The organism is Limosilactobacillus equigenerosi DSM 18793 = JCM 14505 (assembly GCF_001311375.1).
Lineage (GTDB): Bacteria > Bacillota > Bacilli > Lactobacillales > Lactobacillaceae > Limosilactobacillus > Limosilactobacillus equigenerosi.
The window spans coordinates 1-57,671 of sequence record NZ_BBAS01000001.1; the positions used below are offsets into that span (position 1 = coordinate 1).

Consider the following 57,671-nt stretch of genomic DNA (forward strand, 5'->3'; position numbering starts at 1 on the left):
GATCCGCTTTTTGCTTGCTTAATTAACCACGTCCAAATTAGCCATTGAATTATCAAGCCAACACAATATACCCCGGTTCCCCAACTCATCCAAGTAATCACGGGGTGGTTGAAAACTAAATTTATCACTCGTAACCCCACCGTCGTCATTAACAGATTAACTAATTGACGCTGGATTTGGTCACGTTGTTGTTGTAAGGTGGCTAATCGTTCATTTGGGCGCGTAATTTGTCACCAACTTCTTCAAAACCAGGCTTGCCAAGTAAACCAAACATATTTGTCTTGTATGCTTCAACCCCTGGTTGGTTAAATGGATTAATTCCGTTTAAGTAACCAGAAATTCCCATCGCCACTTCAAAGAAGTAAATTAAGTAACCTAAGGTAAATTCATCTTCCTTGTCAATGTGGACCGTCATTACTGGTACGCCACCTTCATTATGTGCAGCCACCACGGCCCGGTAAGCTTGTGTGTTGACCCAGTCAATACTCTTGCCTTCTAAGTAGCCTAAACCATCTAAATCATTGGCAGCCCCAGGCACATTAAGATCGTGGTTCGGTTGATCTAACTTCACAACCGTTTCCATCAAGTTCCGCCGACCTTCTTGAATGTATTGACCTAAGGAGTGCAAGTCCGTGGTGAAGTTCGCACTGGATGGGTAAATTCCCTTTTGGTCTTTCCCTTCAGATTCACCAGCTAATTGCTTCCACCATTCGGCTAACATCGCCATGTTTGGTTCGTAGTTTTCCAATAATTCCGTCGTGTAACCTTTCCGGTAAAGAATGTTCCGGTAGGCGGCATATTGGTACGCTTCGTTCTTCGTTAAATCGGGATCAACATAGGTTGCTTCAGCCTTCGCTGCTCCGGCCATTAATTGTTCAATGTCAGCGCCGGAAACGGCAATTGGTAATAAACCAACCGCTGTTAAGACTGAGAACCGGCCCCCAACACCATCTGGAATAATGAACGTTTCCCAGCCATTGGCGTCAGCTTCCGTCTTCAAGGCGCCCCGGGCCTTATCCGTTGTGGCGTAAATTCGCTTGTTAGCTTCGGTTTCACCATACTTCTTAACTAACATTTCGTGGAAAATCCGGAAAGCAATTGATGGTTCCGTTGTCGTTCCGGACTTCGAAATCACGTTAATTGAGAAGTCCTTGTCGCCAATTAAGTTAATTAAATCTTGTAAATAACTTGAACTTAATGAGTTCCCAGCAAAGACAACCATCGTTTGATCATCGTTGTCCGCATGGGCTAGGTAGAAGCTATCATGCAAGAAGTCGAGTGCCATCCGGGCTCCTAAATAGGAACCACCAATCCCAATCGTCACTAAGAAATCGGAATCGCTTTGGATTTGCTTAGCGGCTGCTTGAATCCGCGCAAATTCTTCCTGGTCATATTCCGTTGGTAAGTGTAACCAATCCCGGAAATCAGCGCCCGCCCCCGTACCTTCACGTAATTGTGAATCGGCTGCGTTCACCATCGCTTGAATTTCACTTAATTCGTTGTCGTGTACAAATTGCTTTAATGCGCTTGCGTCAAATGAAACATGTGCCATTTTGTCGCCCTCTTTTCGTTTGTTTGTGATTATCATACCGTGTTTTGAAACCCTTTTCAATCAAAATTAAAACACCGCTCGCCGTGTTACCACGCCAAGCGGTGTTTCCAAGTTAGCCAATCGTCGCTTTTACTGCTCGGTTCACGACCTATTTATTAACTTCGTTCACTCAGCAGCGCCTTAGTGCCTAACTCAAAATCACGCCGAACCTGATTGCATCAGTTCCGCCGCGATTTGTATCGTTACGCCAACAGGCGCTTTGATAGCTGAGTTCACGACCTATTTCTAACTACGTTCGGCGGACAGCCACCAAGTCATAACGCAAAACTGACGCCGACGGATATCCTATCCGCCAACGCCAGTTTCAACGTTATGATAAGGTGGCTTTTTCGTCCGCCTCACGACCTGGATGTAACTACGTTCGCCACGCGGAAGCCTAGTGCCTAACTATGACAAAGGCGCCGACCCTAGCATAGATAGTGCCAACGCCTTGTCTACGTTAGGCCACGGCTTCCCTGATGCGTGGCTCACGACCTATTTATTAAGCAGCAATCGTCATAATGCTACCAATTACAATTAAAGCAATCCCTAACACAGTGTACTTCATTTCACGCTTGCTGTGATGTTCATGTAAGATGATAATTCCACCTAATGTAGCAATAATCACATTCAATTGCGTCAAGACAAAGGCCACGTTAACCCCTAAATCACGACCAGCAAAGATGTACGCAATGGCAGCACATCCCCACGCAACCCCGGCAATGATGTTCGTGTATTGTTCCCGATCCTTAAAGGACTTAATTTGACCGGTAAATAATTGGTATAAGACCGCCCCAATGAAAATTCCCAAAGCTTGTGGGAAGAATAATCCTTCTGGCTTGGCATTTAATAAGAACGGAATTTTAGGAAAGGCAGAATAAATCCAGTAACCAATCGTACTTACCAATAAGAATAAGACGTTGCTTACCGTCACCGCTCCAACTTTATCAGCAGCATCCTTATCAACTACTGACGTACATAGGGCTCCAATAACCACTACGGCTAAAGCAATGAACCCAACGGTAATTGACCGAACCGTGTCCCATTCTTTAAAGACTAACGTTCCGATAATTGAGTTCCCAACTAATTGGAACACCGTTGATAAAGGAATCGCCTTGGAAACCCCCATCTTCTTCATCGCAATGAATTGACCAACTTGCGCCGTTGACCAAAGCATCCCACAGATTAATGCAAAGATAAAAATTTCAACTGAAACATGGGGCCGCATGACTAATTGCGTCACAATTGCCACTAATAACGCCCCCGAACCAATCCCGAAGATTTGGTGTTTTTCTGTTCCACCGGCCTTCGTTGCCAATAGTGGCATAATCCCCCAGGCTAACGCTGGAATTAATCCAATTAAATAACTCATCCTTATAGAATCCTCTCTTTCTCAATTAGATACTTATTATACTAAAATGAAAACGGATACGCAAGCGTTTACACCCAACTTTTGTATCCGTTTTCTAAATTTATTTAATTGTGATCAACTTTTGGAATCCAAACCGTCACCGTCGTCCCTTGATTTGGTTGACTTGTAACAGTTACTTTACCATGGTGTAATTCCACTAAGTGCCGGACAATTGACATTCCCAGCCCCGTTTCACCATATTGGGTCCGCATCCGCGATGGATCCGCCTTGTAGAAGCGTTCCCAAATTTGGTCAATTTGCGCTTGAGTCATCCCAATCCCCGTATCTTGAATTTCAAATTCAATTCCAGTCGTTGTTTCACGTCCTTGGACTGTAATTTGCCCATGTTCGGTAAATTGGATTGCATTTTGTAAAATGTTAAATAAAATTTGCACAATGCGATCTTGATCGGCGTACATCATTAATTTAGCTGGCGTCTTCAAAATCACTTCATCATCATTAGCTTTAGCCTTTTTCCCTAATTGCGTCACTAGGTTATGCAACATCACGCTTGCATCGAATTCTTCCGGCACCAACGCCACTTTGTTCGTCCGTACCTTTTCAAAATCCAACGTTTCATTCACTAACCGAATTAAGCGTTGCGTTTCTTGAGCCATCAACCCAGGCTTTGTTCATAATCTTCCGGTTCAATCGCCCCATATTGCATTCCTTCAATCAAACCATTAATCGTTGTTAATGGCGTCCGCAATTCATGCGCAGCATTGGCTAACAAGCTATTGCGTCGTTCTTCTTGCGCACTGATTTCAGTTCGTTGAGCATTTAAAGTGCTAGTCATCTCATTAAAATCATTACTGAGCGCCGAGAATTCGTCATTTCCTGGCAAGGCCAAATTAACTGAATAATCACCCGCCGTTACCTGTTTTGTAGCTTGCCGAATCTTAGTAATCCGCCGACTCATCGACCGGGCAATCCAATAACTAACAATTAATGCGACAATTAAACCCGCCAACATTGCATTAACCATCGTTAATAAAATTTTATGATTTTCTTGCCGGAGCTGATTTAAATTCGTGACGGCGGCCACCACCGTCACTAACTTACCATGATAAAAATACGGCCGTAAAACTGCCGTTACGCGTTGGTGCTTTAACTTAGCTCGTTGAGTATGATTAGCATAACCAGTTAACTTAACTTCATTTTTAGCTAAGCGATGATTATCACTAGCCTGAACAATGCGTTGATAAACCGATTGCCCAGCTTCTAATTGTTGCCATTGCTTTTTTTGAAATTGATAATGATAATCCATTCGTATGGTAAATTGATCGATGTTTGGCATTATAAATCACCACATCAACCTTTTGATTATCCAAAATCTGCCCTTGGGCTTGCATACTAATTGGGTTAATCACTAATTGATGATCTTGATATTGAATTGATGATTTAACAATGACTTGCGTATCTTGTGCTAAGCGGGCCCAAGTTGATTGGTACATGCGCGATTCATTGTTACTAATAAATGCTACTAACATCATAATCACCATCGTCATAATGACCATGGTAAAAGCAAGCATTTGCTTATACAACATCCGCATTATTACTTACTCCTTGGTTTACTTAGCATCAGAATCGTCAAATTTATATCCCACTCCCCAAACCGTTTGAATGATTTGCGGACCAACTGCCCGAATCTTTTGCCGTAACTTCTTAATGTGGGCGTCGACCGTCCGTTCATCACCCATGTATTCATAGTTCCAAACTTGTTCTAACAATTGTTCCCGCGTAAAGACTTGCTTTGGTTTCATTGCCATCACCCGTAACAAATCAAATTCCTTTGGGGTTAAGTCATGAATTAATTTTTCGTTTAAATAAGCTTCGCGGGTCTTCGTATTTAACTTAAAGTTTTCCGTTTGAACGTCAAACAAGCCGTCAGCAACTGGTTCTGCTTCTGGTTGCACTAATTGCGTCCGGCGATATAACGCTTCAAGCGGGCAATTAACGTAATCGGACTAAATGGTTTCGTTACATAATCATCCGCTCCCATTTCCAATCCTAAGACTTGGTCACTTTCGGATGACCGCGCCGTTAACATCACGATTGGCACCGTTGGGGACATCTTCCGAATTTCAGCTGAAACCTGCATCCCATCTTTTTTTCGGTAAATTTAAATCTAACAAAATCATATCAAATGGTTGTACAGCATTCGCAAACGTTTCAACTGCTACTTCACCATCATTAGCATACGTAACATCCCAATTTTCCTTTTTAAAAAACATTCCCATCATTTCCGTTACTGATGGGTTATCTTCGACCATCAAAATTCGCATTTGGTGTCTCCTTTATTTAATAATCTTAATTCGCTTTCTTATTATAACCATAAATCCGGACAAATTCACAATTTAATGTGAATATTCCCCCACTTTTTATAAAAATGCGTTATAATGGTCCAATAAACGGGGATGTTTTTGGATTCGACGGGTATAGTTCGAGTTCTAACTGCGTTTCGAAGGTTGCGTCTTCGTAAAAACGCTCAGTTTTAAATTATAACTGCAAACAATAATTCAAACTCTTACGCATTAGCTGCCTAAACACCAGCAGGCGTAAATCCAAGCTGGGCTCGGTCATGGTGCGGTTTTGGGTTTCATTTAATTAGTGACCTACGCTTAACTATGCAGTTGGAATAGTTAAGAAGAGTTTTTTGCCAACTAGTTAGTCATGCTAGCCTTGATTAGCGGCGCTTTGGCTAACGAACTTTAAATTGTTAATCTATGAACGTAGACGTTAGAATGGCGATATATTCGGACAGGGGTTCGATTCCCCTCATCTCCATCCATAATCACAAGAACACGGCAAACCGTCACCAGCAACAAACGTTGATTGGTGGCGGTTTTCCTATTGCCTTAATCTTTAAATAACGTGGCATCGTGTAATTTTGTTGCACGTTTGTTGCACTAAAAAAGCCCTCGACCAATATGGCTGAGGGGTTAGTTTCTACCTATGAGATTATGGTTATTGCCGTTTAGCATAAACAACAGAATTAAGTTGGTTCATGTCTGCATCATTACTAAAAAACGACTACCGTTTGGCAGACGTTTTAATATAATTTAATCGTTCCATAACTTTAATAATAAGTTTTTTTCAACGGTTCTTTTTTGTCATCACTTAAAACGTTCACTACATCAATATCATAATCATCAGAATTAGGATCCCATAGATAAATCAAATAATCATCAAGGTCATTAATCTTGTCCTGTATTTCAGACACTTTCATCAATAGCTTCCCATTTTTATCGCAAAACAAATCAATGGCCCCGCTCATTATTTCTTCGATTTGAAAAGCAGTTAATTCATTTAATTTACTTTTTAAATCAATCATCTAAAATCACCAACTTTCCCCGATTAAATAATACTACGTAACCTAGATCTTTATTTATAAAGCCGTCAATTCCAACATCCATTGCTACCATTGACCAAACGGCCTGGCGGGTGTTATTACCTAATGCTCCAATACCGGCTTTTCTGATATCAATCCCTGAATTTCTTACAATTTCTGATACCTTTTCCTTATCTACTAGAATTGTATCATCTCACAAAGTTGCTGTAACTAGTTCGTGACTTTCATCTCCATTGGTTAAAGACCAGGTAGTCACTGACTACTTGGTCTTTTTCATTACCAATTATTTGCGTAGTTTACGCAAGTCTACCTCCTCCTTAGTCGGTAACTTTTTTACTCTTTATGTAAAATATACTTTACATAAATAATACTAAGTTTTACAATGATGATAAATCAAAGGAGGTCTTTATCATGCAAACATTTAAAGCTGTTTTATTACTCATCTCTTTATTAACCGGTATCTATCTCGCCTACTGGGGCGGCAAGCAACAAAAATTCGACGAACGTCAAACCCACATTCGCAATCAAGCCTTCCGCCATGCCTATGCCAGTACCCTCGTTTTAATCGTTGTCTTGGCCATGATTAATTACGCCGGTTGGTGGCCCCATCAACTCACCGTCGCGCCTCTCTTATTCGGTCTCTTTGCCTTCATGCAATTAGTTGCAACCATTGATATTATTTGGCACGGTGGCTACTTCGCCGTTAATAAAACCCCTGGCCAACAAAAATTATTAACTTGGTTTATGGGTGGCATGGCCCTGTTTTTATGGGGCTTAATCATAATCAACCTAAGTAACGGCGTTTCAGTTAGTGATTCATGGGATTCAATCTTACTCACAATCGTCATCACCATCCTCTTCCTTGTCATGTTACTACGCAAAATCTTTGACCAACGGGAGGATGATTAATCATGAAAAATCTCCGCTTAAAAGCGGCCAGGGCGCGTTGTGACCTTTCGCAACAAGCTTTAGCCGACCGGGTGGGAGTTACCCGGCAAACCATTTCAGCGATTGAAAAAGGCGACTATAATCCGACGATTAACCTCTGTTTAGCCATTTGCCACGCTCTCAATGTCACTTTAAATGATTTATTTTGGGACGAACAGGAAAATTAAATTCAAATTAGGGATTGACGAACTAAAATGAGAGTGTTTTAATATAACCAAGCTATTAACAAGAAAGGATCAAGTAAGATGATTACTAAGCAATTCGTTAACACACCAACTTATTATTACCGCATGACAATTTAAGCAGCGGTTCGTCACTCAGGGACGGACGGCGACGTTCGGCCCTGGTCAGGCGGTAAAGTTAAGTACGCTAGGTTAATCATATCTAACGGAAGTTAACGGAGGCTAAGTTAATCACTTGGTCATAATCCATCCTAACTAGTTGGTGCCTCGTCGCCAATTAGTTAGGATTTTTATTTTGGAGGTAAATCATGTCACTATTTAAACGCCATACCGATCGCCCAGAACCCATCTTAAGTTTTTGGGAAAGTACGGTGGTCTTATTCGTAATTTTATGTATTTTAGGCTTTTTAATTATTTTTGAACACCAAGAACCCCAAGCCCCGCTCTTCATTTCTTTCGTCTTTCTAGCTTTGTACGGCAAACTCCGTGGCTTTAAATGGGATACCATCATGGACGGCATGCGTAATGGGCTAAAAGCCGGCGTCGATCCTTTAATCATCTTCTTATCGATTGGGGTCTTGATTGCGACCTGGATTTTTTCCGGCACCATTCCAACCATCATGTACTTTGGTTTTAAAATTATTTCCGTCAAATTCTTCTTACCAACGGTCTTCTTAGTTTGTACCTTAGTTGGGGTGGCATGTGGGAGTTCCTTCACTACCGTTTCAACGATGGGAATTGCTTTCGTCGGGATTGGAGCAACCCTCCAAATTAATCCTGGTTTAACCGCTGGGGTCATTGTTTCCGGAGCTTTTTGTGGTTCCAACATTTCACCACTTTCCGGAACAACGAACTTGGCCGCCAGCGTCAGTCGTATTAATATCTACGAACACATCCGCTCCTTATTAATTACCGACTTACCAGCGTGGGTGATTTGTTTCATCCTCTACACATGTTTAGGACTGACTTCCAAACAAGTTAGCCTCGCTGCCGTTCACCAAATGATGCATGGCTTAGCCAATGGTTTCTGGGTCTCAGGCTGGGCTTTATTACCAGTTGTCTTATTAATTATTTTAGCCATTTTCCAAGTTCCCGCGATTCCATCCTTAGGGTTAGGATCACTCTTTGCCGTCGGATTAGGTTGGTTCCACGCACCACAAACTAACATTACCACCATTACGGATACCATTATGAAAGGTTACGTTTCTCATACTGGGGATCACACCATTGATACCCTCTTGTCCAAAGGTGGCATTAGCAGCATGTTAACGTCGCTAGCCTTAATCATCTTCGCTTTAGCTCTTGGGGGATTATTAATTCGCTTTAAAATTATTGATACCATCATTACTAACTTAACGGGGATTGTTAAGTCGGCCGGTCGCATTTCCCTCGCCACCGCCATTACTTGTATCGGAGTGAATGCAATTGTTGGGGAACACTACCTCGCCATTATCTTACCTGGCCAATCATTCTTACCATCCTTTAACAAACTAAACTTAGCTCCTCATCACCTAGCCCGGATTCTAAATGATGCCGGCGCCGCCGTGAATGCCATCATCCCTTGGAGTGTTTCTGGCGTCTTCATTGCCACCGCTCTCCAAATTGATCCACTTAAATTCATTCCATGGGCCTTCTTCCCATTTATCGTCACTCTTTTAGTTATTATCGTCGGTTTCTTTATTAAACCTGAACCAGTAACAGAATAAAAAACAAGCTCCAAGCCAATGACTTGGAGCTTGTTTTAATTTAATTGAAAATCTTGATGGTAATATAATTGATCCATATTTTTAGCCACATGATCATTAAAGGTGGCCAAATTTTGGTGCGCTGAACTTTGTTGCCAAGCTTGTAAGCTGGTTTCATCCGGCCATGCCGTCATCACCGCGACGTTACTTGCATCCTGTAAATCTTGTAACCACCAGATTCCCCAGCAACCAGCGACTGGACTCGCTAATAAGCTTTGGACGGTGGCTAACCAAACCTTGCGTTGCTCCGGACTTAATTTAAAGACTTCTAAGCGGACCACCCCGCGTAACTGTGCGTTGGTACTTTGTCCCCACACTTGATAACTAATCGGGGTCTTAAACACTGCCGGTTCCTTAGTTAATTCAAGGACTGCTTGCCGTTGTTGGCCCGGAAGAGTGGCTAATTGCAATGACCGCGTTGGATAATCCGTTAGCAATTGTTGCATTAACGTTGTGGTTCCTGAAGTGTAATGGAAATATTGTGGCATATTCAATCGCCTCTTTTACTTGTTGCCTATTGTTCCATTAAAACTTTCAACATTGCTCGTGCGGAGTCTTGTAAGGCCGCCGCCGAACGATCATTTCCTAAGTGGGTGTAAATTTCCCCGACATAGACACCTTGATCAAACAACTTATCAAAGGTAGCATCAATTACTGGTTGCGTTAACTCTGGTTCTTGCACTGGGCCAAATGGATTAGCAAAGAACGTGGTTGTCATGCCGGATTCATCCGTCGTCCCCAGGGCTTTACGCTTCCCAGCCACGAAGACCGCCTTCGCTTCATCTTTATCAGTAAATTGGTGCACCCCAATCGCATCATCATAATTATTGGCATACACCCACATATCAATATGGTGGTGCGCAATGACATTGGCAATGCTCGTAACCGGAATAATAACCCGGGCATTCTTCATTTCTGGGTTCAAGTAAATTCCCCGGTCCATGTTGTTAAAAGCCACCGCACTGCTTAAATCATCTAAGCGTACAAAAGCCCCCGTTTCCGTCCCTTGGGCATAAATTTGATCGCCGGTTAACGTGAAACTTCCCATATCATCAAAGATCGTTTCCATATCCACGATTTGGTCATCGGCCACTTCTTGGAGTGCTTCTAATGATTCGGACTTACCGGCCCCGGAATCGCCAAAGAAAACCACGTTCTTGGTCTTGCCGTTTGCAAAGGCAATCCGAACCATCGACCCATGAATTGGTAACTTCCCAGCTTTCAATTGGTGCAAGTTATGCAACGTCAAACACATCTTCTTCATGTAGCCAAAATACGTCGTTTTCGTGGTGTTTGGCACTTCACCGACCCAAATGTCATTAGCTTCATCATAGTAGTAATGACTTTCATCATTTTCAGTGTGGTCAAGCCCGAAGAACAGCATTAAGTCTGGCTTCTTCCCTTCTACCTCATAGTCATGCGCCATCGCAAACAAGTTAGTTAGTGATAACCCACTAACCATAAAGTCTTCATGGAAGTAAATATAAGCTAAACTTTCCCCAATTTTAGCTGGATAACAATACCATTCTCCACTTTGATCGGCAAATTTCGTCACAGGGTTAACGCTCGTGGCACTAAACACGCCTTCCCGCTTATTACTTGGAGTGTGCATCATTAACGGTGGCCGAATCATAGCGACATCAATGAAGTTAATCTTCGCCAACGCTTCGTAACCCGCTGGAATTGGCCAATGGCGCCGTTTCATTAACAACGCTGCATTGGAAGCTGCATTTAATTGTCGATACCGATTAACCTTTCGACCGCGAACTTCATCGGAAATCGTCCGGTAAAAATCACGGAATAAATCATTTAATTGATCATCGATTTGTAAGAAATTGTTATCAATGACTTGATTGTACCCACTCGTAACCGTCACCCGTAAAAAGCTCCGGAAGAAGGTGTACGCATCATCAATTCCCGCTAACAAAATATCACGATTAATATTTTCATAGACCGTTTCATCATGCGCTAAAATGCGTTTAATTAAAATAATGAAATCGGTTGCTGTTATGTCATGATATTCTGGATACGTCGTTAATAAATTGTCAGACGCTAAGTATAAATCAACCAATTGCTTAAATTCCGGGCTACTTACTAATTCGTTGACCCCGGTATAGTATTGTTTATTTAGATTCATTACCAAAATACGTCGTTCTGGGTTTACATATAAAGATTCACTGCGTATTGCTGTCATTGATGCGACCCTCCAATCATTTCTACTTGTTCATTATATCACATTTATTAATTTTAACTGAGAAGATTAAAATTTGATTTCAAATTACTTTTTCATCGTATTTACTCATATAATACTGGTAAAATAATTGATAGGATTATTTTAAAGGAGTACGATTAAATGAAATTTTGTCCAAACTGTGGAACCCAAACCGAACCCGGGGCCACGAATTGTTTTAATTGTGGCTTTGCCTTACCGCAACCAAAGACGGCTAGCCCTACCAACCAATCGAGTGGGCCAACCCCAACTAAATTTGATGATTATCCAGTTGGGGTCCAAGAAGATACCACTCCTGCAACCACTAATGACGATTCCCACGCGCTCACTTGGCTAATTACCGCCATCATTATTGTGACCGTTGTAATCGCGCTACTCATCTTTATCTTCTAATCACAGTGCTGTTTCAAGTGAAACCACTGTGTTTTATTTTGTCATCATTTTGATGACGCGACCAATACTTTCAGCCGTTTGCGCAATATCTTCCCGGGCGTCTTTCAAAGCCGTTGGTAAATCTTTTGCCCCCGTTGGCGTCGCAAACATGGCATCAATCCCCGTTGTTACATATAACTCCCGCGCTGAAGTAGCTACTCGTCCAGCCAAGGCAATTACCGGTACTTGCGGATTGACACTTTTACTGGCTTGCGCAACTCCAGCCGGTGCTTTACCGAAGCTAGTTTGAAAATCTAGCCCACCTTCTCCTGTCAAAACCAAGGTTGCACCTTGACACCGTTGCCTAAAATTAGTCGCTGCTAATACGACCTCAATCCCTGACTGTAAGTTAGCATTCGTAAACGCTAGCAAGCCCGCCCCGAGCCCACCAGCGGCGCCAGCCCCGGAAGTTGTGCCACTGATTTTCCTAATTCGCGTTTAATCACTTCAGCATAATGAGTTAAATTGGCATCCAATCTTTTGACCATCGCTGGGGTCGCTCCCTTTTGAGGGCCAAAGACCGCGGCCGCTCCTTGCTCCCCAATTAACGGATTTACCACATCCGACGCAAGCGTTAATTTGGTGGTCGCCAACCGCGGATCCAGCGCCGTCAAATCAATCGTCGCTAATTCTTTTAACCCACCACCGCCATGAGGAATTTCAGTCCCTGTCGCCGTTAATAAACGAGCGCCGAGTGCTTGCGCCATCCCGGATCCACCATCAATCGTCGCACTCCCACCCAGACCAATGATGATTTCTTGCACCCCTTGATCAAGGGCTGCCTTGATTAATTCACCAGTGCCATAAGTAGTTGTTACAAGGGGATTGGCCGTTTGTTCCGTAATAAATTGAATGCCGCTGGCCGCGGCCATTTCAATTACTGCTGTTTGTCCATCCCCTAACACCCCATATTGGGCCGGAACTAATTCATCCCAAGGATTATGAACCAGTGTCGTCAAAAACCTTCCCTTCGTAGCTCGTACCAATGCCTCGACGGTACCTTCTCCCCCATCCGCCATTGGAATTAAATCATAGGTAGCGGTTGGAAATACGCGTTGCATTCCAGCCGCCATCGCATTAGCAACTTCAAAAGCTGATAAACTCCCCTTAAACGAATCGGGGGCAATCACAAATTTCATCTTCATTCTCCTCGACTTATATAAATAACCGGCCTTAGGACAAGCCTAAGGCCGGTTATTAGTTAGTGAGCTAATAAGGTCCGTTCCAAATAAACGGCCACTCCATCTTCATCATTCGTTAACGTTTCGTGATCAGCCATCGCTTTAACAGCTGGTAACCCATTGGCCATGACCACCCCATCGCCAGCCGCCATTAACATTTCTTTGTCATTGTCAGCATCTCCAAACGCCATCACATCCGCCATCGTCCAACCAAAATGATCCACTAAGGCTTGCAATCCAATCGCTTTATTTAACCCCTTGGGCAAAAACTCTAAGATATGCGGTTGGGATTGAACAATGGTAAAGTTCGCCGTTAACGTTGCGGTCGCTAATGCCGCTGCCTTAACCGTCGCCATTTTCGCTGGGTCAATCGCTAACACCGCTTTACTATACAAGTGATCTGGATCTAATTCCGCAAACTTAACATCACTAAAGGTAATCCCCTTTACCGTTTGACGATAAAGCGATGGTTGCCCTGTGGCAATTTCAAACACCTGCTGAAAATCTAAGATATCTAAAGGCAATTGTTGGGCCATCACGAATTCATTTAATGGCGCTAGCGTTTGTTTCGTTAACCCCCGTTGGAATAAAAACGTATTGGTTCGATTATGCGTTACTGAACCACCATTAAAATTAATCGTATAATCTTCAGCTTCATCGAGCCCCAATTGCTTTAAATAATGACGAATGGCATTCAACGGCCGGCCCGTACATAAAACAATTTTCATCCCTTGGCGATGCAATTGCTTCAACACCTGTTCATTTCGCGGACTAATTTCTTTGGCTGAATTGAGTAACGTCCGATCTAAATCTAATGCAATTAACTTAGTCATTATGAGCCTCACTTCTTTAATAACTGCGTCGCAATTAGGCGCGTAAATTGAACATTCCCGTTTGCTTCCATATGAACGTGATCATAAGCAAACCAATCATCATGCTTATCACTCAAACCATGCCAATCAACCACGTGGACATTCTTGTATTTCTTCGCCGTCGCGTTAATAGTATTGTTCACATCATCTTGCCATGACCGAGTTGGTACATGGGCCGTTAACCAATAACTTGCCGTTTCTTACCAACAATCTCCATGATTTGCTCTACCGTGGCATCGGTAATTGGTCCATTCGTCCCTAAATTCAAAATCACCGTATTAGCTAAGTGACCTTGGTTCGCCAAACTTTGTAAGACTTGTGGCGCTTCATTGGCTTGGCGTCCCACCTTGCCATCAATATAGGCTTTCGGGATTAATTCTTGCAAATCACTTGAGGCATCCACCATCACGGAATCACCGACCGCCGTAACTTGCATTTGTTGCAATTGCTTAACTTGACTCGCCGTTAAATTATACTTCTTTTCAACATCATCACTATCGATATCGACTTTCGGCGTCTTTCCTTCAGCAATCATTTTGTTGCGCTTAGCCGTTTCCTTAGCATTTTTCGTAATCCGCGCTTGCGTCGTTGATTTAACTGGTTTGGGAGCCGGTTCAACTAAGGCCCAACCAGCTAAAATAACCATGATGGCTACTGGCGTAATCGTTAGCCACCCTCGGTTCCATTGCCCACTAATCAGACGCTGCCAAGTTTGGGGAAGGGTAGTCCAATCATAGTTGGCTAGTGGGCGCTCAATCCACCGGTAAGAAAGTTCACTAATCCCCAAAATTAACGCCGTTTGAATTACCGCATGTAAAATTGGTGCATTCCCAACTTTAATGGCCGTTTCATAAAAAATCATCACCGGGAATTGATAGACATAAATCCCATATGAGCGTTGCCCTAGCCACGTAAAGACCGGATTCGTTAGCACCCGATTCATAACTGCCCCAGGATGCACAACCGTCCCTAACAGGAGCATTCCTACCAAGCTATAGGCAAACATCGCTCCATGATACGTAGCACTAGCTTCCCCAGATAAATTAAAGAAGCCCCAAATCATAATTAGGAGCGTCGCCATCCCAATCACATTTAACGTTCCGGCAGCGACCGACGTTAACTTCGCTTTAAGCCGGCGCAACGGCCAAATCAACCCCAAGAAGGACCCTAACATCAATGAAAAGGCTCGGGTATCAGTCCCATAATAAACCCGATTAACATTCATCGGATCATACAAAATCGCCATTTCAACCGCGGACGCAATTCCAAGGGCCAAGACAATCCATTTAACCCACGTCCGCTGACGTTTCAATAAAATGAATAACAGCCATAAAATTAATGGCCATAAAACATAAAATTGCACTTCAACTCCGAGTGTCCATAAGTGAGTAAACGGCGATTCGCCGTTAAACCGGTCAAAATAAGATTGACCATGGTCAACTTCCCACCAATTGTAAACCCATAAGAGGTTCGTTAAAACGGTTTCTCGAATGCCTTTCAGGAGTGTTTTTTTGGAATAAGCCAATATAGGCACTCGTGGCCACTAACATAGCAATTAACGTTGGGTATAACTTTTTAAACCGCTTATGGTAAAAATGAAGCACATTCATTTTACCGGTTTGATCATATTCAGCTGTTAGTTGCATCGTCACAAAGTATCCTGAGATTAATAGGAATATTGGTACCCCTAAAAAGCCTCCGGGAATTACATTTGGCATTAAGTGATAAATAATGACAGCAATTACGGCTAATGCCCGTAAGCCATCAACCCCGGTCACATGCCGGCGTGGTTTGGTTGGTTGTTGCATTGCATCCTCCTTAGCCAATGTGATTATCGTGTAAGATGGTCGTAATCAGCTGTTGCGCAGCTTCGGAATGTTCCCATTCTTCCCAATGTTCTAATGAATCATCCGGTGTTTGAAAATTATCGTTTACATATTGCTCATATTTAATTACGGTTTGTGAGTGCGGAATATTTAATTTTAAAATCCGTACTTCTTTAATCTTACCGCGTTCTGCCGCTAATTCCGCTCGCCCATTATGAATCATATTCCCAATTTCATAATATTTTGATCCATCCAAGCGCGTAATTTGCTCAATCATATCTAATGTCCCAATTCCGACCATGATTTCACCTGGTTTCTATAAAATCTCTTAAGAAAATCTTAATAAAAAAATCACCGCTATCGCAAGCGGTGATTGGTATAAGAGAGAAAGAGAATTGATACAAGGTGGTTACTTCCATCCTTGTACCACTAATCTTATCACATATGTAAGCGCTGTCAATAACTTTCTGGTTTTTTTACATAACCGTCACAGACTTCGCTAAATTCCGTGGCTTATCAACATCTAAGCCCTTCCCTAAACTCGTGTAGTAAGCTAACAATTGTGCCGGTACCACACTTAACAATGGGGTTAAGTCCGCATCTACATCAGGAATCACGATTGTATCATTATCTTGCGCTAAGTGACGGGCAACAATCGTAATGGCATTTGCCCCCCGCGCTTGCGTTTCTTCTAAGTTACTCCGCGTTAAACCGGCAGTCCGATCTTGCGTAATAATCCCAATCACTGGCGTTCCTTCTTCAATTAAGGCAATCGTTCCGTGCTTTAATTCACCTGAAGCAAAACCTTCTGCTTGCACGTACGAAATTTCCTTTAACTTCAAGGCGGCTTCGATAGAAACTGTCCAATCTAAGCCCCGACCAATGTAAAAAGCGTTGCGTGGTTTTGATAAGAACCGCGCGGCAATGGCTTCTAAATCTTCTTTGCTATCCGTGATGGCTTGCATCCCGTTAGCAACCGCCCCTAATTGAGCCCGTAAGTCAAAGGCCTGTGCTTGGTCATCAGCCAAGTACATTCCCAACGCCTTCGCTAAGACAGCTTCGACCGCAATTTGCGCCGTGTAGGCTTTAGTTGAAGCCACGGCAATTTCTGGCCCTGCGTATAAGAGCATCGTAAACGTTGCTTCCCGTGATAATGTTGACTTATCAACGTTTGTTAACGTTAAACTTGGCCATTGATGTTCATTGACATCCACCAAGACTTGCCGACTATCAGCTGTTTCACCACTTTGTGATAAGAAGATAAAGAATGGCTTTTGGCTTAATAATGGTCGATCATATGCAAATTCAGATGAAATGTTTACTGAAGTTGGAATGTGGGCATACTTTTCTAATAACCGCGCACCAACTAAACCAGCATGGTAACTCGTTCCGGCCCCAATGATATAAATATGATCAGCCTTGGCCATTTCAGCTAAGATGGCTTCATCAACACTTGGGTTACCCGCTTGGTCAAAGTATTCTGAAACAATCCGCCGCATCACCGCTGGTTGTTCATCAACTTCTTTGAGCATGTAGTATGGATATGCCCCTTTATCCGCTGCGTTAGCATCCATATCAACGGTGAAACTGTCCCGGTGATGTTCTTGACCATCAAAATCTTCTAATTGGATATTGTCAGGCGTCACCATGACTAATTCATGATCTTCAATTTCCATGAATTGATTCGTTTCCTTTAACATGGAAATAGCATCGGAACCGACCATGTTGTAACCATCAGCTAATCCGATTAACAATGGACTCTTGTTCTTAGCCACGTATAACATTTCTGGTTCTTCGCGATCCATCAAGACAAATGCGTATGATGAGTCACTACTAATTAGCCGTAACACCTTCAAGAAAGCCGCCTTCGTTGACATTTGGTTTTCCTTCACGAAGTAAGCCACTAATTGAACAATTACTTCCGTATCCGTTTGACTGTTTAAGTCTACTTCGCTCAAGTAATCCCGCTTTAATTGATCGTAATTTTCAATCACCCCATTGTGAACTAAATAGAACCGCTTATCGTTTGAGTAGTGAGGGTGTGAATTTGTTTCACTTGGTTGCCCATGGGTAGCCCACCGCGTGTGCCCAATGCCGGCTAACCCTTGCACGTCATCCGTCAAAGCATTTTCTAAATTAGCAATTCGTCCTTGGCGCTTAACCAAGTAGTCATGGCCGTTTTGATCATTAACGTAAATTCCTGCCGAGTCATAGCCCCGGTATTCCAAACTCTTTAATCCGTTAATTAAAATTTCAACACTGCGGTTACTCCCAGTAACCCCAACAATTCCACACATCGGTGCGTCCTCCTAATTAGTAATTATTAATTGGTATATTTTGTAAACAAGCCCATAATACGGGGATTATCGCATCTTGTCAAACCAATTCTCATAATTGGTCTAGTTATAGTAGACCAATTAAATAAAAAATGCGCCCCAATCACGTTGGAGCGCACTGATTTTAATTTAATTTTATAACACTTCCCGAGCAACCTTGGCAATCTTGTCCACGTAGTAATGAACTAATTCTTCGGTTGGGGCTTCGGCCATAATCCGTAATAATGGTTCGGTCCCACTTGGACGAACTAGCACGCGTCCATCGCCAGCCATTTCATCTTCAACTTCCGCAATCACGGCTAATAACGCTGGATTTTGTTGGGCCGCTTGCTTATCTTGAACCGTAATATTAACTAATTCTTGCGGATAAGTTACGACAGGGGAAGCTAATTCACTGAGCGTCTTGCCAGACGTCTTCACAACTTGTAATAATTGTAAGGCCGTTAGCATCCCATCCCCAGTTGTATTGTGATCAAGGAAGATAATGTGCCCAGATTGTTCACCACCGAGGTTGTAACCATGTTCCTTCATTGCTTCAACCACGTACCGATCACCAACCTTGGTCTTCACGCTCGTCATACCGTTCGCTTCGAGGGCTTTGTACATTCCAAGGTTACTCATCACCGTTGTTACCACGGTATGTTCTTTTAGCCGCCCATTAGCCTCCATGTATTGACCACAAACGTACATAATCTTATCACCGTCAATCAAGTTTCCTTGTTCATCAACGGCGATACACCGGTCACCATCACCATCAAAGGCAATCCCCAAATCAGCGCCATGTTCAACCACCGCTGCTTGAAGGCCTTCAGGATGAGTTGAACCACAATCAAGGTTCGTATTTAAACCATTCGGTTGACTGTTAATTTGAATTGCATCAACATTTAAATCCGCGAACAATTGTGAAACAAACGCACTCGTCGCCCCATTGGCTGCATCAACCACAATCTTTAACCCACTTAAATCCGTGGAGATTGTTTGTTCTAAGAATGAGGTGTACTTTAAAGCGCCTTCTAAGTAATCGTCAACCGTTCCTAAACCTTCGGCCGCTGGTCGTGGTAAGTCATCCGTTGGTGCATCTAAAATTTGTTCAATTTCAGCTTCCATCTCATCAGATAACTTGAAACCATCATTCCCAAAATACTTAATCCCGTTGTATTCAATTGGATTATGGGAAGCGGTAATCATCACTCCGGCGTCAGCTTCTTGCGCGCGGACTAAGTAAGCTACCCCCGGTGTCGTGACAACCCCCAAGCGTAAAACTTCAATCCCAACTGATAAAAGCCCTGCCACTAACGCATTTTCCAACATTTGACCGGAAATCCGGGTATCACGAGCCACTAAGACTTGCGGTTGTTTCCGTTCAGAGTGCCGGGTTAACACATATCCCCCAGCGCGACCAACGCGAAAGGCTAATTCTGGACTTAAATCCTGGTTCGCAACCCCACGAACTCCATCCGTCCCAAAATATTTCAATTCCATGCTTTTATTCTCCATTTCAATTAAATCAATTTATTTTTTTGTGTCGTTACAATTGGTGCCGTACTCGTACTACTTGAACTGCTACTTGAATCACCATCTTTCGCTACTGGAACGGTCACTGAAATCTTACCTGGCTAACCACAACGTTTAAATTTTTGCCATGCTTATCAACCGCTTGAAGCGTAACTTGTTCTTTAACTTCACTCGTTGTCTTCTTGGCAATTTTAACATAGGCGACTACCCGATCAACTTGAACAACTTCATTTCGAGCCCCAGTAACTTGAACCGTATTCAACGATGGTTGGGCGGACCCTAGTTTATATCCTTGGGCTAAATTCGTCCGATTAAGTTTAACTTTCACCGGCGCAACAACCGTCCGCCGTGGTTGAATTTTGACCGTTACCTTCCGTGGGACTACCACTGCATCAACTTCATCATTTAAGCCCGTCGTTCGTAATTTAACCGTATGTTCACCAACCCCTAACGTACTAACATCCGCATACACCCGAAAGTTCTTCGTATTTTTAGCTGAGGTTACTAATGCCGCCGGCCCGTTCAACTTAACTTCAACCGTGGCTGGATACCCCGTCACCACAAACCGATCCGTATTGGCGTTCATTACCAACGGCATCTTAATGGTTGTAATTTTCGTCGCGTTTAAAATTTTATTACTATCATTATTCCGCGTTGTTTGATGCAACATTCCATCACTTCCGGAATTAACGTAGGCAAATAAAAATAAGGCTAACCCTAACGAGATAATTCGTAATACAAGCGGGCGGTTCCAGAAACTAACTTGTTTATTTCTTTTCACGTTCTGCCCCTCCTTGCATTACTTCACGCAACCGACCAATCATCCCCGCGGCATCATGTTTATTCGTTGGCTTATACAAAACGGACCGCATAAATTTAAGGTAATTTTCTTGAGTCATCCCGCGTAGTAATTCATTGTCCTTTGTTAAAGAAACTTCACCCGTTTCTTCCGAAATTACAATCGTCAGGGCATCAGTCACTTCACTAATCCCCACGGCTGCCCGGTGCCGCGTCCCCAATTCTTTAGGAATTAATTTACTATCCGATAATGGTAAATAAGCTGCGGCCACCGCAATCCGACCATTTTTGATAATCATCGCACCATCATGTAGTGGCGTATTCGGAATGAAGGAATTAATTAGCAACGCCGAAGTTACTTCCGCATCCATCGGAATCCCTGTTTCGATATATTCTTCCAAGCCCGTATTCATTTCAATCGTAATCAAGGCCCCAATCCGGCGTTTGGACATATATTGAATTGCTTGATCAAGTTGGGTAATCATTTGTTCTTCGGATTCATTTTCCACCCGATTCCGTAATAAAAACTTTCCACGCCCAATATGTTCCAAACCACGCCGAATTTCCGGTTGAAAAATCACTACTAGAGCAATCACTCCCCAGTTAATGACTAAATCCATCACCCAAGACACCGTAATCAGACCACAGTACCAACTAATAGCCTTAATCAACAGGATCACCATAATCCCTTTTAATAGTTGTACGGCGCGGGTCCCTTGAACTAAGAGCATTAACTCGTAAATAAAGAACCAGATTACTAAAATGTCAACTAAGATGGCGACATTATGCCAGGTTAATAAACTAACTAACCATGCCAATTGCACCCCTCCTTAATCCCGGCCAATAATCCGGACTTCCGTTTCTAACGTCACGTTAAATTGACGTTTAACTTCGGCTTGGACATGATGGATTACAGCTAAATAATCACTCGCCGTTGCCCCACCAATGTTCACAATAAAGCCGGCGTGCTTTTGCGAAACTTGCGCTCCCCCAACTGTGTAACCTTGCAATCCGGCATCATGAATTAATTTTCCCGCAAAATAACCCACGGGCCGTTTAAAGACACTTCCACAAGATGGTAATTCTAATGGTTGCTTGTCCGCCCGCCGTTGGTTTAAATCATCCATCATCGCCGTAATGGCGGCTTGGTCACCTGATTGTAGGGCAAAATCAGCTGCTAACACAATTGCATCTAAATCTTGAACTTTAGAATAGCGATAGCCAAACGCTAACTCATCATGAGTCAACGTTTTGATTGCACCATCCGGCATGAAAACCGTCACGTTCGCAATCACGTCCTTGGTTTCACCACCATACGCCCCGGCGTTCATAAAGACGGCCCCACCAACGCTACCGGGAATCCCGGCCGCAAATTCTAAGCCCGTTAAGCTGTGGTCACGGGCCACTTTGGTGGTTTCAATATAAGAAGCACCCGCTTGCGCAGTCACTACTTGATCATGAACTGAAATTTCATTCATCGCCGTTAAAATTAAAACCAATCCAGCAATGCCACCTTCTTTAACAATTAAATTGCTAGCGTTGCCCAGCACCGTGACTGGAATTGATTGTTCACGTGCAGCTTGCACTAATTGTTGAACTTCTGCGACTGACTTCGGAAAAGCCACCCAATCAGCTGCCCCGCCGGTTTTAGTATACGTATATTGATCCAACCGATCATGGGCTTTAATCGTCATCGTTGGAAATTGTTCCGTTAAATCCGCCATTATTTGCATTCCTTTCATAATTAAAAGTTAATCACCTCAAATTATATCATTAAACCCCCAACCTCGGGTTAGCGAATTGCCAAATCCCAATCCACGCCGTAAAATATAGTATTAATTGATTTTCTTGGAGGCAATAACCATGGATTTTGTGGCTTTTGATTTTGAAACTGCAAGCGCGAAACGAACATCCGCTTGTTCACTCGCGCTCGTCATCGTTCGCGATAATCAAATCGTTGATGAATTATATAGTTTAATTAACCCGCAAACGGAATTTAATTATCGCAATGTCCAAATCCACGGCATCCGCGAACAAGACGTGCAAGATGCTCCGACTTTCGGTGAATTATGGATCCATCTGGCACCCTTTTTTTACTGCTAATTCCCTCGTGATTGCCCACAACGCTCCCTTTGATAATGGAGTTTTAAAGGCAACCCTAACTGACCAAAATTTAACCCTCCCCACTTATCAAAGTCTCGATACCGTACGCACAAGTCGCAAGTTATCGCCTGAATTACCCAATCACAAACTTAATACCGTGGCGGCGGCTTACGACATTGATTTACACCATCACCACAACGCCTTAGATGATGCCCATGCCTGTGCCGAAATTCTCATCCATCAGGTAAATCAATTTGGTGCTAGTGCGATTACCCCCTTAATCAAAACCATTAACTAATAAAACGAGGTTGAAGAAACTATGTTCTTCAGCCTCGTTTTTAATTATTTTGATATTCCATTAAATAGGTCGCTTGCGGCGTACCATCACTATCCATGACCTGAACTTCGTCCGTAATCACAAAGCCAAAGCGCTGATACAAATTCACTGCCCGCTCATTTTGCTTAAAAACATCTAACACTAAATGCTCCAGTGGCGCAAAATTTTCAAACCAATAAATTGCTTCATCGACTAATAAACTACCAATTCCTTGGTGCCAATAGTCTTTTAATACTACAATGCCTAACTCACCAACACCAGCTTGGCCATGAAGCGGGGTCACGGTTAACATTCCGATGACTTGTTCATTTAACATCGCTAACAAAGCTAAATGGTCATCGCTGGTTGCCATCGCATCTAAGTAGCGCGCCTGAATTTCCGGTGTCACTTCATCTAAGTGCTCAATTAAAACTACCGTTGTTTCAGTTCGCGCTTGTTGTAACATCGCTAACACAGCCGTGGCTTGTTCGCCGGTCGCCATTGTGACTTGTACATTTACTTCACTCATCATGCTAACCCGGCTACTAAGGCTTGGAACCGTTCACCAACTGCCTTAATTTCGGCAACCCGAACCGTGCTGCCCGATTGATCCTGACGCGTAAAGGTAATTGACAAGTAATCCGTTGGTAAATCTTCTTCCACAAATTGCGCCCATTCTACTACGCTGACGCCATCACCATCAAAATATTCATCGAGTCCTAATTCATCACCACCACCGTTTTCCAAGCGGTACACATCCATATGATACAGCGGTAAGCGACCATCTAAATATTCCCGAATGATGGTAAATGTAGGACTTTTAATCACTCGTTGAACCCCTAACCCTTGCGCTAATCCTTTGGTGAACGTGGTTTTCCCCGCCCCTAAATCACCATTTAGCACGATGACATCGCCAGCTTGGAGTTGCGTTGCAATTTGTTGGCCCAGTGCCATTGTTTGGTCGGGATTAATTAATTTCAATTCCTTCATCGTTACTTTGCTAATGCTTGCGCTCCTGTAATTAAGGCTACCTTGTAGACTTCATCTTCGTTCGTTCCCCGGGAAAGGTCGGCAACTGGTGCATTCAGCCCTTGTAAAATTGGCCCGACCGCTTCAAAACCACCAAACCGTTGAGCAATCTTGTAACCAATATTCCCAGCTTCTAGACTTGGGAAGACAAAGACATTGGCGTGACCGGCAACCGCTGAGCCCGGCGCTTTTCGTTCCCCAACACTTGGGACAAAGGCCGCATCAAATTGTAATTCCCCATCAACTGGGTAATCCATCCGAGCTTGCGCTAACTTGGTTGCTTCGGCCACCTTCGTCACCATTTCACCCGCGGCCGAACCCTTAGTAGAGAAACTTAACATCGCTACGCGTGGGTCTAAACCAAACATCGCCGCTGTTTCCGCACTTTGTTCGGCCACTTCAGCCATTGTTGGAGCATCTAATTCAATGTTAATCGCACAATCGGCAAAGACATACCGTTCTGCGCCCTTTTGCATAATAAAGGCCCCACTAATCCGCTTATTACCAGGCTTGGTTTTAATAATTTGTAGGGCGGGACGAACCGTGTCCCCCGTTGGGTGCACGGCGCCTGAAACCATCCCATCAACTTTGCCCATGTAAACTAACATCGTCGCAAAGTAACTAACATCCGTTAACATCGCTTGCACTTGTTCGAGCGTATTCTTACCATTCCGCCGTTCCAATAAGGCTTGTTCCATCGCCGAGCGATCAGCAGCTGGGTAAGCACTTGGATCGAGGAGTTCAATTCCCGCTATATCCCAGTGATGATCAGTAGCTAATTGTTGCATCTTAGCAACGTCCCCTAATAAAACCGGATGAACTAATTCATCAGCTTGTAAACGAACCGCTGCTCCCATAATCCGTTCATCTTCCCCTTCTGGAAAAACGATCGTTGGTTGGTGACCTTTTAATTGTGCTGCTAAATTTTCAAAGATATCCATCATCAGATCCTCCTGAATTGTTAATTAACTTGTTGTGGCAACTGCCAATTGATGGGCGTTTCTCCCCAAGCAACTAGTAGTTCATTTGTTTGCGAAAATGGTCGCGACCCAAAGAACCCGCGATAAGCTGATAAGGGACTAGGATGTGGGGCCATCAAAACTGCATTCTTAGTTTCGTCAATTAACCGACGTTTGGCTTGCGCCGGTTTCCCCCATAAAATAAATACAACTGGTTCGGGGCGGGCTGATAAAGCAGTAATCACTGCATCCGTAATTTGCTCCCAGCCACGTTGACGATGCGAATTAGCTTGTCCAGCTCGCACCGTTAACACACTATTTAACAATAAGACCCCCTGTTCGGCCCAAGCCTTTAAATAGCCATGCTTAACTGGCGTAGCATCCACATCCGTCAATAATTCTTGATAGATATTTTTTTAACGACGGTGGAAGCGCAATCCCGGGATTAACCGAAAAGCTACACCCATGCGCCTGGTTGGGGCCATGATATGGATCTTGACCTAAAATCACAACCTTTACCCGTGCAAATGGGGTCCAGTTCATAGCCGTAAAGATTTGCGGGGCAGGGGGGTAAACAGTTTGCGTTTGATATTCATGTGTTAAAAATGCTTTTAATTGCTGTGTTGCCGGCGTTTGCAAGACTGGTTGTAAGACCGCTTGCCAATCTGCCGGAATTAAAAAGTCCATCCCAATCACCTCAATACCTATTTTACCACGACCGCTCACTATTTCGGATATGATTCCCCGCATTCACCCAAAACCCTGTTAGAATAGAGGCAAACTATGCTTTGGAGGTTGCCTCATGTTAACGTATTATTTCCCCCGTTTCCAACCAAGTTGCCGTGTCATTGATGACCATGGTCACCCCCACTTATTATTAACTGAGCAACAAGTTGGGGTGCGACATTGCGTTATCGCCACCACTTTACAAGGCGAAACAATCGCTTCCGCCCAATCGTTAACCACTGGCCACCACCCCAAGTATCGCTTAACGACCAACCAACCAGTCGGCCAACTGAATGCTCGGCGTCATTTTAATTATCTGCCGCAGCTTCAATGGCAAATTTGGGCCCAAGCACAAACGATTACGATTCGCCACTGGCATCACCGAATTGCCACCATTAAATTAACGGCAACCACAGCCACCATTCAAATTAACCACCCTGCGGACTTAGGCTTGGTCGCCATCATCGCCATCATTCTCCATCCCGAACGATTCACTCCTCAATCATCGCTAACCAACCTTAATAAACGTTTGTTCATGGCATGCTTTACCATGTCCGACGCCATCGAAAACTGATTTTACGATGAAAAATAGTGATTGCGAACATCAGTAACAAAACAAAAAGCCCTGATAAACAATGGTTTATCAGGGCTTTATCTTCATTGGTAACTTTATGTCTACGTTAGGCCACGGCTTCCTTTTGTGTGGCTTACGACCTGGGTTGTAACTACGTTCGGCGGGCAACCACCTAGTCATAACGCAAACCTGACGCCGATGGATAAAACATCCATCAACGCCAGGTTCAACGTTATGATACGGCGGTTCTAACGCCCGCCTCACGACCTAATTTAATAATGTTTCAACACCCGCTCAATTTGCCGATCTTGTTCCCGTTTCTTCAGGTCATTCCGCTTATCGTATTCGTGTTTCCCTTTGGCCACCCCAATTAAAACCTTAGCGTAACCATGCTTCAAATACACTTTTAATGGGACAATCGTAACGCCTTTTTGACTAATCGCACTCCGCAACTTTTGCAATTCTTTCCGATGTAACAAGAGCTTCCGATTCCGTAACGGATCATGATTAAAAATATTTCCACCCGCATATTCACTAATGTGGACATTCATCAACCATAATTCATCATTATAAAATTGAGCATAACCATCCTTTAAATTAATCCGGCGCGCCCGAATCGATTTAATTTCGGTTCCCGTTAACACCATCCCCGCTTCATACGTGTCCGTTACCGCGTAATCATGCCGGGCTTTTTTATTTTGTGCAATTAAATTATCATCTGGCCGTGTTTTCTTTGCCATCATCAGCCTCCATTACCTGTTAGTGCCGATTACCACGCCGCCGATCCTCATCATGTGGCCGGTGCCGCGATTGTCCCCGATTAATTTGGGCGTTATTCCGTTCACCGTTTTCCCGGCCCCAATCATTGTTTCGGTTATTCCGGCGCTTACCTTGGTAACCACCTTGATTACGTTGATTGCCGCCACGACGGTTGCCACCATTCCGTCGACCACCACGCCGATCATCGCTCCGTGGCACCCGTAACTTCGTCAACGGTGCTTCGCGTGGATTGACTAATTCAAAGTCAACTTCCCGTAATTCCTTGTCAACGCGAAGTAATTTAACCTTCACGGGTTGACCAATCCGGAAAATATGATGATGACTGCGACCAACTAACGCCATGTGTTTTTCAATGTATTCGTAGAAGTCGTCCTTCATCACACTAATGTGAACTAATCCTTCTACCGTATTTGGTAAGGCCACGAATAACCCAAACTTCATGACGGAACTAACAACCGCATCAAACGTTTCGCCAACGTGATCTTCCATGAATTCCGCTTTCTTCAAGCTATCAACATCACGTTCCGTATCAATCCCACGCCGTTCGGTAACTGACGTGTGTTCAGCAATTTCACTTAGGCGCTCCCGCCAGTATGCTTTAGCAGCTTCATTGGTGCCATTTTCATGGTACCACTTGATTAACCGGTGCACGGTAGTATCAGGATACCGCCGAATTGGTGACGTAAAGTGCGTGTAGTATTGTGCGCCTAACCCAAAGTGCCCCAATTCTTCATCGTTGTACTTGGCTTGTTGCATACTCCGTAACATCATTACTTGCACCATTTGTTCTTCTGGCGTCCCAGCAACTTTGCGCAAGACTTCTTGCAACATCTTTGGCTTCACATTATTCAGGTCCCCTGGCATTTGAATCCCAAAGACACTTAAAAATTCAGCAAAATTCTTAATCCGATCCGTATCTGGTTGTTCGTGAATCCGGTACAAGAATGGCACATGCAATAAATCATAGTGTTTAGCAACCGTTTCGTTGGCCGCCAACATAAAGGATTCGATCATCCGTTCTGACAAACCTCGTTCCCGGACTTCAATATCAGTCGGATGCCCAAAATCATCAACAATAATCTTCGCTTCAGGGGCCTCGAAATCAATTGCTCCGCGATCATGCCGGGCCTTTAATAAAATTTCATGAAGTTCGCCCATCGTTTCAAACATTGGAACTAGCTCACGATATTCTTGGCGGGTCATTGGATCATGATCTTCTAGAATCCGGTTGACGGCTTTGTACGTCATCCGCGCATGGGAACGAATCACACTTGGGAAAATTTTATGCTTAACAATTTGTCCCGCCGGCGTAATTTCCATTTCACAACTCATGGCCAACCGTTCTTCGCCCGGATTTAAGGAACAAATCCCGTTTGACAACTTCTTTGGTAACATTGGCACCACGCGATCCGTTAAGTAGACCGATGTCCCGCGTTCAAAAGCGTCTTGATCGAGCTCCGTTCCTGGCCGGACATAATGACTCACATCGGCAATGTGGACCCCTAAATGGTAGTTACCATTGTCTAACTTCCAAGCCACCACCGCATCATCCAAGTCCTTTGATTCGATACTATCAATCGTCACTAACGGTTGATCTGTTAAATCTGGCCGCCCAACCTTATCTTCTGGCCGGACAACTTCTGGAATCGCATCCGCTTCCGCTAACGTTTCCGGACTAAATTCATGTGGGACATCATGAGCATAGATGACGGATAAAATATCAATGCCCGGTTCATCCTTATTCCCAATTACTTCTAAAGCCGGACCAGTCATTACTTCAGGCGCTTCGTCAGTTGGGTATTCCTTAATCGTCGCTAAGACAACTTCATTATCAACTGGTTTAATTCCTTCATCACTAACATAGAATTTGTAGTTAGCTAACTTCTTATCTTTGAGAATAATTTCGCCAATGAAATTTCCGATGGTGAGGCGCTTAAATTCACCCACAACCTGCGTTAAACTGCGTTCGACAATGTTAACAACTTGTCCTTCCGGGCCTTGTTCCTTCCCGTCACCGGGACGTAAAATCTTAACTTCGACTTGATCGCCGTTCAAAGCGTGCATTGTATGGTCAGCATTAACATAAATGTCATTATCGCTACCTTCGACTGCCACAAAGCCAAACCCTTTAGGATTCGCGCGGAATTTTCCCACCACCGTGGCTGGTTCAACAACGGCTTTAAATTGGTTATCAGTTGTAAAGGTAACTTGTTTATCCCGTTCCATTTGGGCCAGCGTTTGGATTAAGACCGTAAAATCATCCGCACTTTCCATTCCGACCGCCCGGCCAATTTGTTCCGCCGTAAAACTAGCTGGCGCTTCGGCTTTTAAAAATTTAATAATTTGTTCACTTAACATTTCCAAGATTGATTCCTTTCTAAACTTGGGATTAATACAAAAAAAGACTGAGTTACCTCAGTCTCTCCTTCGTTGATTTAGTGGGCCGAAACGTAAATTAAGGCCATTGCTAAGCCAAAGAAAATTACCCCGAATAACACGGTTGCGCGTTGCATCACGGCTTCAAATCCTCGGGCTTTTCGTTGCGCAAACAATTCACCACCACCAGTAAATGATGACATCGCATCATTATCAGTCTTAGCTGGTTGCATCATCACACACGCAATTAAAATTACACAATCAATTAAGAAGAGGGTCATTAAAGTATCATGCATAATGTTTCCTCCATTCTTTTCTACGAATAACAATAGTCTAATTTTATCATAACCAACTTCATTTGACCACGGTTGGACTTAATTAATTCACATTTGCTTGGGCTTGTTCCCGAACCCAGCGTTGGTTTTCTCCTTGGTGTTCACCGCTAATTTCCACCACTAACGTATCGCCAGCTTTTAAGTGTGTCTTCCCGCGGGGCATAATTTGTTCTTCCCCGCGGTAAACACCAATCACTAAACAGTCCTTGGGCCAATTAACCGCCGCAATGGTTTGATCAGCTAAAGCACTCCCAGCATAAATCGTCGTGGTAACTTGCGTCATGCCTTTAAACACTGGCGTTTGTTTTTGCATAAAATTCTTAAACATCGCCAAATAAACGGGTTGCCCTTGCAGCACGTCAACCACTAAGTAAGCCACAATCGCGACCACCGCTAAGGGCATCAAGTGCGACAATGAACCAACCATTTCGGCAATTAATAAAATCGCCGTAAACGGCGCTTTACTAATACAAGCAAAGTAACCAGCCATCGCATAAATAATAAAGTTTGGTAAATACGTCGCTGATAGTAACCCCAAATTAGCCATTACCGCTATATAGAGGCCCCCTAAAACTGCCCCTAACGTTAAGATTGGCAAGAAAATTCCGCCCGGTAATTCCGTAGCATAACTCACCATCGAAAAGATAAACCGCAACAGTAGCAATCCTAACATTAATTTAATACTCAACGGAAAACTCGTTAATGATAAGACTAAGCCATTCCCACCACCGATGGTTTGTGGCCACCACCAAATGATTGGTATGACTAACAAGAGCGCCACGCTAGGATAAAATTCTGGTTTGACCCATTTAATTTTCCGAGTCCATTTGCCTAGCCGTAGCACAACGATTTGGTATAACCGCCCCATTAACCCGAGTAAAATTCCTAGTAAAATTAAATGCCAATATTGATCAACCGGCAACGATAACCGGTGCCCAACGGCTAAATCATGATGCAACCCAAAGAATTGCATCGCCATGAAGTTGGACGAAACGGCACTCACTAACACCGACAACCACACGAGGGGCGAAAAATTATGGTAGACCTCTTCAATAATAAACATCGCACTCGCTAACGGCGCGTTAAAGGCCGCTGCTAATCCGGCGGCCGCCCCACTCGCAATACTTACGCGGCGTTCGATTGGCGTTAGGTTCCACCGTTCACCAATCCCTTGGCCCAACGTAGCTCCAAGTTGAATTGATGGGCCTTCGCGTCCGAGGAATAGTCCGGACCCAATGCCAATAATCCCGCCAACTAATTTTCGCCAAAACACTGGCCACCAGGCTAAGTCATATTCGCCCATTAATTGACCTTCAACTTGCGGAATCCCCGATCCTTTAATATCAGGGTGCCGTTGACTCATCCGTCCGAGCAACCAACCAATCACGATACTCCCGAACGCATAAACCACTAACCATTGCGGATGATGGTGAAAATACGTAAATAATTTCGTGACCAGTTGTAAATTACCTTGAATTGCTAAGCGGAACAAACTAATTACTAAGCCCACGACAATCCCAATTAAAACCGCGCGCAGCAATTGATACGTATTATTATATTTAACTGTTACTAATCGTTGTGGTTTCATAATCAACCTCCGATACATAGTTTAATACGGCATTTCAAATAAAAATACCCCTAAAATAAAAACTCGTTGGTATCATAACCAACGAGTTTCATCATTATGCTTTAGCCTTGCGATTCCGAATTAAGTAAACAATTGTCGCCACAATTAAGACTAAGGCCCCAGCGGTGACTGAAATCCGCGTGTCCGGATTAATAAACATAAAGACCACAATCATGACTAACATAAAGAACGCAAAGTAATTTGAAAATGGATACAACGGCAACTTAAATGGATGATCCACTAACAAGTCCGGATTATGCCGCCGGAACAATAATTCAGCTAATAAAATCACAAACCACGGAATCATCCCCGGTAACACGGATGACGAGAAGACAATCACAAACATTTCACCAGCTGATTTTGCAACTAAAACATCCAAGGTAAACCCAACAAAGATCCCCGTCGCAATCCCATAAATCGCCCGATTTGGCACGATATGCTTGGAAATATGACTAAAGAACTTCGGTGCATTATCTTCAGTTGATAATTTGTATAACATCCGACTTGAGGAGTAAATTCCGGAATTAGCCCCGGATAAGGCCGCCGTTAACACCACAAAGTTAATAATCGAAGCCGCCGCCGTGACCCCAACTTTAGCAAAGGTCGTCACAAATGGCGAGCCAATTGAACCTAATTGATTCCAGGGGTAAATCGTCACAATCACAAAAATCGCCCCAACGTAGAAAATCAAAATCCGTAACAGGACCGACTTCACTGATTTAACAATCGTTTCTTGTGGATTTTTAACTTCCCCTGCGGAAATCCCCAGCAATTCAATTCCTTCATACGAACCGGCCACCACTGACATCGAGAAGAAGAAGCCCATTAAACCACCAGTAAAGAAACCATTTCCAGATGATCCTGGGTGCGACCAAAGATTGGATAACCCGACTGGATGCCAGCCATGCCCAAAGCCAAGGAAAATGATCGCTAACCCTAAGATAATCATGATTATAATGGTCACGACCTTAAACATCGCAAACCAAAATTCCAAGGCCCCATAGGCTTTAGCACTCACCACGTTGGCTAACACGAGCATCACAATAATTACAACTCCCGCAATCCAGGTTGGTGAATTGGGCCACCAGAATTTTAAATACTCGGTCGCGGCCACCACTTCGGACATCCCAACGACAATATATTCAAATACATTCGCCCACATTGCTAAATACCCGGCTAAGATGGACATACTCTGTTGCATAATCCGCAAACGAACCGGTCCCCGGATTAATATATAACATTTCTCCGAGTGCCCGCATCACGATATACAACAATAATCCGACAAACGCATACGATAAGATAACTGATGGACCAGTCCATTTAATCGTTGAAGTTGCCCCCATGAAGAGGCCGACTCCAATCGCCCCCCCTAAAGAGATCATTTCAACCTGGCCCGGGGTCATCGATCGCTTTAGTTGACCGGACGACTTTGGTTCAGACATAACTACTTCCTTTCAAAATAAAACAAATTTAAACTTTTTTTTCATATCCAACAGCTTTAATTATAGCCAAAACCGAACATTTAAGCAATTTTATAAACAAAACCTACTAATTTAGCTATCAACTAAATTAGTAGGCACTTCTTAATTAGTAATCACCATTTAAAATTGAATTTTTCACGACGACATAATCAACCTTGGTAATTGCCGCTAAATCACGACCCCCAGCATATGAGATTGACGATTGTAAATCTTCTTGCATCTCAACTAAGGTATCGGCCAACGAACCCTTAAACGGTACGAGCATTTGTTTTCCTTCTACATTCCTATAGGCACCTTTTTGGGTTTCGGAAGCTGACCCCCAATATTGTTTATATTGCTTGCCGTCAATCGTAATTAATTGGCCCGGGGATTCCAAGTGGCCCGCCAACAACGAACCAATCATTACCATGGAGCGCCAAAGCGAACTGATTTCGCAATGTCACCATGATGCCGAATTCCGCCATCGGCAATTAACGGTTTCCGCGCCGCCTTACTACACAAACGCAAGGCCGCTAATTGCCAGCCCCCCGTCCCAAAGCCAGTCTTTAATTTCGTAATACATGCCTTTCCAGGACCGACGCCGACTTTTGTCGCATCGGCCCCCGCATTTTCTAAATCGCGGACTGCTTCGGGCGTCGCCACATTCCCGGCCGTCACAAAACTATCGGGTAAGGATTCTTTAATATATTTGATCATCTGAATCACATACTCAGAGTGACCATGAGCCACGTCAATTGTGATGTATTCTGGCACTAAATTTTGCGCCGCCAATTCATCAATCAATTGGTACTCACTGGCTTTAATTCCGACTGAAATTGAAGCATACAACCCGCGGTCATGCATCCGTTGCACGAATGCTAACCGATCAGCCGGCTCAAACCGGTGCATGACATAATAATAGTCATTTTCCGCCAGCCAAATTGCGACCGTTTCATCAATTACACTCGCCATGTTCGCCGGTACCACTGGCAATTTAAAGGTCCGGGGGCCAAACTTCACTGTCGTGCCAGCTTCAGAGCGGGACTTAATTACACACTTATTTGGAATTAATTGAATATCATCATAATCGAACGTTTCCATGTTTTTACCTCAATATTATTCGTGATTAACAACCGACTCCTTTAATATAACAGAAACAACCTCAAAATAAAAGGCATTAAACGAACATTATCAGTTTTTATTCCTGATTTCATTCGGATTTAACTACAAAAAAAAGCGCCGGATAAAATCCAGCGCTTTTAACCACGACTAATAGCTTAGCCCTTGTGGTTTTGGATGTCTAAGCGAGCTTGTTCGCTTAAGTTGTAGAAGGAGTGAATTCCCTTGTATTGAGCCACGTCACCAAGGTTGTCTTCAATCCGCATTAATTGGTTGTACTTAGCAAGACGGTCCGTCCGGCTCATTGAACCAGTCTTGATTTGACCGGCGTTCGTAGCGACAACGAGGTCAGCAATCGTCGTGTCTTCCGTTTCACCAGAACGGTGAGAAACGATAGCCGTGTAACCAGCTTCCTTAGCCATTTCAATAGCTTCCATCGTTTCCGTAAGCGTACCAATTTGGTTAACCTTAATCAAGATTGAGTTAGCAGCCCCCATCTTGATACCCTTAGCAAGGTATTCCGTGTTCGTAACGAAGAAGTCGTCACCAACTAATTGAACCTTCTTACCAAGCTTAGCCGTAACCATTGCCCAGTCATCCCAGTTGTTTTCGTCGATTGGGTCTTCAACAGATACGATTGGGTACTTAGCAATTAAACCACTAAGGTAGTCAACCCATTCTTCCGTCGTGTATTCTTCACCAGTTGACCAACGAAGCTTGTACTTCTTGTCTTCGTCGTTCCATAATTCAGAAGCGGCCACGTCGGCAGCAATGGCAATATCCTTACCTGGCTTGTAACCAGCAGCTTCAATCGCCTTGATTAAGTATTCAAATGGTTCTTCGTTGTTAGCAAAGTCAGGCGCAAAACCACCTTCATCACCAACAGACGTTGCCTTACCATCAGCAGCTAAGAGCTTCTTCAAGGCGTGGAACGTTTCTGAACCCATCCGGATGGCTTCCCGAACCGTTGGCGCACCAACTGGCATAATCATGAATTCTTGGAAGTCAACCTTGTTATCTGAGTGCGCACCACCGTTGATAACGTTCATCATTGGCGTTGGCATTACGTGTGAGTTAAAACCACCAATGTATGAGTAAAGAGGCACTTGGAGTTCGTCAGCAGCAGCCCGTGCTACGGCGATAGAAACAGCTAAGATAGCGTTTGCCCCAAGCTTACCCTTGTTAGGCGTACCATCAAGAGCGATCATGGCCTTGTCGATAGCAACTTGGTCCGTAACTTCCATCCCAACAATTTCCTTAGCGATGATGTTGTTAACGTTAGCAACGGCCTTTAACGTACCCTTACCACCGAAACGATCAGCATCACCATCACGAAGTTCAACGGCTTCGTGTTCACCCGTAGATGCACCAGAAGGTACGATACCACGGCCGGCACCACCGGCTTCCGTGTAAACTTCAGCTTCAACCGTTGGGTTACCACGTGAATCTAAAACTTCACGAGCAAAAATATCTGTAATAAGTGACATTTAAAAGATCTCCTCTTTTTCTTGAATTCCAAGCAAATTGCTTACACATCTATTGTATTATTTTGTGCAATTTAAAACAAGGTTTTTTTCACAGCACCTTAAGTCGCCACCAAACTAGTTAAAGCTATAATCACCATCGCAATAATGCTCGCCGGTCGGCCCTCTATGGCTAACTATAAACTCCCCCTCATGCGTTCCACGCACAAGGGGGAGTTCTACGTTATTGTCGTTATCACCAACGTAATCATGATCGCCGCTTGGATTCCTATGAATAAGCAAAAACAGACGCCAGGATAGACAAGCTATCCCAGCGGCTGTTTACATTGTATTACTCACCATTGCAATGATGCTCGCCGGCCGGCCCTCTATGGCTAACTATAAACTCCCCCTCATGCGTTCCACGCACAAGGGGGAGTTCTACGTTAGCCCACGAGCGCCCAAATGGCCGGCTCGCATACTAATTAATTATTTATCAGAAATAGCTGCAATCCCTGGCAACGTCTTCCCTTCAAGGTATTCAAGAGAAGCCCCACCACCAGTTGAGATGTGCGTTAATTGTTCAGAAATACCTAATTGCTTAGCAGCAGCAGTTGAATCACCACCACCAACAATCGTTGTGGCATCCTTCAATTCACCAAGGAACTTACCAACTTCAAGCGTTCCCTTAGCAAAGTTACTCATTTCGAACACACCCATTGGGCCGTTCCAAACCACCGTCTTGGCATCAGCCAACACGTTCTTGAAGTTTTCAACTGACTTTGGACCGATATCAAGGGCCATGTAACCATCATCGATGTCGCCTTCCACAACCTTCGTATCAGCATCGTTAGCGAACTTGTCAGCAATCACGTTGTCAACTGGTAAGACTAACTTGTCGCCAGCCTTTTCCATGATTTCCTTCGCCACGTCAAGCTTGTCTTGTTCAACTAAGGAGTTACCAATCTTGATCCCCTTAGCAGCGTAGAACGTGTAAGTCATCCCACCACCAACAATAACTTTATCAGCCTTGTTTAATAAGTGGTCAATCACACCAATCTTGTCAGAAACCTTAGCCCCACCAAGAATGGCTACGAATGGGTGCACTGGGTTATCAACCGCATTCCCTAAGAACTTGATTTCCTTTTCCATCAAGTAACCAGCAGCCGCTTGCTTACCAGCTTCCTTCATGGCCGTCGCTACCCCAACGTTTGAGGCGTGTGAACGGTGCGCCGTCCCAAAGGCATCGTTGATGAAGACATCACCTAATGAAGCCCAGTACTTACCTAATTCAGGATCATTACCAGATTCACGCTTAACGTATTCACCGTTAACAACATCTTCGTAACGCGTGTTTTCAAAGACTAAGACTTCGCCGTTGTTAAGACCATCGATCGCAGCTTCTAATTCAGCCCCTTCCGTAGCTCCAACAAACTTAACTGGCTTACCAAGCCGTTCTTCTAACTTAGCTGCCACTGGCTTCATTGAAAGACCTGGCTTGTCATCTTCAGACTTAATCCGACCTAAGTGTGAGAACAGAATTGCCCGTCCGCCTTGTTCAAGGACGTACTTAATCGTTGGTAATGCAGCCACAATCCGGTTATCGTCACCGACGATTCCGTCCTTAATTGGCACATTAAAATCAACCCGCATCAAAACTTTCTTGCCTTCTAATTGAAGGTCTTCGACAGTTAATTTTGCCATTGTTAATATCTCCTAAAATAAATTTCCTAAAAAAAAGGACGGAGGCGTTAACCCCCGCCCTTTGTAGTTCACTTTAATTGCGCACTAACAAATTAGAGCGTAGCGAAGTGAATTAACGTCCGGATCATGTTTGAAGTGAAACCGTATTCGTTGTCGTACCAAGCAACCGTCTTAACTAATTGCGTGTCACCGGCCGTCGTAACTTCCGTTTGGGATGGGTCAAAGACAGAACCAAACGTTGAACCAATGATGTCACTTGAAACGATTTCGTCTTCAGTGTAACCAAAGGCTTCGTTACCTTCCGTAGCCGCCTTCATTGCAGCGTTAACTTCTTCAACCGTAACCTTCTTGTCAAGGACCGTAACTAATTCCGTAAGGGAACCGTCAACAACCCCAACCCGTTGAGCGTGACCTTGAAGCTTACCGTTCAATTCAGGAACAACTAAACCAATAGCCTTAGCAGCCCCAGTTGAGTGAGGAATCGTGTTAACACTAGCCGTCCGGTTGTTACGCATCTTTGAACCACGAGGTCCGTCAAGAATCATTTGAGTTGACGTGAAGGCGTGGATCGTCGTCATCGTACCAGCCTTAACACCAAAGTTCTTGTTCATGAAGTAAGCCATTGGTGCAAGACAGTTCGTCGTACATGAAGCAGCTGAAACAATCTTGTCGTCAGCCGTTAACGTGTCAAGGTTAACACCAGGAACAACCGTCTTGATGTTACCTGCAGGAGCAGAGATTAATACACGTTCTGCACCAGCTTCAAGGTGAGCGCTGGCCTTTTCTTCAGAAGTGTAGAAACCAGTACATTCAAGAACGAATTGAACACCATCGTTCTTAACCCAAGGAATGTTCTTAGCATCGCGTTCAGCGTATACTGGGTATTCCTTACCATCAACAACGATTCCCGTTTCCGTTGCACTAACTTCACCTGGGAACGCACCGTGCGTTGAGTCATACTTAAGTAAGTAAGCTAACATAGCAGGCGTCGTCAAGTCGTTAATAGCAACAACTTCGATGTCCTTAGCACCTAATTCATGAATCCGACGGAAAGCCAAACGACCAATCCGACCAAAACCGTTAATACCAATCTTTACAGTCATGCTGTAAGTTCCTCCTTTTAGGAAATATATTAATTTACGTCTTCTAGTTTATCACTCAAGTGAAAAAAAGTACAATTGAATTCACTCGGGAAATTTTTAGAGCAAACCTTGAAATTTACATTCAAGGTCTGTATAATCAAAAGAGTTGATTACACGAAATAAAGAGAAGGAGGCACATTCCAATGCGTAAAGCACATCCACATGGTGTACAAGGACGTCGTCCAATCGCTTCAGGTTACAAGCGTGCACAAAAGCAAAAGAAGATTGACGCTATTCGCAAGTGGCTAAGGAAACGCCTGCCGAAGCAAAATAAGCGTATTCGGGTGATTTATTCTCCCGTCATCATAAAGCAATCAGCCATTTCCGGTTGATTGCTTTTTTTGTTAAAAATCGCCAATAAAAAACTCAGGCCCCTAAGAAGGTCCTGAGTTAATTAAATTACTTTAAACTGTCGCTGGATAAAATTCCATCTAGCAACCCATATTCAACGGCTTCTTGCGCCGTTAAGTAGTGATCACGATCCGTATCTTGTTCCAACTTTTCAAACGTTTTGCCCGGAATTAGCGGCCAAGATTTCATTAATCATCTTCCGCGTCTTCAAAATTTGTTCGGCCGCAATTTGAATTTCCGTTTGTTGTCCTTGGGCACCACCTAATGGTTGGTGAATCATGACTTGTGAGTGTGGCAAACCAAACCGCTTCCCCTTTGCGCCAGATGAAACTAAGACACTGGCCATTGAGGCCGCCATCCCAATCACAATTGTTTGCACATCCGCCTTGATAAAGTTCATCGTATCATAGATTGCCATCCCTGACGTTACCACCCCACCAGGTGAGTTAATGTATAAGTAAATATCCTTCGTTGAGTCTTGGGCATCTAAGAATAGTAATTGCGCAATAATGGCATTAGCCATGTCATCGTTGATTTCCCCTGACAACATAATAATCCGATCCTTTAATAACCGGGAATAGATGTCATAGGCACGTTCGCCTTGAGATGATTGTTCAATCACCGTTGGTACTAAATTCATTGATTTTTCCTCCTCAGTAATGATTGGTATTAAGTTTACGTCATAGGTCAATAAAGGTCAAATGATTTAATTAATATTTTTTTTGAAAAAGTAATTGCAAAACTATCCACTATCATGTAATATAGTCTTTGTTGCAAAACTAATATTTATTTTATGCGCCCTTAGTGTAATGGATCGCACGTGAGATTCCGGTTCTCGAGATCGGGGTTCGACTCCCCGGGGGCGCATTTATCATACCCTCATTATGCCCCAGTGGCGGAATTGGCAGACGCGCAGTGTTCAGGTCGCTGTATGGGTATCCATGTACAGGTTCGAATCCTGCCTGGGGCATCGGGATAATAACCTAAAACAAAAACCACGAAGTTAATTTGGACTTCGTGGTTTTTCTTTGCGTTTAATTAAGTTCAGCGATTACTTTATAAGTTACTAATAAACTTTCTTAATTACTAATCCCGTTGCAAATAATAGTACCAATCCTAAGCCAATGACCGCCAATGGGTTACTTGCCCCCGTTTGCGGTAACCGTACTTGTTCAGTGGCCTTCGCGGTTTGGACAGCTGGCATACTATTGGATCGAACTGCGCCCAATCGCCAACTCCCTTGCTGATTGAAACGTCCACTTACTTGGTTCGCATGACGCATTGCTTGTTGAAGTAATCCTACTAATTGCGTCCGCGTCAACATCACCATTCGCTTACCAGTTTGGTTCGTCCCAGTTATTTGTTGCGTTGCAGTTACAACGGCTTGGTGACTAGCCACCGTTTGGTCAGCTTGCTTAACTTGCGTGGTTGTTACATCATGACGATCTTGATTACTAATTACGTCATGGTGATCATGATTCGTAATTACATCATGGTGATTACGATTCGTCACTACATCATGGCGATCTTGGTTAGTTACCGTTTGGTGATTGTCATTCGTTACTTGGTAGTAATTATTATTCGTCACTTGGTGATTGTCATTCGTCACTTGATGGTAATTATTATTAGTGACGTCATGGCGATCAATAATCGTGATGTTAGGTACTTCAACTTGCCGGTTATGTTCATCCACCACCGTACTTTGCGCCGCAGTGGCTCCTGCTTGTTGGTTAGGTTGACTAATTACGGTCGTATTCGTAACGTCGTGGTGATTATCCGTATTCGTCACCGAATGATCATCATGATTAATCACCGTTGGATGCAAATCAAAATTAGCTAAGTGTTGCTTTAACCAATCAATTACCGTTGTGGCTTCCAAATGTTGACTAACTTGGCGTTCTTCAACCGTCGTTCCGTCACTACTCCGTTGCCCAGTTCCATATTCAACTTGCACATGCACGGCTTGCGCTTGGCTTTGTCGACTTACAAACGGCAAGATAATCGTTAACGGTTGCCCCGCATAGGATACTAAGCGCTGCACATGATCCATCGTATCAACAATCGTTTGATCAGCGAGTAACAATTTAACTCGGCCTTGTTCGCACCGAAAGTCACTAATCATCCCGGCAGCAATTGGCTTTCCACCAATCAGCACTTGAACCTGACGCCGTTGCAATTGTTGTAACTCCTTAATTCCCGTTATCTCAATCGCTAAATATTGATTACCGACTTGATTCGTTTGCAATTGTTGTGGCACTTGGATTTGAATTTGCAAACCAGATTGTTGCTGAGTATTTTGTTGCGTTTGACCACCGACTTGTTGATCCCCATTTTGTTGATGGGTTACCTGTTGCTGCTGTTGTTGCAAACCACTTTGTTGGTGGGTTACTTGTTGTTGATCCTGTTGTGAGCTATTTTGTTGTTGAGTAACTTGATCGCTTTGCCCCGCCAGTTGTTGGGTCGCTTGTTGATCAGCATCACCAGCTTCCGAGACCACAGTGACTTGGCCTTGGTCAGGCAAGTTAACTTGACCAAAATCAACCGGCGTCCGTTCTTTCGTTGGGGTGGCGGTTGGGACATCTTCCCCCGTTGGCAAGGCCGCCCGATCACCATCACTTAAAACGTCATGGTAATCGGCATCCGTCGTCACCGGCGTCCAAATCTCATCGGGGAAATTATTTTCATCGTAAGTTCCAACTAAGGTTGGTTGGTCCGTAATGGGTTGCCATTCGTCACCACTATCAGCATGCGCCGTTGGCTGGCATAATCCCCAGCTAACGACACTGACCCCAACCAATACAAAAGCCCACCGACACCATTTTCGGTCCCGGTTAATTGGTAGGTGTTTCATTTTGTTCCTCCTCGTAAAAACACATTCAGTTTAAACTCGTTAGCTAACGGTACCAGCTCACGCTTGAGCGAGCTTACCCTCATTCTAGCAACGGCCATTTTAACGGGCAAGACATATCAGTGATGACGTTTAAGATATACAAAAGCGCCGTATCAGTTGATACAGCGCTTTTGATTCCACTTTATTCAGCTCGTAATTCATCCGCATAATTATTTAATTTTCGTAACCGATGATTAACACCGGACTTCGAAATCGGCCCACTCGGTAACAATTCACCTAATTCCTTGAGGCTCACTTCTTGATGGCGCAACCGGTTTCCGCAATTTCGCGAAGTTTATCCGGTAAACTAGCTAACCCAACCCGCGAATCAATGTAACGAATATTATCTAATTGCCGATTCGAAGCCGACACCACCTTATCCATATTCGCATTTTCGCAGTTCACCAACCGGTTCACTGAATTGCGCATATCACGGACAATCCGCACGTTTTCAAACTCCAACATGCTATTCGTGGCCCCAATCAATTGCAAGAAGTCGGCAATCTTTTCGGCTTCTTTCAAGTACACAATATAACCACTCCGGCGACTTGTCGTCCGGGCGTTCATCCCAAAACGATTGATCATTTCAGCAATCATTTCATTATGTTCTTCATACAAAGAATAAATTTCTAAATGGTAGCGTGAAGTTTCTGGATTATTAACTGATCCCCCAGCTAAAAAGGCGCCCCGTAAGTACGAGCGAATCATCCAGTCATCGGCTAACAATTCCATTGGTACCCGTTCTTGAATTTGGAAACCATCTAAAATCCCCAAATCTTCTAAAATTTCTTGCGTATGTGAATTCAAGCGCACCACGTAAGTATTGTTCTTCTTGAGTTTCATTTTCCGTTGCACCGAAATCGTACATTCGATTCGATACAATTGTTTCATCAAGGTATAAATCCGCCGGGCAATCACCGGACTTTCAGTTTGAACCTTAAGAATCATCCCTTGACTAGCTAAACCGAGCGACCCATTCATGCGAATTAACGCCATTAATTCGGCCCGGGCGTTTTGATCACGGACTTCGATGCTCGTTAATTCTTTTTTTAACTTCACTAGCGTATGACATCGTCATCCCTCCTTTTTCGTGGGTTTACCGTACCCCTTGGAGCCGGTGAATTAATTCTTCGACAATCATTGTTTGATTATGAAAGGCCCCATTATCACGTAAGCGCAAGAAATTAGCCGAAATCACGCGACAATTTTGCGCCCGCAAGCCTTGAAAATCATGTTTAACCGGCGCTGAAATTTCATTCCATGCCTTAAAATTAATGTAATCAGCTGGGACCGGTTCACTATTCACAAGGACCGTATCCACAAATTGATACCCCAAATGATCATTTAACACCCGAACATGATCAGCATCCGTAAATTGATCCGTTTCACCTTTTTGGGTCATAATATTGCAAATGTAGACAACTTCAGCTTGCGATCGTTTAATCGCTGCTTGTACATTTTTAATCATCAAGTTCGGCAAGATACTGGTAAATAAACTCCCGGGCCCAATCACAATTTGATCAGCCGCTTCAATCGCTTCAATCACTTCTGGTACCGCCATTGGTTCGTGATGGTCTTCCGTGGTTACCCAGACCCGTTTAATCACTTGGTGCGCAGCCGTAATTTCGGATTCACCACTCATAACCGTTCCATCACTAAATTCAGCATTAAGTACTAATGGTTCATTCGCGACCGGATAAATCCGCCCGTTAACTTGCATTAACCGTGACAACTCTTGCACGGCATCGAAAACATTTCCCTTCATTTCCGTTAGCGCAGAAATAATTAAATTCCCAATCGCATGCCCCGCAAAAAATTGATCGCTACTTTTAAAGCGATATTGAAACACATCTAATTCTAATGATTGCATCCCTGACAAGGCCACCATGGCATTACGAATATCACCAGGTGGAACGACGTTAATATAGTTCCGAATAACCCCGGATGAGCCCCATCATCAGCCACGGTAACAACCGCGGTAATATCAACATTACGATCGCGTAATCCACTTAAGACGACCGGCAACCCCGTCCCCCGCCAATCACAACGACCTTTGGTTTTCTTAACATAATTAATTCATTTCCTCCCCACTTAATGCGCCTTCGCTAAATCCCGGTGCCGGATATTAACGGGATACTCACCACTTTGTAAGGCTTGTCCCAAACGATTGGCTAACGTTACTGATCGGTGTTGTCCCCCCGTACACCCGATAGCAATCGTTAAACTCGTCTTTCCTTCTGCAACATATCCCGCAAAGCCACATCAATCAACGCTTTTAAGTGTTCATAAAACGCTTGCGCGGCCGGAGTTTTCATCACGTAATCTTGCACCGCTTGGTCATTCCCAGTTTGATGCTTTAACTCTGGGATATAGAACGGATTCGGAATAAACCGGGCATCAAAAACTAAGTCGGCATCGAGCGGCAAACCATACTTAAAACCAAACGACATCACATCAATGTAGAACTGGTTTGGGGTCCCGTGACCAAAGTAATCCGTTAATTTACTTTTTAATTGTTGCACCGACATACTAGTCGTATCAATGACCACGTCCGCATGTTCTTTGAGCGGTCGCAATAATTCTCGTTCCCGTTCAATCCCTGGCAAAACCCCATCATGATTACTTAGTGGATGAGCCCGCCGCGTTTCTTTATACCGGGCTACTAATTGTCGATCACTCGCATCTAAAAATAATAGTTGCACCCGCGCATCTTCACGTTGGCGCAACATTTTTAACGCGGGCATCACTTCATCATAGAAATCCTGGGTCCGCACATCCATCACCATCGCTAATTTTGTTAGTTTATCTGATTCTAAAATCACGTCCACAAAGCGATTGGCTAAACTCGGTAAAATATTATCAATTACAAAGTAATCTAAATCTTCCAAGCGTTGCACTGCCACGGTCTTACCAGCCCCGCTCATCCCCGTCACAATGACGATTTCTAATGGTGATGCCATCTTTCATAACTCCTTCTTTCATCAACTTTTACTAGTTTAACATACCGGGCGTGTCATTTACTAGCAATGTATTAAAACCAAATAAAAGGCGACGAAATATTAACTTTCGTCGCCTAGGTTATTATTTAGTTGTGGTCATTGTTCGTTCCGCATCCCGCACTAACATTTGGTGTAGATACTTCCCAGTATAACTACCTGGCACGGCTGCGACCGCTTCGGGGGTTCCCGTCGCCACGATTTGTCCCCCACCGGCCCCACCTTCAGGCCCAAGGTCAATTAACCAGTCCGCGGACTTCACGACGTCTAATTCGTGTTCAATTACTAACACGGTATTACCTGCATCCACGAGTCGTTGCAAGACTCCCAGCAACCGTTTAATATCCGCCATATGGAGCCCGGTCGTTGGTTCATCTAAAATATAGAAACTCTTCCCATTCGATTGTCGATGCAATTCTGACGCTAACTTCATCCGTTGCGCTTCCCCACCAGACAAGGTTGTAGCCGGTTGTCCTAAAGAAACATACCCCAAGCCAACATCTTGAATCGTTTGGAGTTTCCGTTTGATCTTTGGAATGGCACTAAAGAAGTCCAAGGATTCATCAACGGTCATGTTCAACACATCCGCAATTGTCTTACCCTTGTATTCAACTTCTAATGTTTCCGAATTGTACCGCGTCCCATGACAAACTTCACATGGCACGTAGACGTCCGGTAAGAAATTCATTTCAATTTTAATAATTCCATCCCCGCGACAAGCTTCACACCGGCCACCTTTAACGTTAAAACTAAACCGTCCCTTGGTGTAACCGCGTAATTTAGCTTCATTCGTTTGGGCAAATAAATCTCGAATATCATCAAAGACCCCGGTGTAAGTGGCCGGATTACTCCGCGGCGTCCGTCCAATTGGGGATTGGTCAATATCGATTACCTTTTCAACATTTTCCACGCCCGTCACCGTCCGGTAAGCCCCTGGCTTCGTCGTTGCATGATTCAATTGTTGGGCTAAAATCCGCTTTAAAATGCTATTAACCAGCGTCGATTTCCCAGAACCAGACACCCCGGTTACCCCAATGAATTTACCTAATGGGAAGTGAACCGTAATGTCTTTTAAGTTGTTTTCCTGCGCTCCTGTCACCACAATTTCTTGCCCATTACCAGGGCGCCGCGTTTCCGGCACCGGAATCACTTCCCGGCCCGATAAATACTTCCCGGTTAATGATTTCGCCGAGCGCATAATTTTCTTTGGCGTCCCAGCCGCCATCACTTGACCACCACGACTGCCGGCTCCCGGTCCAATATCGACAATGTAGTCAGCTGCTAACATCGTATCTTCATCATGTTCCACGACAATTAACGTGTTGCCAAGGTCCCGCATTTTCTTCAAGGAATTAATTAAGCGCTCATTATCGCGTTGATGCAATCCAATTGATGGTTCATCTAAAACATACATTACCCCAGACAGGTTCGACCCGATTTGCGTCGCTAACCGAATCCGTTGGGCTTCTCCCCCCGATAAAGTCCGGGCCGACCGACTTAATGTTAAGTATTCTACCCCGACGTTTTGCATAAAGCTCAACCGATCAATAATTTCTTTTAAAATTGGCTTGGCAATCGCCGCCTTTTGTTCACTCAACGTCAATTCAGTAAAAAAAACGTTAACTCATCACTAATCGCTAATTCCGACACGGCTCCAATATTTTCACCACCAACTTGCACCGCTAAGGCCCGTTCGTTCAACCGGTAACCATGACAATCCGGGCATGGTAATTCGGCCATGTATTTGCGCATCACATCCCGGGTGAATTCGGAATTCGTTTCGCGGTAGCGCCGTTCAATGTTGTTAATAACCCCTTCAAAGGTCACATCCACATCGCGCACCCCACCAAAGTCATTTTCATAATGGAAATGGAATAATTCCGTGCCATTCCCATACAAAATTTGGTCTTGTTGGTGCGCTGATAATTCATCAAACGGCGTGTCGAGATCAATTTGCACACTCGCACAGAACTGCGCTAATAATTCAGGATAATACTTCGAAGAAATCGGATTCCATGGTTCAATCGCGCCGTCCCGTAACGTCTTATGCCGGTCAGGAACCACCAAATCGAGGTCAACTTTTAATTTTTCTCCCAGCCTTCACAAGTTGGACAAGCACCAGTTGGGGCATTAAACGAAAAGAGCCGTGGTTCTAATTCTCCCACAGTAAAGCCACAAATTGGGCAGGCATAGTGTTCCGAAAAACGAAGGGGTTCGTCCCCAATCACGTCAATCGTCACGTAACCATCACTCAAGTGTAAGGCCGCTTCTAACGAGTCCACTAACCGGGCGCGAATTCCGTCCTTCAACACAATCCGGTCAACCACCACGTTGACATCATGATATTGATTTTTATTTAAGGCCGGGACTTCATCCAAATCATACGTTTCCCCATCGACTTGAACCCGGACAAACCCATCTTGTTTGACCTTGGCCAACACTTTTTCTTGCGTGCCCCGCTTGTGCCGCACGACCGGTGCTAAGACTTGTAACTTACTCCGGTCTGGCAAGGCTAAAATTTGGTCCGCCATTTGATCAACCGATTGACTCGTAATCGGAATATGATCATTTGGACACACCGGCGTCCCGACCCGTGCCCACAATAACCGAAGAAAGTCATTAATTTCTGTCACCGTCCCGACTGTCGACCGTGGATTATGCGAGGTTGTTTTTTTGATCAATTGAAATCGCCGGTGATAAACCTTCAATTGAATCCACATCAGGTTTGTCCATTTGACCTAAGAATTGCCGCGCATAGGACGATAAACTTTCCACGTAGCGCCGTTGCCCTTCCGCATATAACGTATCAAAGGCCAGTGAACTTTTCCCTGATCCCGACAAACCGGTAATCACGACTAATTTATTTTTGGGCAAATCCAGGTCGATATTTTTTTAAATTATGCGACCGCGCACCCCGAATTTTAATTTTGTCATTTTTAACCATCTTCGTTCCCCTATTTCTTTTGCTTGGCCGTTAACTCTAACACGGTATCCCGTAAAATAGCCGCTTGTTCGAAGTCCAAACGTTTGGCAGCAGCGCGCATTTGTTCGTTTAACTCTGCCAACATCGCTTGTTGATCAGCCTTGCTCAACTGCATAAAGTCTTGTTCGGTGAATTCCGTATCATCAACTTGTTCCGTCTGTTCAGCCGGTTTAATCGCATGAATGGCTTCCCGAATCGGCTTAATAATCGTATGTGGCGTAATCCCATGTTCCGCGTTATACGCCATTTGGATTTCCCGACGCCGGGCCGTTTCATCAATCGCCGCTTGCATCGAATCCGTCACTTTGTCGGCATACATAATCACGGCCCCACGTTCATTCCGCGCCGCCCGACCAATCGTTTGAATTAACGAGCGTTCATTCCGTAAGAATCCTTCTTTATCCGCATCTAAAATCGCCACTAACGAAACTTCTGGAATATCTAATCCTTCCCGCAACAAGTTAATTCCCACTAAGATATCAAACTTTCCTTTCCGCAAGTCCCGAATAATTTCGGTCCGTTCCAAGGTTTTCACATCACTGTGGAGATACTTCACCCGGAGTCCGTTGTCTTTAAGGTAATCCGTTAAGTCTTCCGCCATCTTCTTGGTCAAGGTGGTGACTAAGACGCGATCATGGTTGGCCACCCGCTCATTAATTTCACCCATTAAATCGTCAATTTGGCCCATCACCGGTCGAACTTCAATCGTTGGATCAAGTAAACCAGTTGGCCGAATGATTTGTTGGACCACATCCGCTGTTTGACTTAACTCATATGGACCTGGCGTCGCCGACATATAAACAACTTGATGAATATGGGATTCAAATTCGTCAAATTTCAACGGCCGGTTATCCAAAGCACTTGGCAAGCGGAACCCATAGTCAATTAACATTTGTTTCCGCGCCCGGTCTCCGTTATACATCCCGCGAACTTGGGGCATCGTTTGGTGCGATTCGTCCACAATCAGCAAGAAATCATCGGGGAAGAAATCTAACAAGGTATATGGTGGCTCGCCCGGTTGCCGCCGATCCATAAATCGCGAATAATTTTCAATCCCGTTGGTGTACCCCATTTCCCGCATCATTTCAATATCATAGGTCGTCCGTTGTTGAATCCGTTGGGCTTCTAACAGCTTCCCTTCCGCCGTAAATTGCTTCACTTGCGCTTTCATTTCGGCTTCAATTTCCGGCAAGGCCACATCCATAATTTCATCGCTGGTCATAAAGTGGGTGGCAGGGAAAATGGACACGTGTTCACGCTCCCCAATCACTTCCCCAGTTAAAGCATCAACCTCACGAATCCGATCAATTTCATCTCCAAAAAATTCAATCCGCACCGCCTTCGCTTCCCGGGAAGCCGGGAAGATTTCGACTACGTCACCGCGGACCCGGAACCGGCCCCGTTGAAAATCAATATCATTGCGGTCATATTGAATCAACACTAATTCCCGTAACAAACGATTCCGATCCATCTCTTGGCCCACCCGGAGTGAGACCACGTGATTTTGGTATTCGGCTGGTGACCCTAAACCGAAAATACTCGATACCGACGCCACCACAATCACATCGTTGCGTTCAATTAACGAACTCGTCGCCGAGTGCCGTAATTGGTCAATTTCATCATTCACGGATGCATCTTTTTCAATGTATGTATCACTCGATGGCACATACGCTTCGGTTGATAGTAATCATAGTAACTAACGAAATATTCCACCGCATTATGTGGGAAAAATTCTTTCATTTCCCCATAAAGTTGCCCAGCCAACGTTTTGTTGTGCGACAAGATTAACGTTGGCTTATTCACCTTGGCAATCACATTAGAAATCGTAAACGTCTTCCCCGTCCCAGTTGCCCCCAAGAGAATTTGGGCGGGCTTACCGGTTTCAATGCCCGTCGTTAATTTTTCAATCGCTTGGGGCTGGTCCCCGGTTGGCTTGTATTTGGAAACTAATTCAAATTGCCGGTCATCTTCCCGATAAATCATCATGCTCCTCCTTAACCAAGTTAAAAGAAAAAGCTGAGAATTACTCTCAGCTTTTTAGTAATTTCAGCTATATTTTAACATACGAACATATATTTGCCTAACGTTGTGACGCATTGCTCTTAGCTTCCTTGAGTGCCGCTTGCACGCGGGTAATCCAAGCAAAGTGAATGGTGGATAAAGCAATATAAACCACTAAACTAATTGCTAATCCCCACACTTGCCGCGCCATTAAGCACATCCCGGCACTTAACATACATAAATTACTTAGCGCCACCATTACCGTCGGTGAAATTAGCTTTTTCATTGCTTTAACCTTCGTGTAGGCTTGTAAGTCCGCAATGTAAGCCGCTAACTTTTGATCAGCTGCTTCCTTCGTGTCCGCACTAACTTCTAAGTAGTACTTCACCTTTGGTTCCGTCCCACTTGGCCGGACAGCAACCCACGTTTCATCGTCAAACGTAAACCGTAACACGTTCGAGTTTGGCATGTTAAGATCCGTCGTCGTATCCGTCGTTAAATCGTGATGCGTCCCCGCTTGGAAGTCTTCCACGGCAACTAATTGGTGCCCATTTAACGTCGTTGGAGCCGCTTCACGGAACTTCGTCATGATAGCTTGAATCTTCGCTGGTCCTTCTAACCCGGCGTGGACTTCTTCTAAGGTCTTGTTAGCGAAGTAACCGTACTTAGCAAACAATTCTTGTAAACCATCGTAAAGGTTCATATCCCGACTCCGGTAGTAAGCAGCTACTTCAGCTAATAAGACGAGCACTTGAATGGCATCCTTATCCCGGACAAACGGCTTCACTAAGTAACCGAAACTTTCTTCAAACCCAAACATAAACGTGTGGTTATGCTTCGTTTCGTATTGGTGAATTTGGTCCGCAATCCACTTAAACCCAGTTAAGACGTTAACCATGCCAACCCCGTAGCTTTGCGCCACCTTCGTCGCAAAGTTAGTCGATACAATTGACTTGACCGCCGTCGCATTAGCTGGTAAATCATCCGCTTGCCGGTGAGCTTCTAAGATGTAGTTTAACAAGACCGTCCCGATTTGGTTCCCCGTTAATAATTGGTATTCACCATCGGCTTGCCGCACCGCACAACCAAGCCGGTCGGCATCCGGATCCGTCGCAATTAAGAGATCCGCGTCAACTTGCTTTCCTAAGGCTTGGGCGCGCACAAAGGCTTCGGGGAATTCTGGATTTGGATGATCCAAACCAGGGAAATCCCCATTTGGCATCGCTTCTTCGGCCACTAATTCATAGTTCGTAAAGCCAGCTTGTTTCAAGGCGCGTTCACCAATCATCCGTCCCGTTCCGTTCAATGGCGTAAAGACAAACTTCAAGTCTTGCCCGTATTCCTTGGCTAAATCAGCGTTCACCGTGACCGTTTTTAAGTTTTCCAAGTATGCTTGGTCAACATCTTCGCCAATCACGACTTCTAATCCTTGAGCTTGTAATTGCGCTTCATCCGCTAATTCAATCGCAAATAAGTCCTTGATTGCACGAACGTATGACGTCATTAAGTCGGATTCCTTGGGTGGCATTTGGCCCCATCTTCACCATAAATCTTGTAACCATTGTATTCCCGTGGGTTGTGGGAAGCCGTAATCATAATACCGGCGTACGTGTGTAAGTGGCGCACTGCAAATGATAATTCTGGCGTAGGGCGCAAGGATTCAAAAATGTACGTCTTAATCCCTTGGGCTCCCAATACCCGGGCAGCTTCGTGGGCAAAGAGACTTGAGTTATTCCGGGAGTCATAGCTAATCGCCACCCCACGGTCCTTGACGTCACCACCGACATGTTCCATCAACGCTGCCAAACCAGCCGTGGCTTGCCGCACCGTGTAAATGTTCATCCGATTAATTCCGGGACCCATGACCCCCCGCATGCCGGCCGTCCCGAATGACATTGGTTGATAAAACGCATCTTCTAACGCTTCTTCATCCGTTGTTGCCAACAGTTCATCCGTAACGTGGCATCTAAATCAGCGTAGTCACGCCAAGTTTGGTAGGTTGTTTTCCAATCCATTTCTTCAACACCTCTTCAAATTTAATTCGTAGATTATTATACCGTATTTATGGTCTAAGAAAAACCAGCACCTCAAGCGAAGCACTGGTTATCAGCAATTATTTTAAATATTGGTAAACAGCTTGGCCGGCAATGGCTCCATCACCAACTGCCGTCGCTACTTGACGTAAGACGGTTTGCCGGACGTCCCCGATAGCAAAAATACCGGGAACGGTCGTGGCCATGTGATCATCTGTGATTACCCAACCATGGTCATCTAAAATCCCTAAGTCACCAAATGGTTTGGTCATCGGATCATTGCCGACGTAAATGAAGACCCCATCAGCTGCCATTTCACGATCTTCACCAGTGAGGTTATCATGTAACGTTACCCCGGTGACCTTCATATCGTCACCCTTAATTTCCGTGACACTCGTGTTCATGATGAATTCGACCTTGTCATTAGCCCGGGCTTCATCTTGCAGTAATGGTTGCGCCCGCAGTTCACTTCCCCGCGCTACAATCGTCACTTGGTCAGCGAATTGGGTTAAAAACGTTCCTTCTTCAACGGCAGCGTCCCCACCACCAACAACTACAAGGTGCTTGTTGCGGAAGAAAGCCCCGTCACAAACGGCACAATAAGAAACCCCACGGCCACCAAATTCATCTTCACCCGGCACATGTAAATGCCGTTGTTGCGTCCCCGTCGCAATAATGACTGCTGGAGCGGTAAATTCATCCCCCATGTCCGTCGTTAAATGCTTGAGTCCCGTTTCATCAACCGTTACATCCGTCACGGTCCCGTAAGCTAATTTGGCCCCAAATTGCGTGGCCCCGGCGTACATTTGTTCCGCTAATTCCGGTCCGGTCACCGACTTAAACCCGGTGTAATTTTCAATCGTCCCGGTATTGTTCAAGTTCCCGCCGTAAATCCCACGGTCAAGCATTAACACGGATAAGTTCGCCCGTGATGCATATAAAGCCGCCGTCATGCCCCCCGGACCGGCCCCAATGACAATCACATCGTAATTCGTTTGCGTTTCCGTCATGTTAATTTCCTCCGTTAAATTCTTAATGACCTTATGATACTTGGTTTAATTAGCGGTGTCTACTTTCAAGCTTAAGTGCACATAAAACCTTCAAGCTAGCTGCGCTTGAAGGTTTTTATTGCCTATTCTTCTCCGTCTTCGGCGGCGAATTTCGTCCCTAATTCTTTAATGTATTGGCGTAATTCCGTCTTCGTTTCGGGGTGGTTTAAACCGTATTCAATGTTGGTTTCAATCCAACCAAACTTGTTCCCAACATCATAACGCTTCCCTTTGTATTCGTGGGCAAAAAACGCGTTGAGTTTTGTTTAAGGTATTGATGGCATCCGTTAATTGGATTTCGCCCCCCTTACCTGGCTTCGTTTCTTCTAAGACGCCAAAGATTTCTGGCGTGAAGACATACCGACCAATGATTGCCAAATCACTTGGCGCATCTTCAGGGGCTGGCTTTTCAACGAAATTCGTCACGTTGTACAAGCCATCCTTAACTTCTTCACTTGGGTTAATTACCCCATACTTAGCCGTTTCTTCGTGTGGCACGCGCATAACGGCTAACGTTGAGGCCCCCGTTTGTTCGTAACTATCAATCAATTCCTTCGTTAATGGCTTGCCTTCAGAATTGATGTCGTTTAAGTCATCCCCGAGCATCACGACGAATGGTTCGTCCCCAATAAAGGCTTTAGCCGTTAAAACTGCATCCCCAAGGCCCCGTGGGTGTGATTGCCGGATAAAGTAAATGTTAATATCAGTGGTTTCTTCCACTAACTTCAACATCGCATCCTTACCCTTTTCCCGTAAGTTATCTTCCAATTCTGGGTTGGAGTCAAAGTGATCTTCGATTGAACGCTTGTTCTTCCCGTCAACCACCACAATGTCTTCAATCCCTGACTTACGAGCTTCTTCAACAATAAATTGAATCGTTGGCTTATCAACAATTGGCAACATTTCCTTAGCTAAGGCCTTCGTTGCGGGTAAGAACCGCGTCCCCAATCCGGCCGCAGGAATAATTGCTTTCCGTACTTTTTTTCATAACTGACCTCCATCAGTCTAACTTAGTAATGAATACGTTATCATTTTACCATAACTTATTCGACTTCAGTAGTCCCTTCTCGACCCATTAGTTCCGTCACTACCTCAGTAATGGCTTGACCTTCGTAAACGACCTTGTAAATGGCATCCGTAATTGGCATTGACACGTGCCGTTTTTCAGCGATTTCATGGGCCACTTTGACCGTACTCAATCCTTCAATCACCATCCCCATGTTGGCTTCAATTTCGGCCACAGATTGGCCTTGGCCTAATTGAAACCCACACCGGTAATTTCGTGAATTTTGACTCGTCGCTGTAACGACTAAATCACCAACGCCGGCCAACCCGATGAATGTCATTGGATTGGCCCCAAAAGAAACCCCAAAGCGCCGAATTTCAGCCAATCCCCGGGTAATCAAGGCCGCCCGCGCATTATCTTTGTAACCAAGGCCACTTAAAATCCCGGAGCCAATCGCAATCACGTTCTTCAAAGCGGCCGCTACTTCGACCCCGACAACGTCATTGTTCGTATAAGCCCGGAAATATTGGTTCATAAATAAACCTTGGACGTCCTTGGCTAATTGTTCATCATTGGCCGCAATCGTCACCGCCGTCATATCATGCAAGGCCACCGATTCCGCATGACTTGGACCTGATAAGACCGTAATGCCTTGATAATGATCCGCCGGTAATTCTTCAGCAATCATTTCTGACGGGCGCTTATATGTTCCTTGTTCCAACCCCTTCGTCACGTGCGTAATCACTGGCTTTATGTCCATCGTGGCCAATAATTGCCCTAATTGATGGGCCACTTGCCGCAACCCCTTAGTTGGGATGGCTAATAAAATCATGTCCGCCCCCGCAATGGCTTGTGCCATCTCAGTTGTTGCCGTTAATGCTGATTCGTATTCAAAGTCATGTACATACTTTTGATTCGTATGGTGGGTGTTCATTTCGGCCGCTTGTTCAGCACTCCGCGTCCACAACGTGACGTGGTGCCCATTTTCCGTTAAGACGTTGGCTAACACACTCCCCCATGAACCAGCCCCTAATACTGCAATTTGTTTACTCATAAATTATTCCTTTCTTGTGGCATGACGGTGCCACGCCGTCAGTATCCAATTAATCCCAACAACAACTAAAATTACCACTGATAAGGCTTGCGACACGCGAATTGGCCCCAGCATTAAGCTATCGGTGCGCATCCCTTCCACAATCATCCGGACGATTGCATACCAAAGTAAGTATAACCGGAACACATTTCCCGGAGTCTCAAACCATTGGCGATGCCGCAAACTCAAAATTAAGATTAACCCCACGAGATTTCCCAACGATTCATATAAAAACGTAGGGGTGCGGTAGGCGCCGCCAATTTGCATTTGTTGAATTAGCCAATTCGGCAAATGTTGGGCGACTAACGTGGCATGCGTCGTTACCGCGCCAAAGGCTTCTTGGTTCATAAAATTGCCCCACCGGCCCATAATTTGTCCAACTAATATTCCTGGGGCTAAACAGTCAAGGATCGTCGCGAGGCGTAAATGTTGATAATTAGCATATCCGACCACTAATAAGAGGCCACCAATTAAGCCCCCATAGATCGCAATGCCACCATCCCACAGCGCTGGAATTTCGGCCAAATGCTGCCGATAATAACTCCACTCGAAGATGACATAATACCCCCGCGCCCCGACTAACGCACATGGGATTCCCAATAATAATAAATTATAAAAATGATCTTCATCAATCCCGTGACGCTGTCCTTCTTTAACTGATAACCACAGGGCCACTAAAACACCCGTGGCGATAATAATGCCATACCAACGGACTGGCCAACCGAGCAGATAAAAGGCAATCGGATTTAACTGCGCTAACATTAACCTTCTCCGTTCGAATTAGCCTTAATCAAGGCTTGTAAATTCTGATTGAAGCATCGGTGGCATCAAAGCCCATTTGTTGCGCCCGGAAGTTCATCGCCGCCGATTCGATAATGATGGCTAAGTTCCGCCCGGTTTTCACTGGCAGTGAAATTTGGGGAACCACCACATCTTGAATCGTCCGCGTATCCCCGCGATGACCGAGACGATCAAATTGCTTATCCGCTGACCAAGTTTCTAAGTGAATAATTAAGTCCACTTCGTCTTCATCCAGCACGGCTCCAGTCCCAAAGAGGGTCATGACATCAATAATCCCAATTCCCCGGATTTCCATCATATGCTTTAAAATCGTTGGCGCACTCCCAACTAATTCCCGTTCATCCCGAGCATAGACTTCAACCCGGTCATCAGCGACGAGCCGGTGCCCTCGCCGAATTAATTCCAACGCCGTTTCACTCTTCCCGACCCCGGAGTCACCAGTTAACATGACCCCAGTTCCGTTAATATCAACTAACACCCCGTGGACCGATTCGCGGGGCGTTAACCGGCTCCCAAGGTAGGCCGACATATTACCAATCGCCCGTGATGACGTTAAATGCGTCCCTAAAATTGGAATATGGGCTTTCGCCGCCGCTTCCTTTAACTCTGAAATAATTGGCAAGTCAGAGGTAATGACAAAACATGGTGTTTCATCACAACACAATCGTTCACAATATTCAGCCAACTTTTCATGTGGGACTTCTTTAATAAAGGCATTTTCCGTAATCCCTAATAATTGAATTCGTTCGGCTGGATAATGGGTAAAGTACCCCGCAAATTCCAATGATGGTCGACAAATGTTACTCGTAACAATGGGACGATCAAGATAATCTTCCCCTTGTAACACTTCAAGGCGGGCGTTATTAATTAATTCTGCGACCGTTACTAATTCTGTACTATCTGCCATGCTTGTTCTCCTTTGCTTGCGTTGCCGACTTAACATCATGTTCTTCAACATCCGTTAATGTTTGGCGCGGTTGCCCCGGTTTTTTTCCAATCCCAGTGATCCAAATCAACTTGCTTGGTTAAAAAAACTCCATAAATCTTGTTGCTCTGGATCCGGTGGCATCGTGACATATAAAACAACATAAATTACGATCCCCGGAATGAAATCCGTTAAGGCCGTTAAGATTAAATAAATTACGCGGACGGCCGTCGCATTCCACTTAAAATATTGGGCAATGCCGCCAAGAACCCCACCAAGCAAGCGATTACTTGCGGAACGAGTTAACTGATGCTTCGAATCAAACCACTGCCGATTCGTCCACCAATGTGTGCGGGGCCGTTTTTGTTTCCTAGTACGTTTCATTCATTTGCCTCACTTATTGGGGATTCTTTTGACTTAACCGCCACTTTAAATAGGCATTAATAAAGTCATCTAAATCACCATCTAACACCCCTTGGGTATCATGGGTTTCATAACCTGTTCGATTATCCTTAATCAACGAATATGGATGCAAGACATACGACCGAATTTGCGATCCCCAACCATTATCTAATTGTTCGCCGGCAATTTCAGCCCGTTCTTGAGCTTGCTTTTCCCGTTCTAATTCATACAACTTGGACTTTAACATCCGCATTGCTGTTTCCCGGTTTTGCAATTGGGACCGTTCCGCTTGTGAAGACGTCACAATTCCGGTTGGTAAGTGGGTAATCCGAATGGCCGAGTCGGTTTTGTTAATATGTTGGCCCCCCGCCCCACTTGAGCGGAACGTATCGATCCGTAAATCAGCCGGATTAATATCAACCTCGATACTATCATCTAATTCCGGCATCACATCAACCGAGGCAAACGAGGTATGACGGCGATTGGCCGAATCAAATGGCGAAATCCGCACGAGCCGATGAACCCCTTTTTCTGGGGCTAAGAACCGTACGCATTGTGGCCTTTCACAATCAAAGTCACACTCTTGACCCCAGCTTCTTCCCCCGCTTCGTAATTAGCCACTTCGACCACAAAATCATGTTGGTCCGCCCAGCGCATGTACATCCGCAAGAGCATTTCGCCCCAGTCTTGGGCTTCAGTGCCCCCCGCTCCCGGGTGGATTTCTAAAATCGCATTTTTATCATCATACGGACCATCCAATAATTGATTTAATTGATATTGTTCCACCGCTGCTTGCACTTGGGGCAGTTTTTGGGTTAACTCGGCTAATAAATCGGCATCGTCCTCGAGCGTTAATAACTCATGCAAGTCTGCTAATTCCGCCACCCCGTTAGCTAACGACAAGTAATTATCGCGCCGTTGCTTTAAGACGTTAGTTTCATCAATCACGCCTTGGGCGGCTTGGTTATCGTCCCAAAAACCAGGTTGTGCCATTTGATGCTCATGTTCA

The 57,671-nt window shown here is 44.5% G+C and carries 38 protein-coding genes, 2 tRNA genes, 1 other RNA gene and 16 pseudogenes (1 of these 57 running past the window's edge); 11 read left to right on the top strand and 46 right to left on the bottom strand.

Going from position 1 to position 57,671, the window contains the following annotated elements; translation table 11 throughout:
- Positions 1-202 precede the first annotated feature (202 nt).
- The 6 genes and pseudogenes from JCM14505_RS00005 to JCM14505_RS00030 all read right to left on the bottom strand — a co-directional run bounded on the left by JCM14505_RS00005 (position 203) and on the right by JCM14505_RS00030 (position 5,287).
- On the bottom strand, positions 203-1,552 hold the full coding sequence (locus JCM14505_RS00005) for a glucose-6-phosphate isomerase (protein ID WP_054651987.1): 1,350 nt from the start codon (positions 1,550-1,552) through the stop codon (positions 203-205).
- A gap of 541 nt (positions 1,553-2,093) precedes the next feature.
- Complete coding sequence (locus tag JCM14505_RS00010; protein ID WP_054651989.1) at positions 2,094-2,963, bottom strand: GRP family sugar transporter; 870 nt, start codon at positions 2,961-2,963, stop codon at positions 2,094-2,096.
- A 104-nt stretch (positions 2,964-3,067) separates the two neighbouring features.
- A complete protein-coding gene (locus JCM14505_RS00015; protein ID WP_156249792.1) occupies positions 3,068-3,619 on the bottom strand; it encodes an ATP-binding protein in 552 nt (183 codons plus the stop codon).
- Positions 3,619-4,269 carry a HAMP domain-containing protein gene (locus JCM14505_RS00020; RefSeq protein WP_054651993.1) on the bottom strand — a complete coding sequence of 217 codons (651 nt, stop codon included), beginning with the start codon at positions 4,267-4,269 and terminating at the stop codon, positions 3,619-3,621. Before JCM14505_RS00020 ends, JCM14505_RS00015 begins: the two co-directional genes overlap by 1 nt.
- The gene (locus tag JCM14505_RS08840; RefSeq protein ID WP_054651995.1) at positions 4,184-4,555 is read right to left on the bottom strand and encodes a hypothetical protein; all 372 of its coding nucleotides are present in this window, start codon (positions 4,553-4,555) and stop codon (positions 4,184-4,186) included. The genes JCM14505_RS00020 and JCM14505_RS08840 overlap by 86 nt, the downstream gene beginning before the upstream one ends.
- A gap of 18 nt (positions 4,556-4,573) precedes the next feature.
- Positions 4,574-5,287 (bottom strand): annotated as a pseudogene (locus JCM14505_RS00030) (winged helix-turn-helix domain-containing protein).
- 128 nt (positions 5,288-5,415) lie between these two features.
- On the opposite strand from JCM14505_RS00030, the gene ssrA reads away from it, so the two are divergent.
- Positions 5,416-5,792, top strand: a transfer-messenger RNA (tmRNA) gene (gene ssrA / locus JCM14505_RS08525).
- 289 nt (positions 5,793-6,081) lie between these two features.
- Here the strand turns inward: ssrA and JCM14505_RS00035 are convergent.
- A complete protein-coding gene (locus JCM14505_RS00035; protein WP_054651997.1) occupies positions 6,082-6,336 on the bottom strand; it encodes a hypothetical protein in 255 nt (84 codons plus the stop codon).
- A gap of 429 nt (positions 6,337-6,765) precedes the next feature.
- On the opposite strand from JCM14505_RS00035, the gene JCM14505_RS00040 reads away from it, so the two are divergent.
- From JCM14505_RS00040 to JCM14505_RS00050, 3 genes are all read left to right on the top strand, one after another.
- Complete coding sequence (locus JCM14505_RS00040) at positions 6,766-7,263, top strand: hypothetical protein (protein WP_054651999.1); 498 nt, start codon at positions 6,766-6,768, stop codon at positions 7,261-7,263.
- Positions 7,264-7,265: 2 nt separating this feature from the next.
- Positions 7,266-7,469 (top strand): helix-turn-helix transcriptional regulator, encoded by a 204-nt coding sequence (locus JCM14505_RS00045; RefSeq protein ID WP_054652001.1) that lies wholly within the window; start codon positions 7,266-7,268, stop codon positions 7,467-7,469.
- A 323-nt stretch (positions 7,470-7,792) separates the two neighbouring features.
- Positions 7,793-9,190, top strand: a complete 1,398-nt coding sequence (locus JCM14505_RS00050; RefSeq protein ID WP_054652003.1) for a Na+/H+ antiporter NhaC family protein — start codon at positions 7,793-7,795, stop codon at positions 9,188-9,190.
- Between the two features lie 35 nt (positions 9,191-9,225).
- Here the strand turns inward: JCM14505_RS00050 and JCM14505_RS00055 are convergent, their stop codons facing one another.
- Complete coding sequence (locus tag JCM14505_RS00055) at positions 9,226-9,717, bottom strand: antibiotic biosynthesis monooxygenase (protein WP_054652006.1); 492 nt, start codon at positions 9,715-9,717, stop codon at positions 9,226-9,228.
- A 26-nt stretch (positions 9,718-9,743) separates the two neighbouring features.
- Entirely contained in the window at positions 9,744-11,423 is a 1,680-nt protein-coding gene (locus JCM14505_RS00060; protein ID WP_054652008.1) for a phosphoenolpyruvate carboxykinase (ATP), read from the bottom strand.
- Between the two features lie 159 nt (positions 11,424-11,582).
- Between JCM14505_RS00060 and JCM14505_RS00065 the strand changes: the two genes are divergently transcribed.
- A complete protein-coding gene (locus JCM14505_RS00065) occupies positions 11,583-11,852 on the top strand; it encodes a zinc ribbon domain-containing protein (RefSeq protein ID WP_054652010.1) in 270 nt (89 codons plus the stop codon).
- 33 nt (positions 11,853-11,885) lie between these two features.
- Here JCM14505_RS00065 and JCM14505_RS00070 read toward each other — a convergent pair.
- The 9 genes and pseudogenes from JCM14505_RS00070 to murB form a co-directional block, all read right to left on the bottom strand.
- Positions 11,886-13,030, bottom strand: a pseudogene (locus JCM14505_RS00070) (glycerate kinase).
- Positions 13,031-13,092: 62 nt separating this feature from the next.
- The gene (locus tag JCM14505_RS00075) at positions 13,093-13,905 is read right to left on the bottom strand and encodes a Cof-type HAD-IIB family hydrolase (RefSeq protein WP_054652012.1); all 813 of its coding nucleotides are present in this window, start codon (positions 13,903-13,905) and stop codon (positions 13,093-13,095) included.
- Between the two features lie 8 nt (positions 13,906-13,913).
- Positions 13,914-15,752, bottom strand: a pseudogene (locus JCM14505_RS00080) (acyltransferase family protein).
- A gap of 10 nt (positions 15,753-15,762) precedes the next feature.
- Positions 15,763-16,071 carry a hypothetical protein gene (locus JCM14505_RS00085; protein ID WP_054652014.1) on the bottom strand — a complete coding sequence of 103 codons (309 nt, stop codon included), beginning with the start codon at positions 16,069-16,071 and terminating at the stop codon, positions 15,763-15,765.
- Positions 16,072-16,246: 175 nt separating this feature from the next.
- A complete protein-coding gene (gene glmS / locus JCM14505_RS00090; RefSeq protein WP_054652016.1) occupies positions 16,247-18,067 on the bottom strand; it encodes a glutamine--fructose-6-phosphate transaminase (isomerizing) in 1,821 nt (606 codons plus the stop codon).
- 174 nt (positions 18,068-18,241) lie between these two features.
- Positions 18,242-19,588 carry a phosphoglucosamine mutase gene (gene glmM / locus JCM14505_RS00095; protein ID WP_054652018.1) on the bottom strand — a complete coding sequence of 449 codons (1,347 nt, stop codon included), beginning with the start codon at positions 19,586-19,588 and terminating at the stop codon, positions 18,242-18,244.
- A gap of 115 nt (positions 19,589-19,703) precedes the next feature.
- On the bottom strand, positions 19,704-20,402 hold the full coding sequence (locus JCM14505_RS00100) for a CdaR family protein (RefSeq protein ID WP_054652020.1): 699 nt from the start codon (positions 20,400-20,402) through the stop codon (positions 19,704-19,706).
- Positions 20,389-21,237: a diadenylate cyclase CdaA gene (gene cdaA, locus JCM14505_RS00105; RefSeq protein ID WP_054652022.1), complete on the bottom strand. Its 849-nt coding sequence runs from the start codon at positions 21,235-21,237 to the stop codon at positions 20,389-20,391. The genes JCM14505_RS00100 and cdaA overlap by 14 nt, the downstream gene beginning before the upstream one ends.
- Before the next feature lie 12 nt (positions 21,238-21,249).
- The gene (gene murB / locus JCM14505_RS00110; RefSeq protein ID WP_054652024.1) at positions 21,250-22,143 is read right to left on the bottom strand and encodes a UDP-N-acetylmuramate dehydrogenase; all 894 of its coding nucleotides are present in this window, start codon (positions 22,141-22,143) and stop codon (positions 21,250-21,252) included.
- Between the two features lie 139 nt (positions 22,144-22,282).
- Here murB and JCM14505_RS09830 point away from each other — a divergent pair, with 139 nt between their 5' ends.
- Together JCM14505_RS09830 and JCM14505_RS00115 are read left to right on the top strand one after the other, a co-directional pair.
- Positions 22,283-22,522, top strand: coding sequence for an exonuclease domain-containing protein (locus JCM14505_RS09830; RefSeq protein WP_263848915.1), 240 nt, complete (start codon positions 22,283-22,285; stop codon positions 22,520-22,522).
- Positions 22,467-22,820: an exonuclease domain-containing protein gene (locus tag JCM14505_RS00115; RefSeq protein ID WP_263848916.1), complete on the top strand. Its 354-nt coding sequence runs from the start codon at positions 22,467-22,469 to the stop codon at positions 22,818-22,820. Before JCM14505_RS09830 ends, JCM14505_RS00115 begins: the two co-directional genes overlap by 56 nt.
- 40 nt (positions 22,821-22,860) lie before the next feature.
- Here JCM14505_RS00115 and JCM14505_RS00120 read toward each other — a convergent pair whose 3' ends face one another.
- The 4 genes and pseudogenes from JCM14505_RS00120 to JCM14505_RS00135 form a co-directional block, all read right to left on the bottom strand.
- Positions 22,861-23,370: a GNAT family N-acetyltransferase gene (locus JCM14505_RS00120; RefSeq protein WP_225352194.1), complete on the bottom strand. Its 510-nt coding sequence runs from the start codon at positions 23,368-23,370 to the stop codon at positions 22,861-22,863.
- Positions 23,367-23,828, bottom strand: coding sequence for a tRNA (adenosine(37)-N6)-threonylcarbamoyltransferase complex ATPase subunit type 1 TsaE (tsaE, locus tag JCM14505_RS00125; RefSeq protein WP_054652028.1), 462 nt, complete (start codon positions 23,826-23,828; stop codon positions 23,367-23,369). Before tsaE ends, JCM14505_RS00120 begins: the two co-directional genes overlap by 4 nt.
- A 2-nt stretch (positions 23,829-23,830) precedes the next feature.
- The gene (gene pta / locus JCM14505_RS00130) at positions 23,831-24,808 is read right to left on the bottom strand and encodes a phosphate acetyltransferase (protein WP_054652030.1); all 978 of its coding nucleotides are present in this window, start codon (positions 24,806-24,808) and stop codon (positions 23,831-23,833) included.
- Between the two features lie 20 nt (positions 24,809-24,828).
- Positions 24,829-25,513 (bottom strand): annotated as a pseudogene (locus tag JCM14505_RS00135) (uracil-DNA glycosylase).
- A 115-nt stretch (positions 25,514-25,628) separates the two neighbouring features.
- On the opposite strand from JCM14505_RS00135, the gene JCM14505_RS00140 reads away from it, so the two are divergent.
- Positions 25,629-26,126, top strand: coding sequence for a hypothetical protein (locus JCM14505_RS00140; RefSeq protein ID WP_054652032.1), 498 nt, complete (start codon positions 25,629-25,631; stop codon positions 26,124-26,126).
- A 272-nt stretch (positions 26,127-26,398) separates the two neighbouring features.
- On the opposite strand, the gene smpB is transcribed toward JCM14505_RS00140, so the two are convergent.
- The 9 genes and pseudogenes from smpB to gap form a co-directional block, all read right to left on the bottom strand.
- Positions 26,399-26,866 (bottom strand): SsrA-binding protein SmpB, encoded by a 468-nt coding sequence (gene smpB, locus JCM14505_RS00145; RefSeq protein ID WP_054652034.1) that lies wholly within the window; start codon positions 26,864-26,866, stop codon positions 26,399-26,401.
- A gap of 19 nt (positions 26,867-26,885) precedes the next feature.
- Positions 26,886-29,264, bottom strand: a complete 2,379-nt coding sequence (gene rnr, locus JCM14505_RS00150) for a ribonuclease R (protein WP_054652378.1) — start codon at positions 29,262-29,264, stop codon at positions 26,886-26,888.
- Positions 29,265-29,341: 77 nt separating this feature from the next.
- A complete protein-coding gene (secG, locus tag JCM14505_RS00155; protein ID WP_054652036.1) occupies positions 29,342-29,578 on the bottom strand; it encodes a preprotein translocase subunit SecG in 237 nt (78 codons plus the stop codon).
- 82 nt (positions 29,579-29,660) lie between these two features.
- Positions 29,661-31,205, bottom strand: a complete 1,545-nt coding sequence (locus JCM14505_RS00160; protein ID WP_054652039.1) for a ClC family H(+)/Cl(-) exchange transporter — start codon at positions 31,203-31,205, stop codon at positions 29,661-29,663.
- A gap of 94 nt (positions 31,206-31,299) precedes the next feature.
- Positions 31,300-32,686: pseudogene (locus JCM14505_RS00165) on the bottom strand (amino acid permease).
- A 145-nt stretch (positions 32,687-32,831) separates the two neighbouring features.
- Positions 32,832-33,805, bottom strand: a pseudogene (locus JCM14505_RS00170) (GMP reductase).
- A 176-nt stretch (positions 33,806-33,981) separates the two neighbouring features.
- Entirely contained in the window at positions 33,982-35,310 is a 1,329-nt protein-coding gene (gene eno, locus JCM14505_RS00175) for a phosphopyruvate hydratase (protein WP_054652041.1), read from the bottom strand.
- 465 nt (positions 35,311-35,775) lie between these two features.
- Complete coding sequence (locus JCM14505_RS00180) at positions 35,776-36,990, bottom strand: phosphoglycerate kinase (RefSeq protein WP_054652043.1); 1,215 nt, start codon at positions 36,988-36,990, stop codon at positions 35,776-35,778.
- Positions 36,991-37,082: 92 nt separating this feature from the next.
- The gene (gene gap / locus JCM14505_RS00185) at positions 37,083-38,093 is read right to left on the bottom strand and encodes a type I glyceraldehyde-3-phosphate dehydrogenase (RefSeq protein WP_054652045.1); all 1,011 of its coding nucleotides are present in this window, start codon (positions 38,091-38,093) and stop codon (positions 37,083-37,085) included.
- Between the two features lie 182 nt (positions 38,094-38,275).
- Between gap and JCM14505_RS00190 the strand changes: the two genes are divergently transcribed.
- Positions 38,276-38,464 (top strand): hypothetical protein, encoded by a 189-nt coding sequence (locus JCM14505_RS00190; RefSeq protein ID WP_054652047.1) that lies wholly within the window; start codon positions 38,276-38,278, stop codon positions 38,462-38,464.
- A gap of 67 nt (positions 38,465-38,531) precedes the next feature.
- Here JCM14505_RS00190 and clpP read toward each other — a convergent pair.
- Positions 38,532-39,123 (bottom strand): annotated as a pseudogene (gene clpP, locus JCM14505_RS00195) (ATP-dependent Clp endopeptidase proteolytic subunit ClpP).
- Between the two features lie 155 nt (positions 39,124-39,278).
- On the opposite strand from clpP, the gene JCM14505_RS00200 reads away from it, so the two are divergent.
- Both JCM14505_RS00200 and JCM14505_RS00205 read left to right on the top strand, forming a co-directional pair.
- Positions 39,279-39,350 (top strand) — tRNA-Arg (locus tag JCM14505_RS00200).
- Between the two features lie 19 nt (positions 39,351-39,369).
- Positions 39,370-39,453 (top strand) — tRNA-Leu (locus tag JCM14505_RS00205).
- Positions 39,454-39,549: 96 nt separating this feature from the next.
- Here the strand turns inward: JCM14505_RS00205 and JCM14505_RS00210 are convergent.
- From JCM14505_RS00210 to prfB, 14 genes and pseudogenes are all read right to left on the bottom strand, one after another.
- Positions 39,550-41,334 (bottom strand): LPXTG cell wall anchor domain-containing protein, encoded by a 1,785-nt coding sequence (locus tag JCM14505_RS00210; protein WP_054652049.1) that lies wholly within the window; start codon positions 41,332-41,334, stop codon positions 39,550-39,552.
- A 181-nt stretch (positions 41,335-41,515) separates the two neighbouring features.
- Positions 41,516-42,445: pseudogene (gene whiA / locus JCM14505_RS00215) on the bottom strand (DNA-binding protein WhiA).
- 24 nt (positions 42,446-42,469) lie between these two features.
- A pseudogene (mgfK, locus tag JCM14505_RS00220) lies at positions 42,470-43,442 on the bottom strand (gluconeogenesis morphogenetic factor MgfK).
- Between the two features lie 22 nt (positions 43,443-43,464).
- Positions 43,465-44,261: pseudogene (gene rapZ, locus JCM14505_RS00225) on the bottom strand (RNase adapter RapZ).
- Positions 44,262-44,454: 193 nt separating this feature from the next.
- Positions 44,455-47,313 (bottom strand): annotated as a pseudogene (gene uvrA / locus JCM14505_RS00230) (excinuclease ABC subunit UvrA).
- A 10-nt stretch (positions 47,314-47,323) separates the two neighbouring features.
- Positions 47,324-49,335 (bottom strand): annotated as a pseudogene (uvrB, locus tag JCM14505_RS00235) (excinuclease ABC subunit UvrB).
- Between the two features lie 313 nt (positions 49,336-49,648).
- Positions 49,649-51,368, bottom strand: a pseudogene (locus JCM14505_RS00240) (phospho-sugar mutase); the annotation flags it as partial.
- A 98-nt stretch (positions 51,369-51,466) separates the two neighbouring features.
- Positions 51,467-52,396, bottom strand: a complete 930-nt coding sequence (gene trxB, locus JCM14505_RS00245; protein ID WP_054652051.1) for a thioredoxin-disulfide reductase — start codon at positions 52,394-52,396, stop codon at positions 51,467-51,469.
- 122 nt (positions 52,397-52,518) lie between these two features.
- Positions 52,519-53,401: pseudogene (galU, locus tag JCM14505_RS00250) on the bottom strand (UTP--glucose-1-phosphate uridylyltransferase GalU).
- Between the two features lie 77 nt (positions 53,402-53,478).
- Positions 53,479-54,495 carry an NAD(P)H-dependent glycerol-3-phosphate dehydrogenase gene (locus JCM14505_RS00255; RefSeq protein WP_054652052.1) on the bottom strand — a complete coding sequence of 339 codons (1,017 nt, stop codon included), beginning with the start codon at positions 54,493-54,495 and terminating at the stop codon, positions 53,479-53,481.
- Between the two features lie 3 nt (positions 54,496-54,498).
- Positions 54,499-55,296: a prolipoprotein diacylglyceryl transferase gene (gene lgt / locus JCM14505_RS00260; RefSeq protein WP_054652054.1), complete on the bottom strand. Its 798-nt coding sequence runs from the start codon at positions 55,294-55,296 to the stop codon at positions 54,499-54,501.
- Positions 55,296-56,242, bottom strand: a pseudogene (hprK, locus tag JCM14505_RS00265) (HPr(Ser) kinase/phosphatase). The gene lgt and the pseudogene hprK overlap by 1 nt, the downstream one beginning before the upstream one ends.
- A gap of 105 nt (positions 56,243-56,347) precedes the next feature.
- Positions 56,348-56,644 carry a PspC domain-containing protein gene (locus tag JCM14505_RS00270; RefSeq protein WP_082405570.1) on the bottom strand — a complete coding sequence of 99 codons (297 nt, stop codon included), beginning with the start codon at positions 56,642-56,644 and terminating at the stop codon, positions 56,348-56,350.
- 13 nt (positions 56,645-56,657) lie between these two features.
- A pseudogene (gene prfB / locus JCM14505_RS00275) lies at positions 56,658-57,671 on the bottom strand (peptide chain release factor 2) (it continues 103 nt past the right edge of the window).

Coding starts and splice junctions, on each gene's coding strand:
- JCM14505_RS08840 (WP_054651995.1), bottom strand. CDS start 4,555: ATGCGGATGTTGTATAAGCAAATGCTTGCTTTTACCATGGTCATTATG.
- JCM14505_RS00060 (WP_054652008.1), bottom strand. CDS start 11,423: ATGACAGCAATACGCAGTGAATCTTTATATGTAAACCCAGAACGACGT.
- murB (WP_054652024.1), bottom strand. CDS start 22,143: ATGGCGGATTTAACGGAACAATTTCCAACGATGACGATTAAAGCCCAT.
- JCM14505_RS09830 (WP_263848915.1), top strand. CDS start 22,283: ATGGATTTTGTGGCTTTTGATTTTGAAACTGCAAGCGCGAAACGAACA.
- secG (WP_054652036.1), bottom strand. CDS start 29,578: ATGCATGATACTTTAATGACCCTCTTCTTAATTGATTGTGTAATTTTA.
- JCM14505_RS00035 (WP_054651997.1), bottom strand. CDS start 6,336: ATGATTGATTTAAAAAGTAAATTAAATGAATTAACTGCTTTTCAAATC.
- JCM14505_RS00115 (WP_263848916.1), top strand. CDS start 22,467: ATGCTCCGACTTTCGGTGAATTATGGATCCATCTGGCACCCTTTTTTT.
- glmS (WP_054652016.1), bottom strand. CDS start 18,067: ATGTGTGGAATTGTTGGGGTTACTGGGAGTAACCGCAGTGTTGAAATT.
- JCM14505_RS00075 (WP_054652012.1), bottom strand. CDS start 13,905: ATGACTAAGTTAATTGCATTAGATTTAGATCGGACGTTACTCAATTCA.
- JCM14505_RS00005 (WP_054651987.1), bottom strand. CDS start 1,552: ATGGCACATGTTTCATTTGACGCAAGCGCATTAAAGCAATTTGTACAC.
- trxB (WP_054652051.1), bottom strand. CDS start 52,396: ATGACGGAAACGCAAACGAATTACGATGTGATTGTCATTGGGGCCGGT.
- JCM14505_RS00085 (WP_054652014.1), bottom strand. CDS start 16,071: ATGGTCGGAATTGGGACATTAGATATGATTGAGCAAATTACGCGCTTG.
- JCM14505_RS00045 (WP_054652001.1), top strand. CDS start 7,266: ATGAAAAATCTCCGCTTAAAAGCGGCCAGGGCGCGTTGTGACCTTTCG.
- JCM14505_RS00190 (WP_054652047.1), top strand. CDS start 38,276: ATGCGTAAAGCACATCCACATGGTGTACAAGGACGTCGTCCAATCGCT.
- pta (WP_054652030.1), bottom strand. CDS start 24,808: ATGGATATCTTTGAAAATTTAGCAGCACAATTAAAAGGTCACCAACCA.
- lgt (WP_054652054.1), bottom strand. CDS start 55,296: ATGTTAGCGCAGTTAAATCCGATTGCCTTTTATCTGCTCGGTTGGCCA.
- JCM14505_RS00120 (WP_225352194.1), bottom strand. CDS start 23,370: ATGATGAGTGAAGTAAATGTACAAGTCACAATGGCGACCGGCGAACAA.
- JCM14505_RS00015 (WP_156249792.1), bottom strand. CDS start 3,619: ATGGCTCAAGAAACGCAACGCTTAATTCGGTTAGTGAATGAAACGTTG.
- JCM14505_RS00065 (WP_054652010.1), top strand. CDS start 11,583: ATGAAATTTTGTCCAAACTGTGGAACCCAAACCGAACCCGGGGCCACG.
- JCM14505_RS00040 (WP_054651999.1), top strand. CDS start 6,766: ATGCAAACATTTAAAGCTGTTTTATTACTCATCTCTTTATTAACCGGT.
- JCM14505_RS00020 (WP_054651993.1), bottom strand. CDS start 4,269: ATGGATTATCATTATCAATTTCAAAAAAAGCAATGGCAACAATTAGAA.
- glmM (WP_054652018.1), bottom strand. CDS start 19,588: ATGGAATTGAAATATTTTGGGACGGATGGAGTTCGTGGGGTTGCGAAC.
- JCM14505_RS00270 (WP_082405570.1), bottom strand. CDS start 56,644: ATGAAACGTACTAGGAAACAAAAACGGCCCCGCACACATTGGTGGACG.
- rnr (WP_054652378.1), bottom strand. CDS start 29,264: ATGTTAAGTGAACAAATTATTAAATTTTTAAAAGCCGAAGCGCCAGCT.
- JCM14505_RS00140 (WP_054652032.1), top strand. CDS start 25,629: ATGTTAACGTATTATTTCCCCCGTTTCCAACCAAGTTGCCGTGTCATT.
- JCM14505_RS00255 (WP_054652052.1), bottom strand. CDS start 54,495: ATGAGTAAACAAATTGCAGTATTAGGGGCTGGTTCATGGGGGAGTGTG.
- JCM14505_RS00050 (WP_054652003.1), top strand. CDS start 7,793: ATGTCACTATTTAAACGCCATACCGATCGCCCAGAACCCATCTTAAGT.
- JCM14505_RS00210 (WP_054652049.1), bottom strand. CDS start 41,334: ATGAAACACCTACCAATTAACCGGGACCGAAAATGGTGTCGGTGGGCT.
- JCM14505_RS00160 (WP_054652039.1), bottom strand. CDS start 31,205: ATGAAACCACAACGATTAGTAACAGTTAAATATAATAATACGTATCAA.
- smpB (WP_054652034.1), bottom strand. CDS start 26,866: ATGGCAAAGAAAACACGGCCAGATGATAATTTAATTGCACAAAATAAA.
- JCM14505_RS00180 (WP_054652043.1), bottom strand. CDS start 36,990: ATGGCAAAATTAACTGTCGAAGACCTTCAATTAGAAGGCAAGAAAGTT.
- eno (WP_054652041.1), bottom strand. CDS start 35,310: ATGTCACTTATTACAGATATTTTTGCTCGTGAAGTTTTAGATTCACGT.
- gap (WP_054652045.1), bottom strand. CDS start 38,093: ATGACTGTAAAGATTGGTATTAACGGTTTTGGTCGGATTGGTCGTTTG.
- JCM14505_RS00055 (WP_054652006.1), bottom strand. CDS start 9,717: ATGCCACAATATTTCCATTACACTTCAGGAACCACAACGTTAATGCAA.
- tsaE (WP_054652028.1), bottom strand. CDS start 23,828: ATGAAGGAATTGAAATTAATTAATCCCGACCAAACAATGGCACTGGGC.
- JCM14505_RS00010 (WP_054651989.1), bottom strand. CDS start 2,963: ATGAGTTATTTAATTGGATTAATTCCAGCGTTAGCCTGGGGGATTATG.